Annotated in this window: 49 protein-coding genes and 1 pseudogene (1 of these 50 only partly in view); 29 read left to right on the top strand and 21 right to left on the bottom strand. The window is 64.3% G+C overall.

Features of this window, described 5'->3' with window-relative positions; genetic code table 11:
* A protein-coding gene (locus tag B4920_RS18140; RefSeq protein WP_368664729.1) for a glucoamylase family protein crosses the window boundary here: on the top strand, positions 1-3,020 show its final stretch. 5,845 nt of this gene lie to the left of the window's left edge; only the last 3,020 of its 8,865 coding nucleotides appear in the window; its start codon lies beyond the left edge, outside the window; its stop codon occupies positions 3,018-3,020.
* Positions 3,021-3,049: 29 nt separating this feature from the next.
* On the opposite strand, the gene B4920_RS18135 is transcribed toward B4920_RS18140, so the two are convergent.
* Positions 3,050-3,475, bottom strand: a complete 426-nt coding sequence (locus B4920_RS18135) for a LysR substrate-binding domain-containing protein (RefSeq protein WP_254050982.1) — start codon at positions 3,473-3,475, stop codon at positions 3,050-3,052.
* Positions 3,476-4,062: 587 nt separating this feature from the next.
* Between B4920_RS18135 and B4920_RS18125 the strand changes: the two genes are divergently transcribed.
* From B4920_RS18125 to B4920_RS18110, 4 genes are all read left to right on the top strand, one after another.
* Positions 4,063-4,716: a hypothetical protein gene (locus B4920_RS18125; protein WP_173862679.1), complete on the top strand. Its 654-nt coding sequence runs from the start codon at positions 4,063-4,065 to the stop codon at positions 4,714-4,716.
* Between the two features lie 2 nt (positions 4,717-4,718).
* Positions 4,719-5,666, top strand: coding sequence for a DnaJ C-terminal domain-containing protein (locus B4920_RS18120; protein ID WP_079436032.1), 948 nt, complete (start codon positions 4,719-4,721; stop codon positions 5,664-5,666).
* A 2-nt stretch (positions 5,667-5,668) separates the two neighbouring features.
* The gene (locus B4920_RS18115; RefSeq protein ID WP_173862678.1) at positions 5,669-5,989 is read left to right on the top strand and encodes a chaperone modulator CbpM; all 321 of its coding nucleotides are present in this window, start codon (positions 5,669-5,671) and stop codon (positions 5,987-5,989) included.
* A 179-nt stretch (positions 5,990-6,168) separates the two neighbouring features.
* Complete coding sequence (locus tag B4920_RS18110; RefSeq protein ID WP_079436031.1) at positions 6,169-6,732, top strand: YSC84-related protein; 564 nt, start codon at positions 6,169-6,171, stop codon at positions 6,730-6,732.
* Positions 6,733-6,952: 220 nt separating this feature from the next.
* Here B4920_RS18110 and B4920_RS18105 read toward each other — a convergent pair whose 3' ends face one another.
* Positions 6,953-7,105, bottom strand: a complete 153-nt coding sequence (locus B4920_RS18105) for a DUF3309 family protein (RefSeq protein ID WP_368664730.1) — start codon at positions 7,103-7,105, stop codon at positions 6,953-6,955.
* A gap of 263 nt (positions 7,106-7,368) precedes the next feature.
* On the opposite strand from B4920_RS18105, the gene B4920_RS18095 reads away from it, so the two are divergent.
* The 4 genes from B4920_RS18095 to B4920_RS18080 all read left to right on the top strand — a co-directional run bounded on the left by B4920_RS18095 (position 7,369) and on the right by B4920_RS18080 (position 12,675).
* Entirely contained in the window at positions 7,369-7,584 is a 216-nt protein-coding gene (locus B4920_RS18095) for a glycine zipper 2TM domain-containing protein (protein WP_079436027.1), read from the top strand.
* Positions 7,585-7,604: 20 nt separating this feature from the next.
* The gene (locus tag B4920_RS18090; RefSeq protein WP_079436107.1) at positions 7,605-8,336 is read left to right on the top strand and encodes a serine protease; all 732 of its coding nucleotides are present in this window, start codon (positions 7,605-7,607) and stop codon (positions 8,334-8,336) included.
* Positions 8,337-8,477: 141 nt separating this feature from the next.
* Positions 8,478-11,180, top strand: coding sequence for an aconitate hydratase AcnA (gene acnA, locus B4920_RS18085; protein ID WP_079436026.1), 2,703 nt, complete (start codon positions 8,478-8,480; stop codon positions 11,178-11,180).
* A gap of 172 nt (positions 11,181-11,352) precedes the next feature.
* A complete protein-coding gene (locus tag B4920_RS18080; protein ID WP_254050981.1) occupies positions 11,353-12,675 on the top strand; it encodes a helix-turn-helix domain-containing protein in 1,323 nt (440 codons plus the stop codon).
* 59 nt (positions 12,676-12,734) lie between these two features.
* Here B4920_RS18080 and B4920_RS18075 read toward each other — a convergent pair whose 3' ends face one another.
* Positions 12,735-15,242 carry a chemotaxis protein CheB gene (locus tag B4920_RS18075; RefSeq protein ID WP_088179504.1) on the bottom strand — a complete coding sequence of 836 codons (2,508 nt, stop codon included), beginning with the start codon at positions 15,240-15,242 and terminating at the stop codon, positions 12,735-12,737.
* Between the two features lie 332 nt (positions 15,243-15,574).
* Here B4920_RS18075 and B4920_RS18070 point away from each other — a divergent pair, with 332 nt between their 5' ends.
* Together B4920_RS18070 and B4920_RS18065 are read left to right on the top strand one after the other, a co-directional pair.
* Positions 15,575-17,047: an RNB domain-containing ribonuclease gene (locus B4920_RS18070; protein WP_079436024.1), complete on the top strand. Its 1,473-nt coding sequence runs from the start codon at positions 15,575-15,577 to the stop codon at positions 17,045-17,047.
* A gap of 80 nt (positions 17,048-17,127) precedes the next feature.
* Positions 17,128-17,484: pseudogene (locus B4920_RS18065) on the top strand (transposase); the annotation flags it as partial.
* Positions 17,485-17,510: 26 nt separating this feature from the next.
* On the opposite strand, the gene B4920_RS18060 reads toward B4920_RS18065, so the two are convergent.
* Positions 17,511-20,393, bottom strand: coding sequence for an adenosylcobalamin-dependent ribonucleoside-diphosphate reductase (locus tag B4920_RS18060; RefSeq protein ID WP_079436023.1), 2,883 nt, complete (start codon positions 20,391-20,393; stop codon positions 17,511-17,513).
* A gap of 379 nt (positions 20,394-20,772) precedes the next feature.
* Positions 20,773-22,323: an MFS transporter gene (locus B4920_RS18055; RefSeq protein WP_079436021.1), complete on the bottom strand. Its 1,551-nt coding sequence runs from the start codon at positions 22,321-22,323 to the stop codon at positions 20,773-20,775.
* 137 nt (positions 22,324-22,460) lie between these two features.
* Between B4920_RS18055 and B4920_RS18050 the strand changes: the two genes are divergently transcribed.
* Complete coding sequence (locus B4920_RS18050; RefSeq protein ID WP_079436020.1) at positions 22,461-23,384, top strand: LysR family transcriptional regulator; 924 nt, start codon at positions 22,461-22,463, stop codon at positions 23,382-23,384.
* Positions 23,385-23,497: 113 nt separating this feature from the next.
* On the opposite strand, the gene B4920_RS18045 is transcribed toward B4920_RS18050, so the two are convergent.
* From B4920_RS18045 to B4920_RS18035, 3 genes are read right to left on the bottom strand one after another with little or no spacing between them, the layout of a single operon-like run.
* Positions 23,498-24,676 carry a glycosyltransferase family 2 protein gene (locus B4920_RS18045; RefSeq protein WP_079436018.1) on the bottom strand — a complete coding sequence of 393 codons (1,179 nt, stop codon included), beginning with the start codon at positions 24,674-24,676 and terminating at the stop codon, positions 23,498-23,500.
* Positions 24,677-24,704: 28 nt separating this feature from the next.
* On the bottom strand, positions 24,705-25,427 hold the full coding sequence (locus B4920_RS18040) for a hypothetical protein (protein WP_139379549.1): 723 nt from the start codon (positions 25,425-25,427) through the stop codon (positions 24,705-24,707).
* On the bottom strand, positions 25,390-26,931 hold the full coding sequence (locus B4920_RS18035; RefSeq protein WP_161493332.1) for a TIR domain-containing protein: 1,542 nt from the start codon (positions 26,929-26,931) through the stop codon (positions 25,390-25,392). Before B4920_RS18035 ends, B4920_RS18040 begins: the two co-directional genes overlap by 38 nt.
* Positions 26,932-27,301: 370 nt before the next feature.
* On the opposite strand from B4920_RS18035, the gene B4920_RS18030 reads away from it, so the two are divergent.
* Together B4920_RS18030 and B4920_RS18025 are read left to right on the top strand one after the other, a co-directional pair.
* A complete protein-coding gene (locus B4920_RS18030) occupies positions 27,302-27,733 on the top strand; it encodes a PRC-barrel domain-containing protein (protein WP_079436014.1) in 432 nt (143 codons plus the stop codon).
* A gap of 508 nt (positions 27,734-28,241) precedes the next feature.
* Positions 28,242-28,805, top strand: coding sequence for a Dps family protein (locus B4920_RS18025; RefSeq protein WP_079436012.1), 564 nt, complete (start codon positions 28,242-28,244; stop codon positions 28,803-28,805).
* On the opposite strand, the gene B4920_RS18020 is transcribed toward B4920_RS18025, so the two are convergent.
* Both B4920_RS18020 and B4920_RS29985 read right to left on the bottom strand, forming a co-directional pair.
* Positions 28,806-29,870, bottom strand: coding sequence for an alpha/beta hydrolase (locus B4920_RS18020; protein WP_254050980.1), 1,065 nt, complete (start codon positions 29,868-29,870; stop codon positions 28,806-28,808). It lies immediately after the preceding gene.
* Positions 29,848-30,051 carry a poly-beta-hydroxybutyrate polymerase N-terminal domain-containing protein gene (locus B4920_RS29985; RefSeq protein ID WP_216819941.1) on the bottom strand — a complete coding sequence of 68 codons (204 nt, stop codon included), beginning with the start codon at positions 30,049-30,051 and terminating at the stop codon, positions 29,848-29,850. The genes B4920_RS18020 and B4920_RS29985 overlap by 23 nt, the downstream gene beginning before the upstream one ends.
* A 124-nt stretch (positions 30,052-30,175) precedes the next feature.
* Between B4920_RS29985 and B4920_RS18010 the strand changes: the two genes are divergently transcribed.
* From B4920_RS18010 to B4920_RS18000, 3 genes are all read left to right on the top strand, one after another.
* Entirely contained in the window at positions 30,176-30,820 is a 645-nt protein-coding gene (locus tag B4920_RS18010; RefSeq protein WP_079436007.1) for a hemolysin III family protein, read from the top strand.
* Between the two features lie 87 nt (positions 30,821-30,907).
* Positions 30,908-31,693 (top strand): helix-turn-helix transcriptional regulator, encoded by a 786-nt coding sequence (locus B4920_RS18005; RefSeq protein WP_079436005.1) that lies wholly within the window; start codon positions 30,908-30,910, stop codon positions 31,691-31,693.
* 92 nt (positions 31,694-31,785) lie between these two features.
* The gene (locus B4920_RS18000) at positions 31,786-32,340 is read left to right on the top strand and encodes a YbhB/YbcL family Raf kinase inhibitor-like protein (protein ID WP_254050979.1); all 555 of its coding nucleotides are present in this window, start codon (positions 31,786-31,788) and stop codon (positions 32,338-32,340) included.
* 69 nt (positions 32,341-32,409) lie between these two features.
* On the opposite strand, the gene B4920_RS17995 is transcribed toward B4920_RS18000, so the two are convergent.
* Positions 32,410-33,387 (bottom strand): LysR substrate-binding domain-containing protein, encoded by a 978-nt coding sequence (locus B4920_RS17995; protein WP_254050978.1) that lies wholly within the window; start codon positions 33,385-33,387, stop codon positions 32,410-32,412.
* Between the two features lie 85 nt (positions 33,388-33,472).
* Between B4920_RS17995 and B4920_RS17990 the strand changes: the two genes are divergently transcribed.
* Positions 33,473-34,297, top strand: coding sequence for an isocitrate lyase/phosphoenolpyruvate mutase family protein (locus B4920_RS17990; protein ID WP_079436101.1), 825 nt, complete (start codon positions 33,473-33,475; stop codon positions 34,295-34,297).
* A 15-nt stretch (positions 34,298-34,312) separates the two neighbouring features.
* The gene (locus tag B4920_RS17985) at positions 34,313-35,260 is read left to right on the top strand and encodes an alpha/beta fold hydrolase (RefSeq protein WP_079436003.1); all 948 of its coding nucleotides are present in this window, start codon (positions 34,313-34,315) and stop codon (positions 35,258-35,260) included.
* Between the two features lie 75 nt (positions 35,261-35,335).
* Here B4920_RS17985 and B4920_RS17980 read toward each other — a convergent pair whose 3' ends face one another.
* The 4 genes from B4920_RS17980 to B4920_RS17965 form a co-directional block, all read right to left on the bottom strand.
* Complete coding sequence (locus tag B4920_RS17980; RefSeq protein ID WP_161493331.1) at positions 35,336-37,543, bottom strand: TonB-dependent siderophore receptor; 2,208 nt, start codon at positions 37,541-37,543, stop codon at positions 35,336-35,338.
* Between the two features lie 238 nt (positions 37,544-37,781).
* Positions 37,782-38,984: a 3-oxoadipyl-CoA thiolase gene (locus B4920_RS17975; protein ID WP_079436001.1), complete on the bottom strand. Its 1,203-nt coding sequence runs from the start codon at positions 38,982-38,984 to the stop codon at positions 37,782-37,784.
* Positions 38,985-39,015: 31 nt separating this feature from the next.
* Positions 39,016-40,530, bottom strand: a complete 1,515-nt coding sequence (locus B4920_RS17970; protein ID WP_079436000.1) for a 3-hydroxyacyl-CoA dehydrogenase — start codon at positions 40,528-40,530, stop codon at positions 39,016-39,018.
* A gap of 4 nt (positions 40,531-40,534) precedes the next feature.
* Positions 40,535-41,305, bottom strand: a complete 771-nt coding sequence (locus B4920_RS17965; RefSeq protein ID WP_079435999.1) for an enoyl-CoA hydratase — start codon at positions 41,303-41,305, stop codon at positions 40,535-40,537.
* Between the two features lie 193 nt (positions 41,306-41,498).
* Here B4920_RS17965 and B4920_RS17960 point away from each other — a divergent pair, with 193 nt between their 5' ends.
* The 6 genes from B4920_RS17960 (at position 41,499) to maiA (ending at position 47,394) form a co-directional block, all read left to right on the top strand.
* Complete coding sequence (locus B4920_RS17960) at positions 41,499-42,299, top strand: IclR family transcriptional regulator (protein WP_079435998.1); 801 nt, start codon at positions 41,499-41,501, stop codon at positions 42,297-42,299.
* A gap of 70 nt (positions 42,300-42,369) precedes the next feature.
* Positions 42,370-43,605: an MFS transporter gene (locus B4920_RS17955; protein WP_254050977.1), complete on the top strand. Its 1,236-nt coding sequence runs from the start codon at positions 42,370-42,372 to the stop codon at positions 43,603-43,605.
* Between the two features lie 99 nt (positions 43,606-43,704).
* Entirely contained in the window at positions 43,705-44,781 is a 1,077-nt protein-coding gene (gene hppD / locus B4920_RS17950) for a 4-hydroxyphenylpyruvate dioxygenase (protein WP_079436097.1), read from the top strand.
* Positions 44,782-44,786: 5 nt separating this feature from the next.
* Positions 44,787-45,335 (top strand): VOC family protein, encoded by a 549-nt coding sequence (locus B4920_RS17945; RefSeq protein WP_079435997.1) that lies wholly within the window; start codon positions 44,787-44,789, stop codon positions 45,333-45,335.
* 90 nt (positions 45,336-45,425) lie between these two features.
* Positions 45,426-46,742, top strand: a complete 1,317-nt coding sequence (fahA, locus tag B4920_RS17940; protein ID WP_079435996.1) for a fumarylacetoacetase — start codon at positions 45,426-45,428, stop codon at positions 46,740-46,742.
* A 13-nt stretch (positions 46,743-46,755) separates the two neighbouring features.
* Positions 46,756-47,394, top strand: a complete 639-nt coding sequence (gene maiA / locus B4920_RS17935) for a maleylacetoacetate isomerase (protein ID WP_079435995.1) — start codon at positions 46,756-46,758, stop codon at positions 47,392-47,394.
* Between the two features lie 102 nt (positions 47,395-47,496).
* On the opposite strand, the gene B4920_RS17930 is transcribed toward maiA, so the two are convergent.
* From B4920_RS17930 to badH, 5 genes are all read right to left on the bottom strand, one after another.
* Positions 47,497-48,183: a nitroreductase gene (locus tag B4920_RS17930; protein WP_079435994.1), complete on the bottom strand. Its 687-nt coding sequence runs from the start codon at positions 48,181-48,183 to the stop codon at positions 47,497-47,499.
* Positions 48,184-48,278: 95 nt separating this feature from the next.
* Entirely contained in the window at positions 48,279-49,454 is a 1,176-nt protein-coding gene (locus B4920_RS17925) for an acyl-CoA dehydrogenase (protein WP_079435993.1), read from the bottom strand.
* An 89-nt stretch (positions 49,455-49,543) separates the two neighbouring features.
* The gene (locus B4920_RS17920) at positions 49,544-50,695 is read right to left on the bottom strand and encodes an acyl-CoA dehydrogenase family protein (RefSeq protein ID WP_079435992.1); all 1,152 of its coding nucleotides are present in this window, start codon (positions 50,693-50,695) and stop codon (positions 49,544-49,546) included.
* A gap of 70 nt (positions 50,696-50,765) precedes the next feature.
* Complete coding sequence (badI, locus tag B4920_RS17915; RefSeq protein WP_079435991.1) at positions 50,766-51,548, bottom strand: 2-ketocyclohexanecarboxyl-CoA hydrolase; 783 nt, start codon at positions 51,546-51,548, stop codon at positions 50,766-50,768.
* 47 nt (positions 51,549-51,595) lie between these two features.
* Positions 51,596-52,363 carry a 2-hydroxycyclohexanecarboxyl-CoA dehydrogenase gene (gene badH / locus B4920_RS17910; RefSeq protein ID WP_079435990.1) on the bottom strand — a complete coding sequence of 256 codons (768 nt, stop codon included), beginning with the start codon at positions 52,361-52,363 and terminating at the stop codon, positions 51,596-51,598.
* A 114-nt stretch (positions 52,364-52,477) separates the two neighbouring features.
* Between badH and B4920_RS17905 the strand changes: the two genes are divergently transcribed.
* A complete protein-coding gene (locus B4920_RS17905) occupies positions 52,478-52,948 on the top strand; it encodes a MarR family winged helix-turn-helix transcriptional regulator (protein ID WP_079435989.1) in 471 nt (156 codons plus the stop codon).
* A 12-nt stretch (positions 52,949-52,960) separates the two neighbouring features.
* Here B4920_RS17905 and aliB read toward each other — a convergent pair whose 3' ends face one another.
* Entirely contained in the window at positions 52,961-54,109 is a 1,149-nt protein-coding gene (gene aliB / locus B4920_RS17900) for a cyclohexanecarboxyl-CoA dehydrogenase (protein WP_079435988.1), read from the bottom strand.
* 397 nt (positions 54,110-54,506) lie between these two features.
* Here aliB and aliA point away from each other — a divergent pair, with 397 nt between their 5' ends.
* The 3 genes from aliA to B4920_RS17885 form a co-directional block, all read left to right on the top strand.
* A complete protein-coding gene (gene aliA, locus B4920_RS17895; RefSeq protein ID WP_079435987.1) occupies positions 54,507-56,123 on the top strand; it encodes a cyclohexanecarboxylate-CoA ligase in 1,617 nt (538 codons plus the stop codon).
* An 18-nt stretch (positions 56,124-56,141) separates the two neighbouring features.
* Positions 56,142-56,915 (top strand): enoyl-CoA hydratase, encoded by a 774-nt coding sequence (locus B4920_RS17890; protein ID WP_079435986.1) that lies wholly within the window; start codon positions 56,142-56,144, stop codon positions 56,913-56,915.
* An 80-nt stretch (positions 56,916-56,995) separates the two neighbouring features.
* The coding region (locus tag B4920_RS17885; protein ID WP_139379548.1) for a hypothetical protein at positions 56,996-57,267 on the top strand (272 nt) is incomplete at its 3' end.

Here is a 57,267-nt window from a genome sequence, read left to right as displayed (position 1 = left end):
CCCGCCTGGCCGGCGCGGTGCTGTACGCCAGCCCGGCGCTGCGTGCCGAAACCGCACTCCTCGTCAAGAACCGCCGCGGTCAGTCGGGCTTGTGGGGCTATACCATCTCCGGGGACCTGCCTATCGTGTTGCTGCAGATCGGTGATGCCGCCAACATCGAGCTGGTGCGCCAGCTCGTGCAGGCACACGCCTACTGGCGCCTGAAGGGCCTGGCGGTGGACCTGGTGATCTGGAACGAGGACCACGCCGGCTACCGGCAACGTCTGCAGGAGCAGATCATCGACCTCGTCGCCTCTGGCAGCGGTGGTCTGGGCGACCGGCCGGGGAACATCTTCGTCCGCCCGGTCGAGCAAATCTCCGTCGAGGACCGGCTGCTGTTCCAGGCCGTCGCCCGTGTGATCCTCTCCGATTGCCGGGGCACGCTGGCCGAGCAGCTCGATCACCGGGTGCAGGCGGTCACCAACATGCCGCCGCTGGTGCCGATCCGGCCCTACCGTCCCGAACCTCCGGGCCGGGCGCCGCTGGCGGCTCCGGCCGAGGATGAGCTGATCCTTGCCAACGGGCTTGGCGGTTTCACTCCGGATGGCTGCGAATACGTCATCACCGTGCACTCCGCCGCTCCGACGCCGGCCCCGTGGTCGAATGTACTGGCCAATCCGCACTTCGGGACGCTGATTTCGGAAAGCGGCGGCGCCTACACCTGGAGCGAGAACGCCCACGAGTTCCGCCTGACGCCGTGGCACAACGACCCCTTATGCGACCCCAGCGGCGAAGCGATCTATCTGCGCGACGAGGAAAGCGGCCGGGTGTGGTCGCCCACGCCCTTGCCGGCGCCGGCGGATGCGGCCTACACGATCCGTCACGGCTTCGGCTACAGCGTCTTTGAAACCCGCGTGGACGGGATCCACTCGGAGCTCACAGTGTTTGTGGCGGTGGACATGGCGGTCAAGTTCTCGCTGTTGAAGTTGAACAACGAGTCCGGACGACCGCGCTACCTCTCGGCCACGGGCTACGTGGAATGGGTGATGGGCGACCTGCGCGAGAAATCAGCCATGCATGTGATCACCGAGATCGCGCCGCACAGCGGTGCGCTGACGGCCCGCAACGCCTACAGCATCGACTTCCCGGGCCGCGTCGCCTTCTTCCATGCCGACGAGGCGGTCGGTCTGAGCGCCGATCGCAGCGAGTTCATCGGGCGCCACGGCTCCCTGCGCAAGCCCTCGGCCATGCAGCGCACCGGGCTGTCGGGCCGGGTCGGCGGCGGGCTGGACCCCTGCGCGGCGATCCAGTCGGGCTTCGAACTGGCCGCCGGCCAGACGCGGGAGATGGCCTTCCGCCTCGGTGTCGCTGGCGATGCGGAGGAGGCCGACCGCCTGGCCGCACGTGTCCAGGGCGTTGGCGAAGCGCACCGGGCCCTCGATGCGGTGCATGCCTATTGGCGCCGCACGCTCGGCGCAGTGCACATCGAAACGCCCGACCCCGCGGTCGATGTGTTGGTCAATGGCTGGCTGATCTACCAGACACTGGCCTGCCGCTTGTGGGCGCGCGGTGGCTATTACCAGTCGGGCGGCGCCTTCGGCTTCCGTGACCAGTTGCAGGACGTGATGGCCTTGGTCCATGCCGAACCGGCGCGAGTCCGGGCTCATCTGCTGCTCTGCGCCAGCCGCCAGTTCGTCGAGGGGGACGTCCAGCACTGGTGGCATCCGCCGATGGGGCGGGGGGTGCGCACCCATTGTTCCGACGACGCCCTTTGGCTGCCGCTGGCGGTATGCCGCTATGTCGCGGTGACCGGCGATGCGGGCGTACTCGACGAGACAGTGCCGTTTCTCGAAGGCCGCCCGGTCGATCCGGGGGAGGATTCGTATTACGACCAGCCCGCATCCTCGGTTAAGGTCGCCGGCCTGTACGAGCACTGCGCGCGGGCCATTTTGCACTCCCTGCGTTTCGGCGCCCGCGGCCTGCCCTTGATAGGGTCCGGTGATTGGAACGACGGCATGAACAGGGTTGGAATCGAAGGCCAGGGTGAGAGCGTCTGGCTGGGCTTCTTCCTGTATACCGTGCTCGGTCAGTTCGCTAAGCTTGCCGAGGCCCGTGGCGATGCGGCCTTCGCCGCGCAGTGCCGGAACGAAAACCTACGTTTGCGCGACACGCTCGAAGAGCATGGCTGGGACGGGGAGGAGGGTGAGTGGTATCGCCGTGCCTACTTTGACGATGGCACGCCGCTGGGCTCCAGCAGCAACGCTGAGTGCTGCATCGACTCGGTGTCGCAGAGCTGGGCAGTGCTGTCCGGTGCCGCGGACCCCGTGCGGGCGCGCATGGCGATGAATGCCGTCGATACTTATCTGGTGAGCCGGGAGAATGGCGTGGTCCGACTCCTTGCACCGCCCTTCGACACCTCGTCCCTGGCTCCGGGCTACATCCGCGGCTACGTGCCGGGCGTGCGTGAAAACGGTGGGCAATACACCCATGCGGCGGTCTGGACCGCGATGGCCTTTGCCGAGCTGGGTGATGCGGAGCGCGCCTGGTCGGTGCTGAGGCTGATCAATCCGGTCAACCACACCCGCTCGGCGGAAGGCGTGGCGGTTTACAAGCTGGAACCCTACGTCGTCGCAGCGGATGTTTATGCGGCAGAGCCTCACGTCGGGCGTGGCGGATGGAGTTGGCACACCGGCGCCGCCGGCTGGTTGTACCGGTTGATCCTAGAGTCGTTGCTCGGGTTGCAGCGCGAAGGCACCGTGCTGCGTCTGACCCCGCGTCTGCCTGCCGACTGGTCGGGATACACGATCCGTTACCGCTACGGGGAAACGGAGTTCCACATCAACGTCTCGCAAATTTCAGCCGTCGCGGAGCACGAAGAAACCGGCCTGTTCGTCGATGGCATTGCGCAACACGACGGCAGGGTCCAGCTGGTCGATGACGGCCGGGTGCATCGGGTCTACTTGAGGTATGGCCGGAATGACGGGAAAACATATACATCGCCTCTGCTGCTGACTAGACCGCATCAAGGGGAACCAGCGTGAGTAACGGCTTACCGTGGTTGTGGAAACCTTCATGCGTGAGTATGGACGCCAAGCCGTTCCTTCAGGAATTCAATAAACCGCTGTGTCTTGGCCGGTAACAACCGCGTCTCGGTCATTGCGTAGACGGGGGTGGGGGGGCCCTCCCAATCGGGAAGGACTCGACGCAACCGCCCCTGCGCCACATCTTCTGCCACGATTTCTGCGGGCAGGACGGCGATGCCTTGATCGAGTGCGGCCAGTCGCCGGATCAGGCCGACGCTATTGAGCTGGAAGCGGCCACCGACGGCGACCTCCAGCGATTCCTCGGTGTTGTGCAGCACCCACACATTGGATTTTGCTGCCCGAAATCCGATGCACTCGTGCTTTGCCAGATCGTAGGGGTGGGAAGGCTCGCCAAACTGTTCGATGCATGTAGGAATACGCCCAGGGGCCCTTACTGAACGAGCTGGAGACAATTCTTCCGCTTGAATTCGCTGCTCGCGTCAAGCGCTTCGGCATCGTCAATGCGACGGAGGATGAAAACTTTGCCGCAGCGGTGAAAGCGATCGGCCGCAAGAGGCTGATCATTGCAGGCGTCATCAACGATGTGTGTACCGTCTATCCGGCGCTGAGCTTGGGGGGGATGGGTTCGAGGTGTAGGTTGTCGCCGATGCGGGCGGATCCCCGACGACATCGCCTTGCGGCGGATGGAGCGTGCTGGTGTGACGCTGACCAGCACTAACCAGTTGATTGCTGAACTGGCCGGTAGTTGGGTGACGCCAGATGGCGGCGAATCGATTCAGGTGTTGATGCCGGCGCTACATGCTTAAGACAGATCGAGAGTCCCTCTGAGAAATACCGGGAGGGACTTCATGCTTGAGTCCGACGGATGAAATGGACCAGCATGCCCCGCGTTGTGTTCGCTAGCGCACGGACGGCCGGGTCGCCGCCTTGTTACGGTCGGCCCCCGGTGTTCTGCATTCTGCGAGGAGACGCTTCATGCCACCCACAAACCATTCCCATGCCAGGTCCGCCGATGAGCGGGCGGGCGGGTGAGTCCGGCATGATCCGTGTTCGCGAGGGGCAGGCTCCAGGGCGTCTGGAACGGTCGGCATTTTCGGAGCGCTTCCGGGCCTCTTTCGCCGACCGGGCCTTCAGGGAGGAGGACGAAGCCTTGGCGCGGCTGGAGGAGATCGCCTGGCGGGCTTATGTGGAGGGGCGCAAGTCACTCTTCCAGCAGATGGCCGGGCCTGATTACGCAGATCCGGCTCAGTCCCTGTCGGCGGAATGGGGGGCGGACCGGCAGCGCAGTGTGCGCCGATGCGGCAACCCGGACCCGACGACCACCTCGGGCAAGGATGCGGACAAGGCAAAGGCACTGGAGATGGCGGGTTGGGACTATCCACAGCATCTGGCGGGGCGTGTCTATGGGGTGGTGGTCCATGGGGATGTGGCGGGCATCGAGGATTCCCGCCGCGGCCTGTCGGACTGGCTCGACTGGATGGGTTTCATCGATGCTGGTCCGTTGGCACGCCTGGACCGTTTCATTGGTTATTACGCGCCCTACGCCGATAGCCACAACACCCTGGACTGGGACGAGCCCATGCAGGAGGACGTGCGCAACGTGGCACGCGCGGTGGCCAAGGCGGTCGAGGCGCTGAGGGCCGGAAGACTCCAAGCGGTGCAGCCCAGGCAGTCGCGTCCGCGCGCCAAGTGATCATGGAATTCAAGGACTACTACGCGATCATGGGGGTGGCGCGGGATGCGACCCAGGACGAGATCAAACGTGCCTATCGCCAACTGGCGCGCAAGTATCATCCCGACGTCAGCAAGGTGCCCGATGCGGAGAGCCGTTTCAAGGAGCTCGGAGAGGCCTACGCGGTGCTGAAAGACCTGGAGAAGCGGGCCGCCTACGATCAACTGGGGAGCAACTGGAAAGCCGGCCAGGACTTTCGGCCACCGCCGGGCGGAAGCGCGGGCTTCGAGTTTTCGGATGGCCCGTCCGGAGAGGCCGAAGACAGTGATTTCAGCGATTTCTTTGCGTCGCTCTACGGTCGCCGCGCCCACGGCGGGCATCGTACTGGCGGTGGTTTTCACGCCCGTGGCCAGGATCACCATGCCCGCGTTCAGATCGACCTGGAGGATGCCTATACGGGGGCTACACGCAGCCTCGTCCTGCAGATGCCCGAAGTGGACGGGCAAGGACGTGTGCATCTGCGCAAGCACACCCTCAATGTGTCGATTCCCCGTGGCATCCGCGCCGGGCAGCACATTCGCCTGGCCGGGCAGGGCATGCCCGGCGTGGGGCAAGGGCCGGCCGGGGATCTTTACCTGGAGGTGGAGTTCTCGCCGCATCCGCACTATCGCGTCGAGCAGCGGGACGTCTATTTCGATCTGCGCGTCGCGCCCTGGGAGGCGGCATTGGGGGCGCAAGTGGAAGTACCGACACCGAGCGGGGCCGTCGAGGTCAAGGTTCCGCCTAACGCGGTGGCCGGTCGCAAGCTGCGCCTGAAGGGCCGCGGTATTCCCGGCTCTACGCCAGGAGATTTCTATGCAGTGCTGCAGATTGCGCTGCCACCGGCCGACAGTGAGGCGGCCCGGGCGTTCTATACCGAAATGGCCAAGCAGTTCCAATTCTTTGACCCGCGATCTGTAGCTGGAGTCTGAAAATGGACGACGAGAAGATGCTGCCCCAAGCCAGTGTAACGATCCTCGAAGAGCAGACCGGGCTGACCTTGATCGAGCTCTGCCGTGCTTGCGCGGTACGCGCCGACAGCATCGTCGAGCTGGTGGACGAAGGGGTGCTGACTCCGCTGGGGCGAGAGCCTCATCGCTGGCGTTTTACAGGCGTGCATTTGCGCCGGGCCACGGTCGCCCTGCGGCTGCGGCGTGATCTCGGACTCAACCTGGCCGGCGCGGCGCTGGCCCTACAACTGCTGGATGAGGTGGAAGCCCTGCGGGAACGTCTGCGAGTGCTGGGTGCGCTTTGATTGACGGCAAATGACAGCCGGAATTGCTGCTCTGTTCGTTAGCGTACGGAATCCCCAGGGCGATTGGCGCAGCATGAACACTCGCCGTGTCCAGTGACTGATCCGTTGGACCAGGCGCCGCTTTCCATAAGACTTCCGGAGTCCTTTGGCGATGACGGAATAACGTGAGGGACAGGAACATGACCAATGTACGTCGTAATTTTCACAAGCTCATTCTCGTGACGGCCGCCTCGTTCGCCCTTGGGGGCTTCGGTGCTCCTGCTTTTGCCGCGACCGCAGAGGATCTGAACAAGGATGCGGCCCAGGCATTGCAGTTGCTATACAAGACGAACCCGATTGCCGAGAGCATTTCAAAGAAGGCACGGGCGATCCTGGTGTTTCCGAAGGTCATCAAGGCGGGGCTGGTGTTTGGCGGCAGCTACGGTGAAGGTGTCTTGATGAAGGGCTCCACCACCGCGGGCTACTACAACACCGTATCCGCTTCGTGGGGCTGGCAGGCGGGTGCCGAATCCTATGGTTATGTGGTCTTCCTGATGAGCGACAAGGCCGTGCACTACCTGGACAAGTCGCAAGGCTGGGAAATCGGCGTTGGTCCCAGCGTGGTGGTGGTGAATGAAGGCGCTGCCAAGAATCTGTCCACCTCGACCCTCAAGGACGACGCCTATGCGTTCATCTTCGATCAGCAGGGCCTGATGGCCAGCCTCAGCATCGAAGGCACGAAGATCTCCCGAATCAAGCGCTGATCCGGTTCAGCAAAAAGCCGATCACGGCAGCGGAGTGCCCCGTCTTTCCGGGGCGCTCCGCTGTCGTTGCAATATCCGAATGGGGAATATGGGATGAGGGCTGTCCAGCTGGATGTGGCCAACATCGGTGCGGGAACGGCCGACCTGGCTGCGTACCGTGCGGCAAAGGCTGCGTGAGTCAGCGTGCTGACCTGCGGCAACAGATGGGAGAGCAATCATCCTAGATGCGGCCCAACAGCAGCAGGATCACCAGGATCACCACCACCAGGCCAAGCCCGCCGCTGGGGTAGTAACCCCAGCTCCGGCTATGGGGCCAGCTGGGCAAGGCGCCGACCAGCAGCAGGATCAACACGATCAGCAGTACGGTTCCGATGGACATTTGATGTCTCCTTGGGCGAGTAATGAGGATCTTTCGATCCTACTCACCCGCGGAGCGCCGTCTGTACGCTATCGAACATGCCTTGAAAGCTCCCGGTTGTGTACGTCAGCAGACAGACTCCCGCTACGACGTCCCGTAGCTTGAATTTATCCGAGCCAAGGAGTCCCCTGGGTTTCCTTGCTGCGACGGAACGGTATGCCGGGCTCTCCTTGAAAGTGCGACATATCCCGCCTTGCAGGTTGTCGAGGAGTCCTATCATGAAAAGCATCCAAAAACTAACCCTTTGCGCTGTCGCTACGACACTGCTGCTGGGCCTGAGTGCCTGTTCCGGAATGTCGGCGCGGGACAAGAGCACCGCGGTGGGGGCCGGTATCGGCGCCGTCGGTGGCGCGGTGCTGACCGGTGGCAGCACGGCTGGAACGATTGGCGGCGCGGCGGTTGGTGGCGTCATCGGCCACGAGATCAAGAAATAGGGGACATGCCGGGTGCGGACATGATCGAATCCCTTCTCCTCACTGCAGCGCGAATTTCCACGTTCTCCCCGCAGCGGCGCTTGACCAGTGCCAGCGGCTTTTTCTTCGAGCGGGACGGCCAGCTGTTCCTCGTGACCAGCCGTCACGTGCTCTACGACGAGCCGACCGGTCATGCCCCGACCCGGATCGAGATCGAGCTGCACATCGACCCGGCCAACATCGCCGCGTCCACCGGGTTTTCCATTCCCCTGTACCAGGCGGGCCGTAGCGTCTGGCGGCAGGGGACGGATACGGCAGGCAAGATCGACGTGGCGGTGATCCCCATCGAACGCGGTGCGCTGCCGCCCTATACGCTTTACCGCGCCTTCACGCCGCGGCATTTGCTGGGGCAGTTCGAGCTGGTAGAGGTCGGGACGGCCTTGCTGATCCTCGGTTTTCCCCTTGGCTTCCACGACACCCTGCACCATATTCCGGTGGTCCGTCATGGGATCGTCGCCTCGTCCTTCGGCCTGCGCTTTCAGGGGCAAGGCTATTTCCTGACCGATGCCCGGACCCACCGAGGTAGCAGCGGTGCGCCGGTGGTCATGCGGATCGCCAGACCGGATACCGGACGGGAGGATCTGCCGTGGATCTTGCTGGGTGTCCATTCAGGAAGGTTCGACGTCGGCCCACGGGACTTGAAGGACGACGAAATGCTCGGCCTCAATAGCGCGTGGTACGCGGACATCCTGCTCACCTTGACGGCGACCTGACGCCGGCCCGAGCGTCTTTCGAGTGGGGGCGAACGATGCCGGGGCGAGGGAGTCCGAAAGGGGGCCGGTTCGTTTTTCCTTCGGATCTCGCGGGCGCTTTCCGCCTACGGTCCGGTCAGCGTAGCGCCACAGGAGTCCGCCATGCCCGCCCGCACTTTCGACACCCTTCGTGACTTCGAAATAGGTTCTGGCCGTAGGGGGCGCCTCCATTCGCTGCCGGCACTGGAGGCCACTGGATTTCCTCACCTGGGCCGCCTGCCGGTTTCCCTGCGCATCATGCTCGAATCCCTGCTGCGCAACCTCGATGGCAAGCGCATCACCGAAGCCCATGTGTGCCGCCTGGCCGGCTGGCAGGCCCTGGCAGAACGCAGCGACGAGATTCCCTTCGTGGTGGCCCGCATCGTGCTGCAGGACTTCACCGGCGTGCCGCTGCTGTGTGATCTGGCCGCCATGCGCGGCGTGGCGCAACGCTTCGGCAGGAATCCGGGAATCATCGAGCCGAGGGTGCCGGTGGATCTAGTGGTCGACCATTCGGTTCAGGTGGACCATTTCCGCGAAGCCGATGCCCTCGACCTCAACATGCGTCTCGAATTCCACCGCAATGCGGAGCGCTACCGTTTCATCAAATGGGGCATGCAGGCCTTTGACAGCTTCCGCGTGGTACCGCCGGGAATCGGTATCGTGCATCAGGTGAACCTGGAGTACCTGGCCCGTGGTGTGATCCGCCAGGGCGACCTGTATTACCCCGATACCCTCGTCGGCACCGATTCCCACACCACCATGATCAACGCCCTCGGCGTGGTCGGGTGGGGCGTGGGGGGCATCGAGGCGGAAGCCGGCATGCTCGGCCAGCCGGTGTACATCCTTACCCCGGACGTGGTCGGTGTGCACCTTGCCGGCCGTCTGCGGGAGGGCGTCACCGCCACCGATCTGGTGCTGGCGGTCACCGAGATGCTGCGCAAGGCTCGGGTGGTCGGCAAGTTTGTCGAGTTCTTCGGCGACGGCACGGCCTCTCTAAGCCTGCCGGACCGGGCCACCCTCGCCAACATGGCACCGGAGTACGGCGCGACGATGGGCTTCTTTCCACCTGACGAAGTCACCGCCGCCTATCTCGCCGCGACCGGGCGTAGCGACGAGGAGGTGGAGGCTTTCGTCAGCTACTACCAGGCTCAGGAGTTGTTCGGCATCCCGCGGACCGGCGAGATCGACTACAGCGCGCAACTGGAACTGGACCTCGCCACCGTGGTGCCCAGTGTGGCCGGCCCCGGGCGCCCCCAGGACCGCATTGTCCTGCCCGAGTTGAAAGCGCGTTTCGACACCCTGCTGGCCCGGCCGGCAGGCGAGGGCGGCTACGGGAAAGTGGCGGGGGAGCAAGCCGAACGTTCGCTGCTGGCCGACGGTTCCAGCCTCGGTCACGGCGATGTCTTGATCGCCGCCATCACCTCGTGCACCAATACCTCCAATCCGGGGGTGATGCTGGCCGCCGGGTTGCTGGCGCAGAAGGCCGTGACCCGTGGCCTGAAGGTCGCGTCCCATATCAAGACATCCCTTGCCCCAGGCTCACGGGTAGTGACGGATTACCTGGGCAAGGCCGGCCTGCTGGAGCCGCTGGAGGCGCTGGGCTTTCGCGTGGTGGCCTACGGCTGCACCACCTGCATCGGCAATGCCGGTCCGCTGGCGCCGGAACTGGAAGGCCTGATCGCCGGCCACGATCTGGTGTGCGCGGCGGTGCTGTCGGGCAATCGCAACTTCGAGGCCCGCATCCATCCGGCCATCAAGGCCAACTTTCTGATGAGCCCGCCGCTGGTGGTGGCCTTCGCGTTGGCCGGACGGGTCGGCATCGACATGGCGACGGAGCCGCTCGGCATTGGCAGCGACGGCACGCCGGTCTTCCTGCGCGACATCTGGCCGAGCCAGCAGGAGGTGGCCGCGGCCCTAGCCCACGCTACAGACCCGGTGATCTACCGCCGTCTCTACGCCGACTTTGCCACCGGCAACCCGTTGTGGAACCGGATCGCCACCAGCACCGGCCAGACCTACGGCTGGGACGCCTCCACCTACATCGCCGAGCCGCCGTTCTTCGCCGGCTTCGGCTTGCAGCCCGCGCCGCTGCCGGTCATTCGCAACGCCCGCGCGCTGGCGATCTTCGGCGACTCGGTGACCACCGACCATATCAGCCCGGCCGGTTCAATCAAGCCGGCCTCACCGGCCGGACTGTGGCTGCAGGCCCATGGGGTGTCGCCCGACGAATTCAACAGCTATGGCTCGCGCCGGGGGCACCATGAAGTGATGGTGCGCGGCACCTTCGCCAATGTGCGCATCCGTAACCGGATGCTGCCCGCCGACGCGACCGGCAAGCCAGTGGAGGGCGGCTTGACGCTGGTCCAGCCGGGGGGCGAGCGCAAGTCCATCTTCGACGCGGCGATGGGCTACCTGGCCGCCGGCACGCCGACGCTGATCTTTGCCGGCGAAGAATACGGAACCGGATCGAGCCGCGACTGGGCCGCCAAGGGCACCCGCCTGCTCGGCGTGAAAGCGGTGGTGGCCAAGAGCTTCGAACGCATTCACCGCTCCAACCTGGTCGGCATGGGCGTGCTGCCGCTGCAGTTCATGGATGGAAACGACGCGGCGACGCTGGCGATCCGCGGCGATGAGCTGTTCGATCTGTCGGGCCTGGAAGAGGGCATCGCACCGCGCCAGCCGGTCACGCTGACGATTCGCCGGCTGGATGGAGCCGCCCGGAGCGTCGCGCTGCTGCTGCGTATCGATACGCCGGTGGAGGTGGAGTACTACCAGCACGGGGGCATCCTTCCCTATGTATTGCGGGAGCTGCTGCACATGTGAGGTGTTTTCCCCTCCATCGAGGCCGGTCGCAGCTTGAAATCGACAAAGTCATATGTTGGCTGGCGTACGTAGTAAACGATATTTTTGATCTATGCTGCTTTAGCGAGATTGGAACTAAAAATATAAAAAACGAAAAAACTGATTTAAACAAGGGGGTGGGATGACCAATACTATGAGCGAAGGCTCTCGACAGAACAGGATTCTTGCTGCTCTTCTGCCGGACGAACGCGCCCGGCTGGAAAACGATCTCGAGTGTGTAAGCCTGCCTGCCGGACAGACGGTTTTCAGGTCAGGCGATCACTTGGGCTTCGTCTATTTCCCCACCACCTGCACCTTTTCGCGGATCGCCACCACGGAGGATGGGGCGTCGGTCGAACTGGCGATGACCGGTAACGACGGCTTCGTCGGCATTCCACTGGTATTGGGCGGTGACACCAGTCACTACAAGGTTGTTGTGCAGCGGGCGGGTGGGGCTTTCCGCCTGCGCGCCGACGTGATGTCGTGGGAGCTTGAGCAGGGCGGCAGTCTGCGCCGGATGGCGCTGTGTTACATCCAGGCGCTGATGACCGAGATGGCCCAAGGCGTGTTGTGCAACCGGCACCATTCCGTCGATCAGCAGCTCTGCCGCTGGCTGCTCCGGAGCCTCGATCAATGTTCCGGCATGGAGCTCGATGTCACGCAGGAGACGATATCCAACCTGCTGGGCGTGCGCCGCGAAGGCATCACCGAGGCGGCCGGCAAGCTCCAGGCCGCTGGGTTGATCCACTACCGCAGGGGCCACATCACGGTGCTGGATCGTGCCGGGCTGGAGGCCCGGGTCTGTGAGTGCTACCGCGTGGTGAAGCGTGAGTATGAACGGCTGTTCAGCCTGACGAACGAGAGTCTTGCCCTGCCGCGTGCCCGCCCGAACCCGACCACCCTGCGGCAGCGTGCGGAGGCGCGTCTGAAGCAGACCCAGCCCTTTGCCGATGACTCCCAGTGGGACACCACCCGTTTGCTGCACGAACTTCAGGTGCACCAGATCGAGCTGGAAATGCATAACGAGGAGCTTCAGCTGGCCTATGACGAGGCCGATGCCCTGCGCGAGAAATACGCGGATCTCTATGATTTCGCGCCGGTCGGCTATTTCACCCTCGACGCCCAGGGCGTCATTCTGCAGATCAACCTGGCGGGGGCGATTCTGCTTGGTATCAAGCGCTCGCAGATGGGACGCTTTCGCTTCGGCGCCTTTGTGAAACCGGCCTTTCTGCCCGAATTCAACAGTTTTGTGGAAGAGGTACTACGCGGCAAGACCAGGAGCAAATGCGCTATAGCCTTGGCGGCCACCGACCATCGTCCCGAGGTCCTTGTCCGGATAGAAGCGGCGTCGGACGCCGAAGGTCGGGAATGCCGCATGGTGGTGATGGAGATCAGCCAGGAAAACGGGCTGCCCTTTCACGAGGCCGTGCGGGCGCTCGTTTCGACAGGCCGGCGTGGTCTCGATGCCGTTCAGTAAGCAGTAAGCCCTAGCCTGAAAAGCCTGCTCATGTTGAGCCGACACGATGCCTGCAGTGGTCATCGCCGTGCCTTGCGTTTTCTCAGTTGGGCTTCGAGCAGCTTGATGGCGGTGATGTCGATGAAGGTGACCACTACGCCGTCAATCACGTTGTCCTGGGTACGGTAAGGCATGATGCGTACCCGATACCAGCGACTGTCCGCGGTGCTGACCTGTTTCTCGCGGAAGTTCAGGGTAGTCAGCACGGACACGGCGTCATCGTGGAGGTCGGGGTAATCCAGGTCGGTGACGATATCGGACAGCGGGCGCCCGACATCGCCTGGGATGAGCTTGAAGAGATGGGTGGCGTGGGTGGTGAAACGCCGCAGCTTCATCTCGTTGTCGAGGAAAATGGTGGCGATTTCCGTGCTGTTGAGCAGGTTCGTCATGTCGTTGCGCGCCCAGGTGAGGTCATCCACCTTGGACTGGAGTTCGGCATTGATGGTCTGCAACTCCTCGTTCATGGACTGCAACTCTTCCTTGGAGGTGGTGAGCTCCTCGTTGGTGACCTGGAGTTCCTCGTTGGCCGACCGCGCTTCCTCGAGGGATGCCTGCATCTCTTCCTGGTTGATGCGCAGCGCCTCGCGCAGCTGATTCAGTTCGAGCATCAGGGCACTCTCCCGCTCGGAAGCCAGTCGCTTGCGCGGTTGACTGCCCGATGACGATTTCACGTCGGTGAATACGACCAGCACGCGATTGCGCAGGGCATCCGGTTTCTCGATGCCCTGTACGGTGACATTGACCGTCTGCATGCGTCCGTTCACTTCCACCTGCAGCCCGTCCAGCTGAATGGGTTGCGTCTGGTGCAGGGCGTTGCGGATAACCCCGATCAGGGCGTCGCGCAGGCCATCGCGGGCCATGGCGTGGATGTTGATATTGACCTTGCCAGCGGCGGGTTCCAGGTATTTTCCGATGCGGCCGCTGATGTAGAGGATGTCGCCATCGCCATTGACCAGTACCGCCGCCGGCGAGAAGTTCTGCTGGATCAGCTGATCGGTCTGGTATTCCAGGCTGTCCCGGTAGTCGGCGCGCCCGCTGCTTTCCACAATCGGGGCGCTGGACGGGGGGCGGGTCGGGAAGTCCAGCCACGGTGAGCGTGCGCTCTGGTCGATGCGCTGGAAGACGTGCATCTTTTTGTCCAGCGGCGCAAAAAGGCTGGCGAAACCGCCAATGGTCTCGGCGCTGCCAAGGACCAGGATGCCGTCACGGTTGAGGGCGTAGTGGAAGAGGGGCAACACCTTTCTCTGCAAGGCCTGGCCGAAGTAGATCAGCAGGTTGCGGCAGGAGAGGATGTCGAGCCGTGTAAACGGTGGGTCTGAGACGACATTCTGCGGCGCGAAGATCACCATCTCGCGGATGTTCCGGTTGAGCCTGTAGCCGCCATCCTCGGCGACAAAATGGCGGGCCAGCCGTTCGGGCGACACGTCGGCCGCGATGTTGGCCGGATAGCAGGCTTTGCGCGCCTTGTCGACGGCATCCATGTCCAGATCGGTGGCGTAGATCTGCAAGGTGAAATGCCCTTGGGGCTTCACGTTTTCCAGCGCCTCCTTGAAAACGATCGCCAAGGAATAAGCTTCTTCGCCCGTCGAGCAGGCCGGCACCCACGCGCGTAGGATCTGGCCACCGGGATAGCGGTTAAATAGCGCCGGAATGGCGATGTCACGCAGGAAATCCCAGACGGGGGAATCGCGGAAGAAGTTGGTGACGCCGATCAGCATTTCTCGGAAGAGCAGGTCGAGCTCCTGGGGGTTGTCACGCAGATAACCCACATAGCTGGCAATGCCGTCGATCTGGAGCAGGGCGATGCGTCGTTCGATACGCCGGAGCAGGGTGCTGGGCTTGTACAGGGAAAGGTCGTTGCCGCTACGGTTGCGGAGCAGGACGATAATGCGTTCAAGGGCGTTCTGCTCGCGTCTTTCGGGGGGTTCATCTATCGGCGTATGGCGCACGGCATGCCGCAGATAAGCCGTAATGCGCGCGCTGAGTTGATCACAAGGCGCGACGATATCGACCATGCCCGCCTTGATGGCATTGTCGGGCATGCTGCCGGCCTTGGCCGTGGCCGGATCCTGCGCAAGCGTGAGGCCGCCTTTCTCCTTGATCGCGCCGAGCCCGAGCATGCCGTCCGATCCCATGCCGGAGAGGATCACGCCGATGGCCTTGTGCTGGCGATCCTCGGCCAGGGTGCGCAGGAAGAAATCGATGGGCAGGCGCAAGCCGCGCTTTTCGCTCGGATCGAACAGGTGCAGGGTTCCGTGCAACAGCGATAGATCCTTGTTGGGCGGAATGACGTAGACCCAGTTTGGCTTGATGGCCATGTGTTCAGCCGCTTCGACGACCGCCATGCGGGTGTTCCGCTGTAATAGTTCAGGCAGGTTGCTGTGGTGCTCCGGGTCAAGGTGTTGGACGACGATGAAGGCCATGCCAGTGTCGGCAGGTGTGTGGTTCAGCATCGCCTCAAGGGCCTCGAGGCCACCGGCGGAGCAGCCGATGCCGATCACCGGAAAGTCGGATTCAAGCCCCTCCATTCTTTGTTCGTGATGGTTTCCACCCTGAGAGGCGCCTGCCATGGCCGGTTGGTCTGGTGTGGTCATGGGTGACGGGGAAGAAGATTTTCCGTTTGTCATGTAATTTTCGGCAGGGAAGGGGGTAGTTCGGGCGCTCGCTGTAGCATTGGTTCCCGAGGCGCATATGAACCCGGAAGGGGCCGGCAGACGGACTATACTGCCTTGCAGAAAGCACGTTCACGAATATCCGCCGCTTCGACTGGAGTGGCTTGGTGCGTGGGAGTCATTCAAGCCGCCACGGCAACGAATGGTTCCGGGCGAAAATGCCGTACAGCATGCTGCGGGGAGGTTGAATGCGAAACGCATTGAGCAACCACCGGACTACCCTGACCACGATTGCAAGTCTGGCAATGTTCAGTCGTGGGCTGGAACCTGAATACGCCCGTAGCGTGCAGGATCAAGTGGCCGGGCTGAAAGGCCCGGCTCGCGAGACAGGCAAGAATATCCGCGATTTGACCGAGCTCCCGTGGTGCTCGATTGATAACGATGACTCCCGTGACCTGGATCAGCTGACGGCAATCCAGCCGCTTTCGCGAGGAGCCACAAGGGTGTTCGTGGCGGTGGCCGACGTCGATGCAATCGTCGCCAAGGGTTCGCCGGTTGACGAACATGCCCGCATCAATACGACCTCGGTTTATACCTCGGCGCGCGTGTTTCACATGCTTCCTGAGCGTCTGTGCACCGATCTGACCTCGCTCAATCCCGACGAGGATCGCTTGGCCCTGGTGACCGAGATGGAGTTTACCGACGACGGGATATTGGTCGGCTCGACGATTTACCGCGCCATGGTGCGGAACAAAGCCAAGCTGGCCTACGACGCGGTTTCCGCCTGGATCTGTGGCTCCGGCGATTTGCCAGGCGCTGCGCAAGCCGTCGTCGGCATGAACATCCAGTTGCGCATGCAGGACGAGTTGGCCCAGAAACTCAGGGTGTTGCGCCGTGCGCAGGGCTCATTGGAGTTCCAGACATTCCAGCCGCGGGCACTTTTCGAAGGTGAAAGAATCACTGCTATTCGGCAGCAAGAGCAGAATCGGGCGCGGCAGTTGATCGAGGAGTTGATGATCGCCACCAATGGCTGTACGGCGCGTTTTCTGGCCCAGCAGGGGAGCGCGTCACTGCGGCGGGTCGTGCGATCCCCTGACCGTTGGTTGAGGATCGTGGAGGTGGCCAAGACTTATGGTGTGACGCTTCCCGAGCAGCCGGATGGCAGGGCGCTTGAAGCCTTTCTCGCACAGCAGCACAAGTCCGATCCGCTGCGTTTCCCCGATCTGTCGCTAGTCATCGTGAAGTTGATGGGCTCGGGAGAATATGTGGTGGAGCGCCCGCATGGGCAGTCCATCGGCCACTTTGGTCTGGCAGTGGAGGCCTATATGCATTCCACTGCCCCAAATCGACGTTTTCCGGACTTGATCACCTTACGCCTGCTGAAAGCCGTGTTGCAGAATGCCCGTTCGCCCTATTCAAACGATGAGTTGGATGAATTGGCCTTGCATTGCACTACCCAGGAGGATGCCGCTCGGAAGGTGGAGCGCCAACTCCGTAAATCGGAAGCGGCACTGCTGCTGCATACGCGGGTTGGACAACGATTTGACGGGCTCGTTACCGGAATTGGGCCGGAGGGCACTTGGGTGCGTATTTTTGAGCCCCCGGTGGAGGGGCGCCTCAAAGGCCCGCTTCCTTTACTGAAAATCGGGCAGTTGATTCGAATTCGGCTGGTATCCACATCGATTGAGCGAGGGTTTATTGACTTCGTTCTAGAGAGTTAACAGGCTGATGCAGAACCCAGAGAACGATCCGATCACCCATCTGTCCTAGCCGTATCTCCCGAACTCCAGGCACAGCACCGATGCGCGGCGAAGTCGATCCCCAATCTTCGATGTTCCACTATTTCTCCGTCGAATCCCGGATTCCGGCCGATCATCCGCTGCGTCCGGTGAAGAAACTGGCCGACTCGGCACTGTCGGCCATTTCCGCGGAACTCGACGGGCTTTACGCCAAGGTTGGCCGACCGTCGATTCCGCCGGAGCGGTTGCTCAAGGCGCAGTTGCTGATCGCGTTTTACTCGGTGCGCTCGGATCGGCAGTTCTGTGAGCAACTCGATTACAACCTGCTGTTTAGCTGGTTCCTCGATCTGGACCTCGAATCGGGTGGGCTGGATCAATCCAATTTCAGCCGCTTGCGCGAGCGATTGGTGGAAACCGACACCGGTGTGGGCGCCATACGCCGGGTTTAGCCGCAGGTACCGACCGCGCCGCAGGCGGTGCAGAAGTCGCAGCCGTCCTTGCGGATCACCGAGTGGTTGCCGCATTCGTTGCACAGCGCGCCCTGCATCAGCTTGGGCTCGTTGTCGTCGCGCGGCGACTCGAGGATGCCCATTTCGCGGGTCGGGTAGCCGGCTTCGTCGAGCACGCCGAGCATCGCATAGCGGTGGATGATCAGCGCGGCCAGGTAGGCCACGGTGGACGGCCAGTTCTGCTGGCGACGGGTGCCGGGCACGAAGGCCATGAAGTCGCCCAGGGGTTCCGGGTAGTCGATCAGCTTGCGCAGCTTCATGCCGATCCAGGCCGGGTCCATCACGCGCATGTCGAGGGAAAGGATGCGGGACAGGCCGTCCAGGGCGCGCGGGTAGTTGCCCGACAGCCACATGGAGTAGGGGCGGGTGACGCCGTCCGGCAGGGTGATTTCCTTCAGGCCGAGCACGAAGTCTTCGCCGGTGGCCGGGTTCTGGATGTCGACGGTCCAGGACAGGGTGCCGTCGGTGCCGGTCTTGGGCTCCTGCAGGCTGAACACGCTGTCGAGCACCGGGGTCGGCAGGTCGCCGTCGAGGGCTTCCAGCCTTTCGCAGCGGTAGCGGACCACCTGGGCGAAGGCGGACACCACGCCCGGCATCAGCTTCTGTTCGCCATGCGGGGGAAAGCGCATTTCAAAGGACTTCTCGCCGACGGTCTTGGCCAGGGCTTCGAGCTTGAGCTTGAGCCAGCCGCGGTCGTTGGCGCGCATGTCCATCGACAGGGTCTTGGCAACGGCGCCCAGGCCACGGGGCTGGTCGGCACCGTTGACCCACACTTCGAACGGGAAGGCACCCTTGGACGGGCTGTCTTCGGTCGGGTCCATGTGGCCGACGAACAGCGCGAAGTTGCCTTGCGGCGTGTTGAGCATGTAGGTCCAGGCGGAGTTGCCGTCCGGCAGGTCCGGGCGGCCCGGCCAGCGCAGGGAGGACAGCACCGGTGCCGGCAGGTTCTTGATCGACAGGCGGCGGTTGGTGTCGTCGGAGATTTCCAGGTCGTGGGGTTGCTTCTGCTCGGTGCTCGGCGTCACGGACAGCACGGAACCCAGCACGCTGTTGGGCCGGTAGGTGGCCAGGCCCTTCAGGCCGGACTTCCAGGCTTCCAGGTAGAGGTTCTCGAATTCCGCGTAGGGGTAGTCCTCGGGAACGTTCACCGTCTTGGAGATGGAGGTGTCGATGTACGGGGCCACGGCCGCGACCATGTCCTTGTGAGCCTTGGCGGAGATTTCCAGCGCGGTCACGAAGTACTCGGGCAGCTTGGAGACGTCACCGCCCTGGTGCTTGTACAGGCGCCATGCGTAATCCTCGACGGCGTATTCCTTGAAGGTGCCGTCGGCCATCCGCTTCTTGCGGGTGTAGGTGTAGGAGAACGGCGGCTCGATGCCGTTGGAGGCGTTGTCGGCGAAGGCCAGGCTGATCGTGCCGGTGGGGGCGATGGACAGCAGGTGGGAGTTGCGCAGGCCGTGCTTGCGAACCTTGTCCTTCACCTCGTTGGGCAGGCGGGACGCGAAGTTGCCGCCGGACAGGTACAGGTCGGCATTGAATAGCGGGAAGGCGCCACGCTCCTTGGCCAGCTCGACGGAGGCCAGATAGGCCTGGTCGCGCATGAACTCGGAGATCTTGGTGGCCATCGAGCGGGCGGCATCGGTGTCGTAGCGCAGGCGCAGCATGGCCAGCGCGTTGCCGAGGCCGGTGAAGCCAAGGCCGACACGGCGCTTGGACTGGGCTTCGGCGTGCTGCTGCTCGAGCGGCCAGTGGGTCGCCTCGAGCACGTTGTCGAGCATGCGGATGGAGGTTTCGACGGTCTTGGCGAAGCCGGCGAAGTCGAAGCTGGCCTTGTCGCTGAAGGCGTCCTTCACGTACAGGGTCAGGTTGATCGAGCCCAGGCAGCAGCAACCGTAGGACGGCAGGGGCTGTTCGGCGCAGGGGTTGGTGGCCTCGATGGTTTCGCAGTAATAAAGGTTGTTGTCCTTGTTCATGCGATCGAGGAACAGGATGCCCGGCTCCGCGTGGTCGTAGGTGGAGCGCATGACCTGGTCCCACAGGTCGCGGGCGCGCACCTTGCGGTACACCCACAGGCCGTCGTCACGCTGGTAGCCGCCGGCTTCCTTGATGTCGTTGGACGGCTCGGCCTTGTGGGCCAGTTCCACGTCACCGTCGTTTTCCACGGCCTGCATGAACAGGTCGGTGACGGCGATGGACACGTTGAAGTTGGTCAGGTCGCCGTGGTCCTTGGCGTGGATGAATTCCTCGATGTCCGGGTGGTCGCAGCGCAGCACACCCATCTGGGCGCCGCGGCGGGAGCCGGCGGACTCGACGGTCTCGCAGGAGCGGTCGAAGACGCGCATGTAGGAGACGGGACCGGAGGCGTTGGACTGGGTGCCGCGCACCATCGCGCCCTTCGGACGGATGGAGGAGAAGTCGTAGCCGACGCCGCCACCGCGACGCATGGTCTCGGCGGACTGGGCGAGGGCGGTGTAGATGCCGCAACGGCCATCCACGGATTCGGTGATCGAGTCGCCGACCGGCTGCACGAAACAGTTGATCAGGGTGGCGGCGAGATTGGTGCCGGCGGCGGAGTTGATACGGCCGGCGGGCACGAAGCCCCGTTCCTGCGCTTCGAGGAACTTGGCTTCCCAAAAGGCGCGCTTTTCTTCGGCCTCGATGGAGGCCAGCGCACGGGCGACACGAGCGCGCACGTCGCCAACACTTTGCTCGTTACCTTTGGCGTATTTCTCGAGCAGGACTTCGCCGGAGATATCCTGCGATTCGAGGGTGGCGGCAGATGCGGGCTGGGCTTTGGCGTGTTTTGTGGTGGCGGTCATGGCTCTTGGATGGCTTATTGGTAATGATCTGAAGCGGCGCATAGCTTACTCCAAGGCGTAAAAATGGCAAAATTTTTTAGTCGTTTAAAAACAAATACTTAAAAAAATCAATAGTGCGACAAAAAGAAATTTTCTACTACATTTAGTAGTGTTTTTGTCATGGAAAATCAAGAAATTTTCCTCGCAAAGCGCCCCAGGGCCTTGATTTGGCGGAAAAAGTTTTGGGGTGGTGGGCCAATAAAAAACCAGCAGATTCCTCATGCGTTGGCAGGGGAGTGGTAATCCGCTCTCACCGATTCGATCAAGCTGAAGGCGACCTCCGCATAGGCCATATCACGGCCGCTCCTGCGGTGGCTGATTTGCTCCTGAACTTAGCGACTCAAGACTCCAAGGCTGTGCCATGCCGATCAGCTGACTGTTGTAACGTCACGATGCAGACCACGGCGGTCAGGATCGAGAGCACGGACAGCACACCAAAGATGCTCTGGAAAGCCGATGTGTACGCGCGATGAGTAAGTTCAATGATGGCCCAGTCCATCGCGCCGCCGCTGCCTACAGCACTACCGTGCCCACTGTTGGCCCCGATCTGGCTCGCAATCGCGGTAGCACCTTCTGGCAGTGATATCGAAGCTACCTCTGCCGCCGTGCGTAGATTCGCCGCCGTTAGGCCAACCAATACGGCACCGATGGCCGCAATGGCGATGGCTTCTCCCGCCACGCGCATGGTGGTGAAGATGCCGGCCGCCATCCCTGCGCGCTCCTTGGGCACCACACTGACCGACAAGGCATCCATCAAGCCCCATGGCAGGCCATTGCCGATGCCGATCAGCAGCATGGGGATTGCCATCGCCCACAAGCTCCCGTCAGGGGACAGGCGCATCAGCAGCCAGGCACCCAGCGCGGAGATGAGAAAGCCGATGCCCGACAGCAGGCCGGGCGAGACGTGCTGGGCCATTCGCCCGGCCAATAGTGGCACCACCAGCATTGGTGCGGTCAGTGGGAGGATCGCAAGGCCGGCCGTGAAGGCATCGCGCCCCTGGATGACGATGAACCAGATCGGTAGATAGACGATCAGGGCGATGAAACTGAATCCGGTTGCCACCGGCAGTAACTGCACGCCGATGAAACGCGGGTAACGGAACAGGGAGAGTTCCAGCATGGGGCGCGGACGCCGCAGTTCCACGGCGACGAAGGCGCCGAGCAGCAGAACAGTGGCGCCCAGCATCGACAGCACGCGCAGGCTCGCCCAGCCATCTTGCGGCCCGCGCACGATGCCGAATGTCAGCGATACCAGGGTGCCCGTGAACAGCACGGTGCCCGGCCAGTCGATGCCGTGAGCCTCCGGGTCACGGGACTCCCTGATTCGCTGCGTGCCCAAGAGCAGGATCAAGACCGCGATCAATGCGATGGCGAAGTAGAGCGAACGCCAGCCCAGGTGCTCGATCAGGAACCCCGAGGCCATTGGCCCGAACGCAAGACCGACACCGAACGCGGTGCCAAGGAAGCTGAAAGCCCGAGTGCGATCTACGCACTCGAACTCCTGTGCTAGCAACGAGGTGGCCGAAGTCAGCACTAGGGCGCCGCCGACGCCCTCGGCAGCGCGCAGCAGATTGAGCAGCAGCAGGTTCGGGCTCAGGCCGATCAGTAGCGATGTGGCGACGAAGATCCAGAGTCCTGCAACGAAGCATCGCTTGCGGCCGATCTGGTCGCCGATGGCACCGGCCGCCATGACGCAACCGCCGAACGCGATGGCGTAGGCGTTGACGATCCAGCTCAAGGTGGACTGGTCGCCGCCCAGATCACGCCCGATCGCCGGCGTAGAAATCGCCGGGCCAGTGAATACCAAGGGGATGATGATCGCGGAGACGCAGATCGCTGCAAGTACCTTGTATCGGTCGTCAACAGCGACCGCTGAACGTGTCTTCTCCATAACAACTCCGATGCGCCCGTCGTCCGCGCCGGATGCGCATGGAGCCGAGAGCTTGATGATTGCTCTACAGGTTAATTAATTCGTCAGAAATTTATAATATGGTTTGATTGCAAATTACTTATGTAAATAATGCAGATATGAATGGCACCGAGTTCGAGCAGATCACGGCTTTTCTGGCCGCCGTCGAGCATGGCGGATTCACCGCCGCCGGTCAGGTACTGGGGCGCGATGGCTCCATCCTTTCGCGGCGTGTCACGGCATTGGAAAAGCGCCTGGGTGTGCGCCTCATGGAGCGCACCACGCGGAGGCTGGCATTGACGGAGGCGGGGGAAGCCTTCCATCAACGCATGCGCGGCGCCTTGCGCACCTTGCAGGAGATCGAGCAGGACACCGCAGCAGCAGCGGCCAGCGTGCACGGCACGCTGCGCGTCTCATTGCCTGCAACCTTTGGCCGGATGTGGGTGGCCCCGATTCTTCCGGCGTTTCTAGCCACCTATCCCGATCTGGTCGTGGAAACAGCCTTCGAGGATCGCTATGTCGATCTGGTGGCAGAGTCTTTTGATGTGGCTGTCCGTATCGGAACATTGACCGACAGCAGGCTGGTGGCACGCAGGCTCGCGCCATCGCAGCGTATGCTTTGTGCATCTCCTGCGTATCTGCAAACGCGCGGCACGCCTTCTCGACCTGCCGATCTTGGCCGGCACGCATGCCTGGGGTTCTCCCGTCTGGCATCGCATCCTCTTTGGCATCTGCGCGATGGTGACAAGACGATGGCGATTCGGATCGCAGGGCCACTGGTTACGGACGATGCGCAAAGTCTCGTACAAGCAGCCGTTTCTGGTGCCGGTATCGCAATGGTGTCCGACTGGCTGGCTGGCCCGGAACTGTGCAGCGGCCGGCTGGTGCCGGTACTACCCGATCATCCCGTGGAAAACAATGAGACGATTTACTTGGTGCATCCATCCGCGCGATTGCTTCCTGCCAAGACGCGGGCGTTTGGCGACTGGATCGCGGCGGAGCTTGGCACAATGCCGTGGCTGCACCAAGGGTCAGCCGACTGACGGCCCTCTAGCTCGCCCAATCTCCCACGACACCGCGCTACCGCGCACCGTCGCGGCGATCTGCGGCCCCAGCCGCTGTTGAATTTCGCGCTCTCAACGTGGCCAATACCTGTTCAGTGGTCAGCGGTCCGTGCTCGTGTCTTCTCCGGTGGGCGCCGGATTCTGAGGAGTATTGAGACGAGGGCGCTGGCGAAGCACAGCGTCCCGACGGTGCTGGTCAGCGCCGGTTCCAGCAGCACCGGCCACCAAGGACTCCTGAGGTGGCCGACCATGAGGCGGGCGGCAAGGCGTAGCAGGTACACCAGGACCATCGACACTGCGGTGGCGGTGCCGAAACTGAGCCCCAACAGATCTCCCGGTCCTTCTGACCACAGCATCAGTAGCGCAGCCAAAGCAGCGGGTGGCATCCAGGTCGATAGCACGAAGTTCGGATACACCAGGCCCCGGAAACGCCAGGTACTGCCATGCAGGTTCCCGGCGTGCAGAACTGAGCATTGCAGGTGCCCCGCAATCCAGCGGGTGCGCTGGGCCAACAGCTCACTCCAGGTCACAGGAACCTGCGTCGTCGCCACCGCATCACGTGCAAGCACCAGGCGAGCGCCGCGTGACGCAAGTGTCAGTGTGAGGTCTGCATCCTCGGTGCAAGTACGCCCTGAGAACGGCTGCTTCAGCAGTGACCGTCGCCTGAACAGTGTGGCCGCCCCAGGGAGCACGGTTATGGCATCCAGCATGGCCTGTGCAGCGCGCTCGAAGTTCAGGGACAAGGTGTATTCCTGCTCTTGCAGCGTGCCCAGGAGGCGACCGTCGTGATCCGCATCCAGATAGAACGACACTGCGGTGGCACGGTGCCGCTGCATGGCCGCCAACGCGGCGGCGAGAGCGCCTGCCTTCAGCTGGGTGTCGGCATCGATCGTTGCAACGAGGGGACACCCGCAGGAGACGATGCCGGCGTTAAGGGCTGCCGCTTTGCCCGAATTCCTTGGTAGGCGGATCACTCTAGCGCCGGAGACGCCGACCAGTACACCGCGCGCCACGTCCGCCGTTCCGTCGGTTGAGCCGTCATCGACAACGATTATTTCCCGGGGCCTGGGTGCCTGGGCGAGCAACGAACGCAAGGTGCTCGCGATCACCGCGGCTTCGTTGAATGCCGGGACGATCACGGCCACCCGTGATGCCCGATTCAGTGGCGAAACGGAATCCGGCGGTCGCCGGCAGGACCAGATGCCCAGCCCAAAGACGACGACCATCCGTACCCAAAGGACGATCAGGATCGATTCGGCGGCGAGCCGCATGCCAGTGCTCAGCGGCGGACTGGGACGCTCAGCGGAAGCGCTCTGCGATCCAGCGCTCGGATGTCCACGCTGCACCGCTGGGATGCTGGAAGCGGTTGATCTCGATGCCCGGATAAGCGCCGAGCGGATTCACGCCATCGCTGCCGAGGACGTACCCATCCCGTTTGCAGCCGCTCCGCGCATACTCGTCCTTCTTTTTGCACGCGACGCGCTGCGTGACCGACCACGCCGCAAACACAAAGTGCTGGGTACCCGCGATGTCCTTTTCGGTTACGTCAAAACGCAACGTCGTCCGGCCGCCTTGCGGGGGGACGTGCACGGTCTTGGGCGTGACGTCATAGGAGCGAACGCTCTCGTCGCTCAGCACGATCCACTTCGCGGCTCCTGCCGCGCCGGTGGCCTTCGAGTGAGTGTCGCGCCCCAGCGCCGTGCGGATTTCATCCGGCGAATCGAGGGTTCGGCCCCGAAAATTGTCTGCAGAATCGAAGGGGGTGGAGGTCACGTTCGAACCTGCATACAACGTGAGTCCTATGAGCACCTGCGTATCTGCAGGGAAGGGCTTGGCCGCGTGGACTTGGGCGCCACAGTCCAGCGTGATGCCGAACTGCACGCGGCCTGCGGCCGTCTGGACTTCCGGAGCTACCAGTGCGCAGGGAGTCGTGGCTGCTGTTGCGGAGGTGGCAGCCAGCATCGCCAATTCAAGTGCGGCCAGTTCAGGAAGACGAGTGCCTGAGAATGAAAAGCGCATCATTGAGCTCCCTTCGGTTGCGTTCGCGGATCAGGGCTGCAAAATTCGGACTACGTTCCTGGATGCCTGGGAAGTACTTTTCCACCTTGTTACGGTACTCGAACAGCCGCTGGATGAGTGCTTCGTCGTCTTGTCTGGATAGATCGCCAAGCCCTGTCAATGCATCGTGTACCAGCGTCGTGCTGGGTCCGTACTGCACGGCTATGGAGAAGATGACTGCGCGCAGTGCCTGCGACCTCTGCTCCAAATGGAGTCCCAGCCGCGCCGCAAGCTGCCCGGCCAAGCGTCCAAAGCTGTTCTGCGTGACGAAATCCGTCTGTAGCTTGGCGAATCGGGCGGCACTGGCCGGATCCCGTGCCAGCGACTGCCAGGCTTTTACGAAGTCACTGCCGCGCTGTCGAGCGGCCTCCACGCCCCCAGCGGATGTGAGCCGGGAGCTGTATCCGCTCTCCCACCTGTCGAGGAAGTCCAGAAAGGCCTGCATCTGCGTACTGGCCTGGATGCGGTAGGTGCCATAGTAAATACCGCCGGCGAAGTCCGTACCGACATGGTCCGGGGTTTCGCCTTCATAGTCGCGGGCGAGCATCTCATCCGAGAAAGGTTTGGGCGGATGTTCCCGCTGGCGTGTCAGGTGAAGCAGGCGGTCCTGAAGCAAGCGCTCTTCCTCATTGCGAGACAGCTGCTGCTGGAGTTGCACACTGTTCTGATGGGCGACGAACGCAGCGCCGCCGGCCGTGAGCGCCAGGATCACGGCCGCGCCACCGCCAATCATGGTCCGGCGCGCGACCAGGCGTAGTGCCCCGGCACGCTCTTCTTGTGCTTTGGCACCCTCCTGCAGCGCCTGTTCACGTTCCTGTTGTGCGGCACTGATGCGTTCGAGTTGCTGGCGCTCTGCATCCTTCCTCTGGGCTTCGGCCAGCTCGCTGGCCTGCAGAAAGCTCCGCTGAGCGTCAGTCAGTTCGGGGGCGTTGGCGGGGCGGCGATCGCGCCAGCGCTGAAGTCCGTCCAGCTCTGCGCCGCGTGCCAGCAGGTCTGGCGCCTCGCTTATCTGCCAGCGTCTGGATATTTCAGCGACACGGGTATGCTCGCGAATCCATTCGATGTCTACGCTGAGCGCAGCATGCAGCCTGGCCAGGCCATGCCCCCAGCCCGATCCCGGCACCGATGCCTCGGGATAGCAGTGAATGTAGTTCAGGTCCCGCAGCGCCGTGTGGGGTTGCACGTCGCCCAACGGCGCAGCGAGCACGGGCAGGACGCGCTTGCGCTGCGAGAGGGCCTGCTCCAGTTCCCAGCGGCACACCTCGGACGAAGCCGACGTGGGGGTCAGCACGAACAGGATCGAGTCCGATTCACGGATCAGCTGTCCGAGCCGATCCTCCCAGCGTTCTGCGCCGTGAATGCCTTTGCGATCAATTGTGATGACATAGCCGAGTGCTTCCAGTGCTGCACACAGCTGCTCGGTAAACTCCAGATCGCGGCGGGAGTAGGAGATGAAGACTTTCAGCACGCGGGCGGGAGAGGTTTCATCCAGTTATTCCATGACGGCACGGGGGGCAACTACCGGTTTGCCTCTTGGCTTTCAGATGAAAGAAACCATGAGCTGGGTTGAAGAATAGGAAATCCAGGCTTGGATTCCAAGATCATCGTCACCCCTGGCAACCGACAAGGGGCAACGAAGTCCTGGCGGTTCGCACCCGTTGCGACGCCGATCTGGAGCGGGTCAGAACAACCCGCGAGACCTCTTGAGCCCCCCGCTTTTGGGTGTGCCCTACCCAACAGACGACGTTTGGCAGGATGCCTATCGTGGTTCTGGGAGCGCCATCGGCTTGGCATGACGTTCTGACTGTTTTCCCCAAGCGAATGATCAGGAGGCTGCTATGAACTACGAAGAGCGCGACCACTACGGCATCTACAAGGCCAATATCGGCGGTGGAATCGGCGATGACGCGGGGACGGGACCCGGGCCGGCGCTGATGGGGGCCGACACGTTGATCGGTAACGATGTGTATAGCCGCAAGGCAGAGATGCTGGGTGAAGTGAAGGAGATCATGCTGGACATACGGACGGGGCGAATTGCCTATGCGGTGCTCTCCTTCGGAGGGTTCATCGGCATTGGCGACAAGCTCTTTGCGATACCGTGGGAGGCCCTGACTCTTGACACCATGAACAAGCGTTTCGTGCTGGATGTGGAGAAAGAGCGACTTGAGCGTGCTCCGGGATTCGATAAAGACAAATGGCCGGATATGGCCAACCCGGCATGGGCCGAGGACATCCATGCCTACTATGGCAGTGCCATGTACTCCGTCTAGTACGCAAGATCCGCGCGTGCGCTTCTCCGCAGGCGAATGAGCCGCATGTTGCCTGCGGCGAGTCTTACTGCTTCGTGCGATGGCGTACCGACACGCTACACGATCACGGGCACTATTCCCTTACAGTAGCCCCGCACTCCGCAGGTCACGGAATTCAGCCAGAGGTGACTATGAGCCAACCTATTGAAAAGTGCATACCCAGCGAAATCCCGATCGGTGCCCCATCGTGCCAGGAGCCTGATCCCGTGGAGCACCGCAGGACATTCCTCCGGGCCAGGCCTGATCTCCATGTCAGGCACCCGATTGACGATGTACTGGTTCAGCCAATGCCGGAGGGGGCTGTCATGGATCCGGGCTGGCCAGCGCCGCCTTCGGATGCCGCTCATATCATCCATGCGGTGACCCGCGATGAAGTGGAGCGGCGACTCAAGGCCATCAGCCGGGACTGGAAGGGCTGAGCCGCACGCAGGTATTGCCGTTGCAGAACCGCCATTGAAAGGACGAAGGCATGAACAAGCGCGATGACATCAGGACCGAGACCCTCTTGGAAAAATCTCACGCGGTGCTCGCAACGCCCACCGACCTGAAAGCCAAGGCCGCCCGTGAAATTGCCGCGGCAATGAATGCGATCCTCGCTGACGTATTCGGCATCTACCTCAAGACCAAGAATTTTCACTGGCACATGAGCGGGCCCCACTTCCGGGACTACCACCTCTTGCTGGATGAACAGGCGGACCAGCTCTACGCGATGACCGATCCGATTGCCGAACGAATCCGCAAGCTGGGGGGAAATACGCTTCGTTCGATTGGGCACATTTCCCGCCTGCAGCGGGTTGCCGACAATGACGCCGAATATGTGGAGCCGCTCACCATGCTGGCCGAACTCTGTACGGACAATGTCATGCTCGCGGCGCATTTTCGCGAGGTTCACGATCTGTGCGCCGAGCACCGGGATATCGCCACGGCCAGCCTGATTGAAGTGTGGATCGATGAAACGGAGAGACGTACATGGTTCCTGTTCGAAGCGAGCCGCACTGACCGGTCGCGTCCGCCGCAGTGCGAGCAGCCCTGATCAAACTTGCCGCACATATGTGCCCGGTGCTGCGCATAAGGGGGACAGGCCGGCAGTAGTGTTGCCCATTGACGGCGGCGCCGTGTGCTGGCCTGAATGGGCATTGAGCCATGTGATCCATTGTAGATCGTTGTTGAGGAACAGACGTCGCAGGTACTCGGTGTGCATGCAGTAGGGCAGGCGGGTGCCGTCGGCATTCCAGGCCATGAGGTCGCTCATCGGATGACGATCGCCCATCAGGTAGTCCTTCAGCAGTCGCGACCACACGAGATCACGGGAATTGAGCAACTGGAAGGCGCTGGCCATCTGCGTGGTGTCCAGGTATCCCTGGTCCCACATGATGTCTTCCAGGAAGCTGACCTGGCTGCTGTCGATGAACAAAGCCATCTCTCCTGGCTCCGTGAAGTCGGTCTGTGCCGCCAGCATCGACACCGAGGCCAGGCGCGCGTCGCCGTCCCGCCCCATGGCCGCGGCGGCAATCGCCAGAAGGGTGCCGCCCAGGCAATAGCCCGTGGCATGGATCCCTTGCCCTGGCACCACGGCGGCGATTGCATCGAGCGCCTCCATCACCCCCAGACGCAGGTAGTCATCCATGCCCAGATCGCGACCTTCGCGGCCGGGATTGGCCCAGGAAATCGAGAACACCGTGTATCCCTGGCCCACCAGGTAGCGGATCAAGGAGTTGTCCGGCGAGAGATCGAGGATGTAGTACTTCATGATCCAGGAAGGAACGATGAGGATCGGCTCGGGTCGCACCTGTGGAACGGAGGGGGCATACTGGATGAGTTCGATCAGGCTGTTCCGGAAGATCACCTGGCCCGGCGTGACGGCTACCTCATGCCCTGCCCGGAAGGCCTGTGCCCCCGGCGGCCCGGATTTCGACTGTTGGTGCTGCACATCGGCCATCAGATTACGCAGCCCCTGGATCAGATTGGCGCCACCGGTTTGAGCGGTACGCTCCAGCACCGCCGGGTTGGTCCACAAAAAATTGGCCGGCGACATCACGTCCAGCAGCTGCCTGACAGTGAAGCTGACGACATTCTCATGGCATGAAGGCTTCGGCAAGCCCTTGGATCAGCCTGGCCTGCTCTGCCGGATTGTGCGAGAGGTGCATGAGCCAGTCTTCGAAGGCCATGACCAGCGCTGCGGGCGAGATGCCACCTGTCAGATGGGCGAGCTGGGCGTGGGCAAGGCGGTCGAGATTGCTGCAAGGCAAGGGAATCTCGATGGTGGGAACATGTTTCATCGGGAATTCGTCTTCCTGGAGCGATCGACAGCCATCATCGCCACCCAAGGTTCCCGTGTCTGTATGGCAGCGCACGGAGGGTGACGGACACCCGCCGCATACTGATCGAGAAGGGAGAGACAAAATGCGTGATCGCCCCCAGTCGGCCGCCGAGGAAGCCGCCAACAGCATCAGCCACGGGCTGGGCTTCATCCTGGCCCTGACTGCGGCGCCGGATCTGATTGCCGCCAGCGCCCAGCAGGGAAGGGCGGCGAACATCTTTGGGGCCTGCGTTTTTGCGGTCACCATGGTGATGCTCTACTTCAGTTCGATGCTCTACCACGCAATCCCGGAGCATCACGACAGGATGAAGCGCCGTCTGGCCAAGCTGGACCATGGTGCGATCTACCTGTTCATTGCCGGCAGCTACACGCCCTTCGCGTTGGGCGTTCTCGACGGAGTCTGGGGGTGGACCCTGCTTGGTCTGGTGTGGGGACTGGCAGCCGTCGGTCTGGTCCTGAAGGCCTTCGATCGCTTGTCGAACCCTTACCTGTCCACCGGGCTCTATCTGGTGATGGGGTGGCTGGTGGTGATAGCCGCAGTGCCGCTGATCGAGCGCGTCTCCCAGACCGGGCTGGCGTGGCTGGTCGCCGGGGGGCTGGCGTATACGGGCGGTGTGGCTTTCTATCTGACCGACGCTCGCCTGCGCTTCGGCCACTTCATCTGGCATCTGTTCGTGATGGCCGGCACAACCTGCCATTTCTTTGCGGTGCTCTGGTATGCCGGCTGATCTTGCGGGTTTCTATTGCGTGGGCTTCCATTGATGTGCAGCATCGGCTGACACAACCGAGCTGCATCGTCTGCATTCGACTGATCCATGGAAGATCGCGCCTTTCCCGCTACCTGTTTCATTTCCAGCCGCGTCCGGCATCGTGTTGCCACGCTCTCGATCCGTGAGGATGTGCTCATCTTTGTGCGGCGCGGTGTCAAGACGCTGCAGGGCGGAGGAATACCGGTCGCCCTCAAGGCGGGGACGTCTGTGGTTCTTGCCCGTGGCTCCCAGTGGGACGTCGTGAACGATCCCGCGCCGGATGGTCGCTATGAGGCCCTGGTGCTGCAGTTCGGCGATTCGGCGATCGAGGGTTTCCAGCGTACCCACGGGAGTGGGTTCGAGGCGCGGCGAACCGACGGCTGTTTTGTGACGTCACCCGACGAAGGATTCGTGGACCTCATCCTCCGGGCCGCCCATTCCATCGAAGCGCCGGGTGTCTCGGATCGATTGCGGCAGCACCGGGTCATGGAGCTGCTGCTGGTGCTCGCCGAGCAAGGGTGTGTCCTGTCGCCCCGTGAGGCCTTGAGCTGGCCCGATCGGGTGAGACGCCTCATCGCCAGTCGACCGCATGCGGCGTGGACGGCCGAGACGATGGCGCGGGCCTGTCACACCAGCGCGAGCACGCTGCATCGGCGTCTGGCCGAGCACGATCTGACGGTCGGCGCCTTGATCCGCGAGATCCGCCTGGAGATGGCGATGCTCCTGCTGCAGACCACGCAGCTCCCGGTCGGCGAGGTGGCCCAGCGCTGTGGTTACGACTCGCACAGCCGTTTCTCGGCAGTCTTCAAATCCCGCTACGGCTTCCTGCCTTCCTATCTTCGATCGGCATGACGGGGAACGCATAATTCATGGCAGGATAGGGCTAACAGCGCGGACTGGCAGGCATGGAGAATCCCCTTGTCGATCAAGTGAGGAGTCACGAAATGTCCATGAAACACGTTATTGGATCCGCGATGTTCATGCTGTTGCCGGCGTTGGCGAGCGCCGATGAATTCCGGCTTACAAGCCCGACGCTCGAGGCCGACGGCTGGTTGCCTGCCGAGCAGACCTTCAATGGCTTCGGTTGCGCCGGTCGGAATGTATCGCCGGCCCTTGCCTGGGAGGGCGTGCCGCCAGGAACGAAGAGCATCGCCGTGACGCTTTACGATCCCGACGCCCCGACGGGCTCCGGCTGGTGGCACTGGCTTGTCATCAACATCCCGACCGATGCCAAAGGCCTGCCCAGGGGGGCGGGGAGCCCGACCGCCCGGCTGCTTCCCGCCCAGGCTGTCGAGGTTCGAACCGATTTTGGCGTTCCGGGATATGGCGGCGCGTGTCCTCCGCCCGGCGACAAGCCGCACCGGTACGTGTTCACCGCCCATGCGCTGAAGATCCCGCATATCGATCTGCCGGAGAACGCAACATCAGCCCTGGCCGGCTTCATGATCCACGCCAATACGATCGGGACGGCGACGCTGACGGTCCGCTACGGGCGCTGAGCCTGCGTCGGCTGGCACGTGCGGGGCGTCATGGCGTTCATCCCATGGTCGAACGAGTGGCTGCCGCCGTTACCGCGGGCCTGCACCCGATTCGGCCGCAGATGCTGACAGGTCGGCTTTACAAGCCGACTCGCTGCGAATCCAGTCCGCCACCGTAACGACAGCGGAGCGTGGACGGGCGTCGCCGTGCATCAACCAATACGCGTAGTCGGTGGTGATCGTTCCTGCACCTGCAGGAACGACGAGCAGCAGGCCTTCTCTCACCTGTTGCTCGAGCAAGGGCAGGCGCCCCAAGGCGATGCCCTGTCCGCCGAGCGCTGCCAGAATGGCCTGGTCGTATTGGTTGAAGCGCAGGATTCCCCGTGGCCGGAGATTCTGCCAGCCGTGCCGCTCGAGCCAGGGGCCCCACTGCAGCCACGGGCGCAGCGGATCATCGTATTCCAGCAGGATCCGGTCCTCGAGGTCGTTTGGGGTGCTGATGCGGGACAGGCCGAGCGAAGGATGGGCAACGACGGCGATGTGTTCGCCGAACAGGCGGAGGGCTCCTGCCGGTGCGTGCTCGGCCCGACAGTAACGGATGCCTAGATCGACTGTTTCCCGGTCGAGATCCACGATCCGGTTCATGGCAGTAACACGCACCTCGATGTCCGGATGTGCCTGCTGGAGGCGTGCGAGGCGCGGCAATAACCACAGGGCGGTGACGCCTATGCTCGCATTCACGGTGACCGGACGGTTGATCGGGCGCAAGCTGGCCACGGCATCCTGAAGCCGCTCAAGAGCGCGCTCTGCCTCGCGGAACAGCGTTTCGCCTTCCACCGTAAAACGGAGCGCACGATGGCCGCGTACCAGCAGCTTGCAGCCGACCGCATCTTCCAGTGCCTGGATCTGACGGCTGACCGCAGACTGGGTGAGATACAAGTCTTCGGCAGCCAGGGTGATGCTCAACCGTCGCCCGACTGCGACGAAGCTCTTCAGCAAATCCAGCGATGGCAGGCACAGCCGCTCCGAACGGCCTTCGGTCGTATTCGCTGCATGCATGCGAGTCATTCGAAATCACCGTTTGAGTGCGACACGTGCGCGCAGTGTAATGCGTTCACTGCATTCCTTCGATGCTTTCAAGACGAGAATCGCCATGACGACCCAGCAGGACAAGGCTGCCGCTTTCGAGGCCCTCCACCGAGGGCCATGTTTCATCATGCCCAATCCGTGGGATGCAGGTTCCGCGCGACTACTCGCCGGCCTCGGCTTTCCCGCGCTGGCCAGCTCCGGAGCCGGATTTGCGTTCCGTCACGGACGACCGGACCGGTCATTGGAGTTCACAACCATGATGTCCGAACTGCGTTCCCTGGTCGACGCCATCGATCTGCCCGTGTCGGCCGATCTCGAGAACGGCTTTGGCGATACGCCGGATGCGGTTGCCGAAGCCATCCGTGCTGCCGTTGCATGTGGTGTCGTGGGCGGTTCCATCGAGGACGCGACCGGGCGCCATGACTCCCCGTTGTATCCGGTCGCCGAGGCAGCAGAGCGTATCCGGGCCGCTGCCGAAGCGGCACGGGATCTGCCCTTCAAGTTCGTCTTGACGGCGCGTGCCGAGACTTACATGCATGGCCGGCACGATCTCGCGGAAACGATAGTCCGCTTGCAGGCCTATCAGGAGGCTGGGGCCGATGTGCTCTTTGCGCCAGGGCTGATGCGGGTGGAGGACATCGCGACGTTGGTGCGCGAAGTCGATCGTCCGGTGAATGTGATCATGGGCTTCCAGGGCGTGCAGCTGGATCTTCAGTCCCTCGCTGCGCTTGGGGTGAGGCGCATCAGCGTCGGAGGATCCCTCGCCCGGGCCGCCTATGGTGCGCTGCTGCGCGCGGGTTGGGAGTTACGGGATGCGGGGACTTTTGGCTACGCCGCGGAGGCCATCAGCGGTCGCGACATGAATGCCCTCATGGCACCGCGTACTTGAACTGGAGCGTACAGGATGGATGCTCATCTTTCTCCCGCGGCAGGAATTCCGACGACGCTCGTTGCGGTGGACGGCCGGGAGCTCTCAGCCCATCACTGGCCGGCCCGCGACGGGCGTCCGGAGGCCGTGGTGGTCGTTAATCCGGCGACTGCGGTGAAGGCGGACTACTACCACCGCTTTGCCCGTTACCTTGCGGAGCAGGGTATGGCAGTCCTTACTTACGACTACCGGGGTATCGGCGCGTCCCGCCAGGGTAGCCTGCGCAGCCAGCGGCACATTGCCAAGCTCGACTGGGGGCGCTACGACTGCGATGCGGCGCTGTGCTGGGCGAAGAACACGTATGGGGATATTCCCACACATGTTGTTGCACACAGCATCGGAGGGTTGATGGTCGGGCTGGCCCCGCACGGCCGTCACGTGGTCCGAACGTTGAGCGTCGGCTCCCAGTATGCCTACTGGCCCGACTATGCGGCGACAGGCCGCCTGAAGATGTGGCTGCGCTGGCACCTCCTGATGCCGCTGCTGACCGCCATATTCGGCTACTTTCCGGCCAAACGGCTGGGTTGGCATGAAGACCTGCCTGCGGCTGCGGCCTACGAGTGGGCTTTCCGCCCGGCGACCCTGGCACGAGCGTATCGACGCCACGGCCGACACGGTGTGGATCCCCTTGCGCATTTCAGGTTCGTACAGGGCGAGATGCTCGCCATCGGCCTGAGCGACGACCCATTTGGAACGCCTGCCGCCCTGGAAAGACTTCTTCAGTATTACCGCTGTGCCCGTCGGATCCGTATAGAGCTGACTCCGGCATCAGTGGGGGCGGACGCAATCGGGCATTTCGCCTTCTTTCATGAGCGCTTCCGCAATACCTTGTGGCAAATCGCGGTCGATTGGCTCAGGCATGGCCGTGTGCCAGTGGGGGCGTTCCGTCTCCTTGAACCCGAGCACAATCCCTCTGTGCGTTGATGCAGCAGACCGTCAGGGGCATGCACGGCAAGGTGGAAAAATGAAGAGCCATCGCAGTGGACCTGCGCCAGCCGTCTACAGCTTCAGTTCCAGGGAGAGCCGATAGATCGGGAAATTACGGACCGTCGTGTACTGTTCCAGGCCGCCGTCGGCATCCTGATAGCTCCGGTAGGCGAGCTGATCCTGGTGCAGCAGGTTGGCCGCCGACAGGCGGAGCTGGGTCTTGGCGTCCACTTTCCACAGGACGTAGGCATCCAGGTTGCGCTTGACCGAAGTGTGGACGCGCTCGGTTTCGGACAGGCGTGCCCAGCCGCCGCGGACGAGGCTCAGGTTGGCGCCCAGCGTGAAGGGGCGGCCCGCCGGCCGCCAGTCGGCACCGAGATTGGCGCTGAGCGGCGTCTGCTGGGCCAGGCGGTTGTGGGGGCCGGGCACCGTATCCACCTCCGACCAGTTGCGGACCAGGTTGGCCCGGACCTCTACAGGCGGGCCCTTGTCCAGCAAGCTGGCCAGGCTGCCCTTGGCTTCCAGCTCGATGCCCCGTACGCGGGCGTTGCCGTTGTTGAAGGGGCGGGCCGTCCAACGGCCGGTATCGGTGGCGTGGAACAGCTCCTGCTGGATCACGTCCTCGACGTGCCGGGCGAACAGGTTGGCGCTGAGGAGGCCGCCGCCTGCCAGGTGGCGTTCGAAGGCCAGGTCCACACCCCACGCGCGTTCGGGGCGCAGATCCGGGTTGCCCTGGGTGTCCGGCGAGGTGGGGCTGTTGTCGTACTGGCGCACGGGACGGGCCAGGAGCTCCCGGGTGGTGGGCGCCCGGTAGGTACGCGACACGCCGAGGCGGATCTGATCGCCCTTGGTGTCCGGCAGCTTCCAGACCGTCTGCAGGATCGGGCTGAGGATGCTGGACGTGTTATGCACCGGGTCGAAGGTGTTGCCCCGGCTGCGGGTGTCCAGCGTCTCCCGGCGCAGGCCGGTATAAACCGACCAGCGGGGTGTCACGTCCCATTCGTCCTGGATGAACAGGGCCAGCCGGCGCACGGTGGCGGAGTAGGCCTGGTCCAGGTCCTCCGGAGGTTCGACGGAATAGATCACGTCGCGCTGGATGCGGTCTTCGCTGCGCCGGGACTGTTCGCCGTCCACCCCGACGGCGAGGTTGTGGCCCTCCCGGTACGGGACCCGCAGCTTGCCGAACAGCGTGGCTCCGGTGTCCGACGCGGCCGAGCTGACCAGGCGCTCCAGGGCCAGCTCGTCGAGGCCGAAGCTGTCGCCCGGCAGCAGCGATATGCGCCGGTTGTTCAGTTGGCGGTGGGCCCGGTTGAGTCCCAGCTTCAGCTCGAAGCTGCCTGCGGTCTCGAAGCTGTGATTCCAGCTCAACCGGCCGCGCAGGGTTTCACCTTCGATGGACTGGCTGAAGTCGTTGTTGCCGTACAAGGGCGGCGTGCCGAACAGCACCGTGCGTTCGTCGTACAGTGCGGCGCGGCCGCGCTGGTAGGACAGCAGGCCGTCGGCGACGAGGGCGTCCCGGTCGCTCAGGTTCCAGCTCACGCGGGGGGTGAGGCTGGCGGTGTACTGTTCGAATTGGTCCTCGCGGTGGGTGAGCAGGCCGGATGAGGCCTGTCCCTGCGCGTTGTGGCCCTGCAGCAGGATGGAGGAGGGCACGGCCGACTTCTGGCTGCGCAGGCTGCCAGCCAGGCTGTAGCTCAGGGTGCCGTCGCGATCGGAGAGCTGCACATCGAGGTTGGTGGAGGGCTGCCCCCGTTCGCTGGCCACGGCGGCTTTCAGGTCGCGCTGTCCAGTGCGCGCCACCTGTTTGAGGACGATGTTGATCGTGCCCGCCACGGCCTGGTTGCTGCGATCGGCGGTGGCCGTGCGGGAGATCTCGACGCGCTCGATGAGACTGGGCGCCAGGCCATCGAGGGAAAAGCCCTGGGCCGTGGGTTCGCCGTTGAGGAGGATCTGCGTGTAGCCGTTGCCCAGCCCGCGCATGCGGATCTCACCGCCGCGCCCTGGCACCCCTTCCACGGTGACACCCGGCACGCGCTTGAGTACGTCGGCGACGCTGGCGTCCCCGTAGCGGACCAGCTCGTCCTGCCCGACGACGATCTTCGATGCGGTCGACGTGCGTCGTTCGTTCTGCCCGTCGGTGGGCGAGACCACTACGGCTTCCAGCTCCGTCGTCGGTTTGCCCTTCTTCGCGACTTGGGCGCGTACCGGGGCAGGGTCCAGGGTGCCGAGCGCGGCGAGTATGGATAGCGCCAGGGGGCGACATCGAAAGGGAAGGCGCATGATTCGAAGGGACCATCGTCGGCCCGCATGGAATTGAACTGAATAGCTTATCAAGCAATTTAAATGCCTTTTGAATGGAAGCCGGCCAGGCCGGCTGTGGTTTGGGCCCGGCGGACTTTCACGTGCCGGTTGGCGAGGCAAAGGCGTGCTGGTTCTGCTGCGTGATGAACAGCCTGTTCCGTGACTGCTGGAAAACGAGCATCGGGAGCGTCGGCCCGATCGGCGCCAAGGGGCTGCCTCAAACCCGTTCCAGCACCACCGCGATGCCTTGCCCGACGCCGATGCACAGGCTGACCACCGCATAGCGCCCGCCGCGCCGGTGCAGTTCCCGCGCGGCGCTGTAGGCGAGGCGCGCACCGGAGGCGCCGAGGGGATGTCCGATGGCGATGGCGCCGCCGTTGGGATTGACCCGTGGATCAATGGCGGATAGACCGAGCAGCTTGAGGCAAGCCAGCACCTGGGTGGCGAAGGCCTCGTTGATCTCGATGAGATCCACGTCGGCAAGGCGCAGGCCGGCGCGCTCCAGCGCCTTCGGGATCGCCTGGGCCGGGCCGATGCCCATGATGCGCGGCTCGACGCCGCTGACCGCGCCGGCCAGGATGCGCGCCAGCGGGCGGGTGCCGGCCTTGTCGCCGATGGCCGCGTTGCCGATCAGCAGCGCCGCGGCGCCATCGTTGATGCCGGAGGCGTTGCCGGCCGTCACCACGCCACCGGCGAACAGGGGGTTGAGGCCGGACAGGCTGTCGTAGGTGCTCTCGGGACGCGGATGCTCGTCCTCGAAGACCATCGCCGGTGGCAACTTGCGGCCGGTCGGCACCGCGATCGGCAGGATCTCACCTTCGTAGAAGCCGTCCGCCTTGGCGGCGGCGTAGCGGGCCTGGGAGGCGGCGGCGAAGCGGTCGGAGTCCTCGCGGCCGATGCCGAACTCCGCGGCCAGGTTGTCCGCCGTTTCCGGCATGGAGTCGTTGCCGTAGGCTTCGATCAGTTTCGGGTTGGGGAAGCGGGCGCCGATGGTGGTGTCGAAGACCTTGAAGTCGCGGCCGAAGGCGGACTCCGACTTGGCGACGACGAAAGGCGCGCGGGTCATGCTCTCCACGCCGCCGGCCACGTAGAGCTGGCCCTCGCCGCAGGTGATGGCGCGGGCGGTATCGAGCACCGCGGCGAGGCCGCTGCCGCACAGGCGGTTGACCGCCTGGCCGGGCACGCTGGCGGGTAGGCCGGCGAGCAGGGCGGTGTGGCGCCCCACGTTGCGGCTGTCTTCGCCGGACTGGCAGGTGCAGCCGAGGACCACGTCCTCGATGTCTTCCGGCTTGAAGCTGCTGCGGGCCAGCAGTTCGCGGATCACCACGGCGGCGAGGTCGTCGGGGCGCACGGTAGCGAGCTTGCCGGCGTGGCGGGTGATCGGGGAGCGCAGGCCGGCGTAGATATAGGCGTCGAGCATGGGTGTCGTCCTCAATAGGGAATTGGCGGTTTCAGGCTTCGGGCGTCAGCAGGGACACGCCGAGGCGGGCGCGGCGGAGCAGCCACGGGCTGGGGCGATAGCGGGGGTCCTGGTAGAAGTCGTGCAGGCCGTTGAGGATGCGCAGTACGGTGCCGGCGCCGAGGCTGTCGCCGAGGGCCAGCGGGCCTTTGGGGTAGCCGAGGCCGAGGGTCACCGCGTCGTCGATGTCGGCCGGTGCGGCGATGCGCTGCTGGGCGATGTCGCAGCCGATGTTGACGATCATCGCCAGCACCCGCTGGGCGACGAAGCCGGCGCTGTCGTGGATCACCGTCAGCGGCAGGCCGGCGCCGCCGAGGGCGCCCCACACCGCGTCGCGGCTGGCCCGTTCCGTGACTGGCGTGGTCATCAGTGTGAGCTGGCGGTCGATCAGGATCGGATCGAGGGCGACGCTGCGGCGGGGATCGAGCTGCTCGTCGAGCACTGCTGTCGTCGCATCGCCGCCCACCGGCAGCACGATGCACGCCGAACCAGCGGAGGGCCGCTCGCCCGCATCGATGACGCCGCCGCCCGCGCGCAGCAGCGCCACGACCTGTTCGCGCAGCAGCGGGTTGCGGGCGCTGACCCAGATCGGCGTGGCGCCGGCAGTCGGTGCGGCGGGGAGGGGCGGGACGACGGCCTTGCCGTCCTCGTAGACGTAAAAGCCGCGACCGCTCTTGCGCCCGAGCAGGCCGGCGGCGAGGCGCTGGCGGGTGATTGGCGACGGGCGGTAGCGCGGCTCCTGGAAATACTGGTCGTAGATCGATTCCATTACCGGCTGGGAGACGTCCAGCCCGATCATGTCGAACAGCTCGAAAGGTCCCATGCGGAAGCCGGCGGCGCGCAGGATGCGGTCGATGGCGGCCGGTTCGGCGATGCCTTCACCGAGGATGCGCAAGGCCTCGGTGCCGTAGGCGCGGCCGGCGTGGTTGACGACGAAGCCCGGCGTGTCGCGGGTGCGGATCGGGCGGTGGCCGACGCGCTGGGCGAGGGCTGTGAGCGTGTCGCCGACCCAGGTCTCGCCGAGTTCCGAATCGATCACCTCGACGACTTTCATAAGTGGCACGGGGCTGAAGAAATGGAAGCCGCCGACCCGGCCGGGCAGCCGGCAGGCGCTGGCGATGGCCGTTACCGACAGGGACGAGGTGTTGGTGGCGAGCAGGCAGTCGTCGCCGACGACGTCTTCGAGCTCGCGAAACAGCGCGCGCTTGGCGTCGAGGTTCTCGACGATGGCTTCGACGACGACCCGGCAGTCGGCCAGCCCGTTAAGGGCGTCGGCCACGTGCAGGCGACCGAGGGCGGCATCCAGCGCAGCGGCGTCGAGCTTGCCCTTGTCGGCCAGCTTGCCGAGGGTCGCGGCGATGGCCTCGCGGGCTTCAAGGGCAGCGCCGGCGCGGTTGTCGAAGAGGCGCACGACGATGCCGGCCTGGGCGGCGATCTGCGCGATGCCGCGGCCCATCAGGCCGGTGCCGACGATGCCCATCACGAGGGTTTCGGTGGTGGTGTTCATGCGTTCATTCCCCCGTGAATTCCGGTTCGCGCTTGTCGAGGAAGGCGTGCATGCCTTCCTTCTGGTCGCGGCTGGCGAAGAGCAGCTGGAAGGCCTTGCGTTCGAGCATCAGGCCGGTGTCGAGGGCGGCGTCGGCGCCGGCCAGCAGCACTTCCTTGATTTGCGTGACGGCCAGCGGCGGGCGGCGGGCGATCAGTACGGCCAGTTCCAGCGCACGGGTCTGAACGTCGGCATCCGCAACCACCTCGCTGACCAGGCCCATCGCGTCGGCCTCGCGGGCGGACACCGGCAGGCCGGTGAGCACCATCTTCATGGCCTTGAACTTGCCCACCGCGCGGGTCAGGCGCTGGGTGCCGCCAGCGCCGGGCATCACGCCGACCTTCACTTCTGGCTGGCAGAAGGACGCGCTTTCGCCGGCAACGATCAGGTCGGCGTGCATGGCCAGCTCGCAGCCGCCACCCCAGGCCAGGCCATTGACCGCGGCGATCACCGGCTTCGGACAGTCGGCAATCGCCTGCCACAGCAGGTGGTTGTTGCGCAGCAGGATCTCGATGGCGCCCCGGTCGGCCAGGTCGCGCAGGTCGGCGCCGGCAGCAAAGACCGTGTCGCCGCCGGTGAGGACGATGGCGCGGATGTCCGGATCGGCGCCGAGGGCGGTGAAGTGTTCGGCCAGGCCGCTGCGCACGGCCTGGTTGAGGGCGTTGCGGGCTTCCGGGCGGTTCATGCGGATCACGGCCACATGGGGCGCCGGGCGTTCGACGACAACTTCGTTCATGCCTATCCCCGATTTTGTTTGTTCCGCTGTGCGGAACTGTGTATTTAAAAATGGAACACGAGCAAACCTTAGCGAGTTTCTGGGGGGCTGTAAACGGGATTTGTTCTGCTGTGCGGATCCGCGTTCCGAAAAATTGACGGGATTGTTCCGCTGTGCGAACCTCGGCTTCATTCTTGTAAGCCGGCAAAAGGCGATGGACGACACCCAGAAGTTCGACGATGACGAAGAGAGTAAGGACCGCCAGTTCGTCAATGCGCTGGCGCGGGGGCTGGAGTTGCTGCGTTGCTTCCGGCCCGGCGAGCCCTACCTGACCAACGCGGAACTGGCCCGGCGGGCGGGGATTCCGAAGGCCACCGTGTCGCGCCTGACCCACACGCTGACCAAGCTCGGCTACCTGGCCTATTCCGAGCGGCGCGGCACCTACCAGCTGGCCTCCGGTGTGCTGGCTCTGGGCTATGCGCTGCTGTCCAACATGGATGTGCGCCAGATCGCCCGGCCGGCAATGGAGGAACTGGCCGAGTATTCCCAGGCCTCGGTATCCATCGGCGCGCGGGACCGCCTCAACATGGTGTACATCGAGACCTGCCGCAGCACTGCCAATGTCACGCTGCGCCTCGACGTGGGCTCGCGCATCCCGCTGGCGACCACCGCGATGGGGCGCGCGCTGCTGTGTGGCCTGCCCCAGTCCGAGCGGGATTACCTGATGGACCACATCCGTCAGAAGGACGAGGAGAACTGGCCGCGCATCAAGGCCGGCATCGAGGAGGCCTTCCGCTCGTACGAGGAGCGGGGTTTCTGCGTGTCGGCCGGCGAATGGCAGAAGGACGTGCACGCGGTGGGCGTGCCGCTGCTTGGCGTGGAAGGGGAGCGGGCGATGGCCTTCAACTGCGGTGGCCCGGCTTTCCTGCTGCCGCGAGAGCGGCTGGAGGCGGACATCGGCCCGCGCCTGGTGGCGCTGGCGAACAAGGTGAAGACTGACCTCGGGCGGGCCTGAGCATGGACGTGTGGAATGCACAACGGTGGCGCGGTGCCGGCCCGCGTGTCGCCTGGACCGGAGCGGGACCATGACGGCCGAAGCCGCGTGCGCCATGCCGGCGCCGTCGCGGGCCTTCCTCGTCGGACGGGTTTTCCTGCCCTTCGCGCTGGGCTACTTCCTGTCGTACATGATGCGCACTGTCAACGCGGTGATCTCGCCGGACCTGACGCGGGAGCTGGGCCTCAGCGCGGCGCACCTGGGCCTGCTGACCAGCACCTACTTCCTGGCCTTCGGGCTTGCCCAGATTCCGGTCGGCATCGCCCTCGACCGCTACGGTCCGCGCCGCGTCGAGGCGGGCCTGCTGCTGCTCACTGCGCTGGGGGCGGCGGTGTTCGCCACGGGGCAGGATCTCCCGACGCTGGCCAGCGGGCGCGGCTTGATCGGCCTCGGCGTGTCGGCCTGCCTGATGGGCGGGCTGAAAGCCTTCACGCAGTGGTTTCCACGGGAGCGGCTGGCCTCGATGACAGGCTTCATCATGTCGAGCGGGGCCCTCGGCGCGGTGACGGTGTCGGTGCCGCTGCATGCGGTGTTGCCCTACATCGGCTGGCGTGGCGCCTTCTGGGCGGTGGCAGTGCTGGCTGCCGTGGGGGCGACGGTGATCTTCTTCCGCGTGCCGGAACAGCCGTCCCATGCGAGCGGTGGCCTGCAGCTGGCCCTGAAAGGGGTGATCCGCGTGCTGAAGACGCCGGCCTTCTGGCGCTACGCCGGGCAGTCGGCCTTCTTCACCGGCGGCTTCATGGCGCTGCAGGGCCTGTGGGCGGTGCCCTACCTGATGCACGCCAACGGCTACACGCGCGCCTACGCGGCGGACCACCTGTTCTGGCTCAACATCGGCATGCTGGTCGGGCAGCTCTCCATCGGCGCGTTGATGGCCTGGCTGGCACGCCGGGGTGTGACGCCGCTGCGCTTGATGCAGGTCGGGCTGTTCCTGACCATGGTGGTGGAAGCGCTGATCATCGTGCGCATCGGGCCGACGCTGGTCCTGTGGGCAACGCTTGGCGTCGTGGCGGCGACCAGCGCGCAGATGTACGGCGTGGTGGCAGGCCTGTTCCCGCTGCAACTGTCCGGTCGGGCGACGGCGAGCATCAACCTGCTGGCCTTCGCCGGCGCCTTCGCGGTGCAATGGGGGCTGGGCGGCCTGTTCGACAGTCTGCGTGCCGGTGGCTTCGAGGCGGCGCTGGCGATGCAGCTCGCCTTCGGGCTGCTGCTCGTCGCCCAGGTGCTGAGCTTCATTCCCTTGTTGGGTGCCCGCCAGGGGCATTGAGAAAATCGGGGAGCTTCTGCCGAGGGCTGCTGTCTAGAGCCTGAAGGGCAGGCCAGCGTGATCATGTTCCGCTTGCCCAAAACCGGGGAGGAGGCGCTCATGCCGGATCTGTTCGACAACCCGATGGGCCTGATGGGCTTCGAGTTCGTGGAGTTCGCCTCGCCCACGCCCCAGGTGCTGGAGCCCCTGTTCGAAAAGATGGGCTTCACCCTCGTCGCGCAGCATCGCTCCAAGGACGTGGTGCTGTATCGCCAGGGCGACATCAATTTCGTCGTCAATCGCGAGCCCGGCAGCATCGCCAGCTACTTCGCCGCCGAGCATGGACCGTCGGCCTGCGGGCTGGCTTTCCGCGTGCGGGATTCCCACCGGGCCTACCGGCGGGCGCTGGAGCTCGGTGCCCAGCCGATCGATATTCCCACCGGGCCGATGGAGCTGCGCCTGCCGGCCATCAAGGGCATCGGCGGCGCACCGCTCTACCTGATCGACCGCTTCGATGACGGCAAGTCCATTTACGACATCGATTTCGAGTTCCTCCCCGGCGTCGAGCGCCATCCGGAGGGTCACGGCTTCACGCACATCGATCACCTGACCCATAACGTCTATCGGGGCCGCATGACGTTCTGGGCCGCGTTCTACGAAAGGATCTTCAACTTCCGCGAGATCCGCTACTTCGACATCAAGGGGGAATATACCGGCCTCACGTCCCGCGCCATGACGGCGCCGGATGGCCTGATCCGCATTCCCCTCAACGAGGAAGCGGGCAAGGGCGCCGGGCAGATCGAGGAGTTCCTGATGAAGTTCAACGGCGAGGGCATCCAGCACGTGGCACTCCTCACCGATGATCTCATCGCCAGCGTCGATGCGCTGCAGCTGGCCGGCATTCCGCTGATGAGCGCACCCAACGACATCTATTACGCGATGCTGGAGGAGCGGCTTCCCGGCCACGGCGAGCCCGTGCCGGAACTCCAGGCGCGCGGCATCCTGCTCGATGGCTCCACCGCCGGCGGTGAGCGGCGCCTGCTGCTGCAGATCTTTTCCGAGACCCTGCTGGGGCCGGTGTTCTTCGAGTTCATCCAGCGCAAGCACGACGAAGGTTTCGGCGAGGGCAACTTCAAGGCCTTGTTCGAATCCCTGGAGCGCGACCAGCTTCGGCGTGGCGCACTGACTGCGGAGTAGATGAAATGCTGATCAAGCGGATTCACCATGCGGCTTACCGCTGCATCGACGCCAAGCAGACGGTGGAGTGGTACGGAAAGCACCTGGGCATGAAGTTCGTGCTGGCCATCGCCGAGAACGAAGTGCCGTCCACCAAGCAGCCCGATCCCTACATGCACGTCTTCCTGGACGCGGGGCAGGGCAACGTCCTGGCCTTTTTTGAACTGCCGACACAGCCGCCGATGGGGCGCGACCCCAACACCCCGGCCTGGGTCCAGCATCTGGCCCTGGAGGTGGATTCGGTGGCCACTCTGCTGGCCGCCAAGGCCAGACTGGAGTCCGAGGGGATCGATGTGCTGGGCCCCATCGACCACACCCTTTTCAAGTCGATCTACTTCTTCGACCCCAACGGCCATCGCCTGGAGCTGGCAGCCAATACCGCGACGCCCGAGATGCTCCAGAAGCTGGACGATGTGAAGCAAGCCATGCTGGACGAGTGGGCAGTCACGAAGCGGGCGCCCCGTCATGCGGCGTGGCTGCACGCCGGCAGCGGGGCCAGCGCGACCGAGCCCTGAATTCGGCGCATCCTGCCATGTGTCACGGGCATGCAGTCGCGTCGCTCGTGACGCGGAATCCGTTGTTGATCGCCACCGGGAATCCAGACGATGAGCCTGCTGAACGAAACCCATGACCCGGCGCTGCAGAGCTGGGTGACGTCGGCCAATGCTGCCGGTGGCAACTTCCCCATCCAGAACCTGCCTTTTGCGATGTATCGGCGGGCCGGGTCGGCCGAGGCATGGCGCATTGGCGTTGCCATCGGCGACGGCATTCTCGATCTGGCCGCGACTGAAGCCCGCGGTGTCTTCGCCGGTGAGGCGGCGGACGTGGCCAAGGCCTGTACCGGTGCCAGCCTCAACCCCTTGATGGCCCTGGATGCGGCCAAGTGGTCCGCGCTGCGCCTGGCGCTGTCCCGCCTTCTACGCGCCGGCTCGGAGGCTGAACCGGCGCTCCGTGACTGCCTGATGGCGCAGTCCGAGGCCGAATACGACCTACCGGCGAGCATCGGCGACTACACCGATTTCTACACGTCGATCCACCACGCGACCCGCGTCGGCCGGCTGTTCCGCCCCGACAACCCGCTCTTGCCCAATTACAAGTGGGTGCCTATCGGCTACCACGGACGCAGCTCGTCCATCGGCGTGTCCGGGCAGGCTTTTGCCCGCCCTCGTGGCCAGACGCTGCCGGCAGGGGCGACCAGCCCGATCTTCGGGCCGAGCCAACGTCTGGACTACGAGCTGGAGCTGGGGGTCTTCGTCGGCTGCGGCAACGAGATCGGGAAGCCCATCCCCATCGACGAGGCCGACGGGCACGTATTCGGCCTGTGCTTGCTCAACGACTGGTCGGCGCGCGACCTGCAGGCTTGGGAATACCAGCCGCTGGGCCCGTTTCTGTCGAAGAGTTTCGCGACGACGATCTCGCCGTGGATCGTCACCCTTGAAGCGCTGGCGCCGTACCGCGTGCCTTGGCAACGGCCGGACGACGATCCTCAGCCGTTGCCCTACCTGGCGTCGCCGACTAACCGCGCGAGCGGGGCCTTCGACATCCAGCTCCAGGTGCTGATCGAGACAGCCCGTATGCGCGAGGTGGGCGAGCCGCCCGCAGCCTTGTCGCGAACCAGCTTCAGGCATGCCTACTGGACGATTGCACAGATGGTTGCCCACCACACGGTCAATGGCTGCAACCTGCGGCCAGGCGACCTGCTGGGCAGCGGAACCCAGTCCGGGCCGGCTCCCGAGGAGGCGGGCTCGCTGCTTGAGCTGACCGTCGGCGGCCAGCAGGCGCTCGTGCTGCCCAATGGCGAAGCGCGGACCTTCCTCGAAGACGGCGACGCGGTGTTGATGCGCGCCTGGTGCGATAAGTCGGGCGCTGCGCGGATCGGCTTTGGAGAGGTCATGGGGCGGGTGCTGCCGGCCGCGGCCTGAGGAGGAGGGGGGCATGCGACAGCTCTACAGCTATTTCCGTAGCTCCGCGTCCTACCGGGTGCGGATCGCCCTCAATCTCAAAAGGCTGGATTACGACATGGTGCCGGTGCATCTGGCCAAGGGCGCGCAGCGCAGTGAGGGCTACCTGGCGGTGAATCCGGCGGGGCTGGTGCCCGCGCTGGTCGAGGACAGCCATGTGCTGACGCAATCCCTGGCGATCATCGAGTATCTGGATGAGCTTCATCCGGAACCGCCGTTGTTGCCGGGCAGCGCGGCCGACCGCGCGCGCATCCGCGCCATCGCGCAGACCATCGCCTGCGAGATCCACCCGCTCAACAATCTTCGTGTGCTCGGCTATCTCCGGGATGCCCTCGATGTGGATGAGACGGCCCGGAACGCCTGGTACCGCCACTGGGTAGAGAAGGGGCTGGCCACGGTGGAAAGCCTGCTGGCCGATCCGCGGACCGGTGCTTTCTGCCACGGCGATGCGCCGACCATGGCCGACTGCTGCCTGGTGCCCCAGGTCTTCAATGCGCAGCGCTTCGCGTGCCAGCTGGACCACGTGCCGACGGTGATGGGCATTTTCAACCAGTGCATGGCGCTGGAGGCCTTCCGGCGCGGCGCGCCGGCGGCCCAGCCGGATGCGGAGTGAAAAAAAGGCCGGTGAGCTGTCGAGGGCTCACCGGCCGAGGTTCCGTCGACCTTCAACGACGACGGGGGAGGGAGAGATTCTGCCGGGGTCGGCTACGCGGTATCAGCTGTGGAAGCGCACGAACTCCTCCAGCGGCGCCCGTTCGCTTTCCAGCCCGTTCTCCGGCGCGTCGGGATCGGCGTAGCCCAGCGCGATGCCGCAGACGAGCTGCTCGTTGTCATCGAACTCGAGCAGGCGGGCGATGATGCGGTGGTAGTCGATCCACGCCGCCTGGGCGCAGGTGGCCAGCCCGCGGGCGGTGGCGGCGAGCAGGATGTTCTGCAGCAGCATGCCGCAGTCGATCCAGCTGCCCTGGGCGAGGCGGCGGTCGATGGTCAGGATCAGTCCGACCGGCGCGTCGAAGAACGTGAAGTTGCGGCGCGTCTGGGCGTGCATGCGGGCCTTGTCTCCGCGGGGAATGTCCAGCAGGCGGTACAGGTCGCCGCCGAGCTTGCGGCGGCGGCTCTGGTGGGGCTCGGAGAACTGGGTCGGGTAGTAGTGGTACTCGGCCTGGTGGCTGGGGTCGGCGGCGTCGAAGGCGGCACACACTTCATCCACCAGCTGCTGGCGCAGGCCGCCGGTGACGACGTGGAGGCGCCACGGCTGGATGTTGTTGCCGGATGGCGCGCGGGCCGCGACCTTGAGGATGGCCTCGATGGTCTCCCGCTCCACTGGCGTGGGCAGGAAGGCGCGGACGGATTTGCGGGCCGTGGCGATCTGGTCGAAGCAGCTTGCGGTGTCGATGGACATGACAACTCCAAAAAGGAGGCAGGGTGCGGGGCTGGCACCCTGCCATCAGCCGACGCGGGCCAAGTGGAGACGGGGGTGAAAGGGCGCCGCGTCGCTCAGTTGGCGAAGGCGGCGATGCCAGTGATGGCGCGGCCGAGGATCAGCGCGTGGATGTCGTGCGTGCCCTCGTAGGTATTTACCACTTCCAGGTTCACCAGGTGGCGGGCCACGCCGAACTCGTCGGAGATGCCGTTGCCGCCCATCATGTCGCGGGCCAGGCGGGCGATGTCGAGTGCCTTGCCGCAGGAATTGCGCTTCATGATGGAAGTGATCTCCACCGCGTCGATGTGCTCGTCCTTCATGCGGCCCAGGCGCAGGCAGCCCTGCAGGCCGAGGGTGATCTCGGTCTGCATGTCGGCCAGCTTCTTCTGGATCAGCTGGTTGGCGGCCAGCGGGCGGCCGAACTGCTGGCGGTCCAGCGTGTATTGGCGGGCGCGGTGCCAGCAGTCTTCCGCCGCGCCGAGGGCACCCCAGGCGATGCCGTAGCGGGCGGAGTTGAGGCAGGTGAAGGGGCCCTTGAGGCCGCGCACCTCGGGGAAGGCGTTCTCTTCGGGGCAGAACACCTCGTCCATGACGATCTCGCCGGTGATCGACGCGCGCAGGCCGACCTTGCCGTGGATGGCCGGGGCGGACAGGCCCTTCCAGCCCTTTTCGAGCACGAAGCCGCGGATCTTGCCGGCGTCGTCCTTGGCCCACACCACGAACACGTCGGCCACCGGGCTGTTGGTGATCCACATCTTGCTGCCGGTGAGGCTGTAGCCGCCGTCCACCTTGCGGGCACGGGTGATCATCGAGCCGGGGTCGGAGCCGTGGTTCGGCTCGGTGAGGCCGAAGCAGCCGATCCATTCGCCGGTGGCGAGCTTGGGCAGGTACTTGCGCTTGGTGGCTTCGTTGCCGAATTCGTTGATCGGCACCATCACCAGCGACGACTGCACGCTCATCATCGAGCGGTAGCCGGAGTCCACCCGTTCCACCTCGCGGGCGATCAGGCCGTAGCTCACGTAGTTGAGGCCGGCGCCGCCGTATTCCTCGGGGATCGTCGGGCCGAGCAGGCCCAGTTCGCCCATCTCACGGAAGATCGCCAGGTCGGTGTGCTCGTTGCGGAAGGCCTCGAGGACGCGCGGGGCCAGCTTCTCCTGGGAGTAGGCGTAGGCGGTTTCGCGGATCAGGCGCTCCTCGTCGCTGAGCTGCTGATCGAGGAGAAGGGGGTCGTCCCATTTGAAGTTCGTCATCGTCTCTTCCTTGTGTGCGGCGTTTCGAGTTTGTTTATTTAGCGAATTATTCGTGAAGGATAAAGGGGCAGGGCGCCGCCGGCACGTTCTCAGGTGTGTTCGCGGATCATGTTGCGGGCGATCACCAGCTGCTGGATCTGCGTCGTGCCTTCGAAGATGCGGAACAGGCGCACGTCCCGGTAGAAGCGCTCGATGCCGTATTCGGCCAGGTAGCCGGCGCCGCCGAAGACCTGCACCGCCCGGTCGGCGACACGGCCGCACATCTCGGAGGCGAACATCTTGGCGCAGGCGGCTTCGGTGCCCACGTCCAGGCCCTGGTCGCGGCGGCGGGCGGCGTCCACCACCATGCACTGGGCCGCATACAGCTCGGCCTTGCTGTCGGCCAGCATGGCCTGGACCAGCTGGAATTCGGCGATCGGCTTGCCGAACTGCTTGCGCTCGCAGGCGTAGCGCAGCGCGTCGTCGAGCATGCGGCGGGCCACGCCGACAGACACCGCGGCGATGTTGATGCGGCCCTTGTCGAGCACCTTCATGGCGGTCTTGAAGCCGACGCCTTCCTTGCCGCCGATCAGGTTGGCGGCGGGGATGCGGCAGTCCTCGAAGATCACGTCGCAGATGTGGGCGCCTTTCTGACCCATTTTTTTGTCGATGGGACCGAGGGACAGGCCCGGCGTGCCCGCCTCGACGATGAAGGCGGAGATGCCGTCGGCGCTTTTCTTGGTCGGATCGGTGCGCGCCATCACCGTGAAGATGCCGGCTTCGGGGGCGTTGGTGATGTAGCGCTTGGTGCCGTTGAGCACGTAAAAGTCGCCGTCACGGACGGCGGTGGTGCGCAGGCTGGCCGCGTCGGAGCCGCTGTCGGGCTCGGTCAGTGCGAAGGAGCCGATGATCTCGCCGGTGGCCAGCTTGGGCAGGTAGTGGGCCTTCTGGGCGTCGCTGCCGTCGATGATGATGCCCTGGCCGCCGATGCCGTTGTTGGTGGCGAACAGTGAGCGGAAGCACGGCGAGGTGTAGCCGATCTCGAAGGTGGCCAGCACTTCTTCTTCCATCGTCAGGCCCATGCCGCCGTGTTCCTCGGGGATGGACAGGCCGAACAGACCCAGTTCGCGCATCTCCTGGATCAGTTCATCGGGAATCCGGTCGGCGTCGGCGACGATGGCCTCGTGGGGGATCAACCGTTCCCGCACGAAGCGGGAAATGGTGTCGAGCAGCAGATTGAGGGTTTCCTGGTCTCTGATCATGATGCGTGTCCGGTTGGGAGCTGGGAAGCGCGCTCGCGGCGGGGGCGAAGGACGCCCCCGCGCACGAAGCTCAGCGCACGTACTTGCGGAACTCGGGCTTGCGCTTCTCGCGGAAGGCGTTGCCGCCCTCGGCGGATTCCGGGGTCTCGTAGTACAGCTTGAGGGCGTGCATGGCCAGGCCGCCCATGCCGCGGATCATCTCGGTGTCCACGTTGAAGGACTTCTTGGCCAGCGCGATGGCGGTCGGGCTCTTCTCGACGATCTCATCGCACCATTTCTTCACTTCGGCGTCCAGCTGGTCCTGGGGCACCACGGCGTTGACCAGGCCCATCTGCAGGGCTTCCTGGGCGGTGTAGCGGCGGCACAGGTACCAGATTTCGCGGGCCTTCTTCTCGCCGACCACGCGGGCGAGCAGCGCGGTGCCGAAGCCGGGATCGACAGAACCGACGCGCGGGCCGGCCTGGCCGAGCTGGGCGTTGTCGGAAGCGATGGCCAGGTCGCAGATGGTGACCAGCACGTTGCCGCCACCGATGGCGTAGCCATTGACGCGGGCGATGACCGGCTTGTTGCAGTCGCGGATGGCGCTCTGGACTTCCTCGATGGGCAGGCCAATGGTGCCACGGCCGCCGTAGCCGCCATCCTGGGTGCCCTGGTCGCCACCCGTGCAGAAGGCCTTCTCGCCGGCGCCGGTGAGGACCACCACGCCGATGCTGCGGTCGTAGTCGGCGTCCTTGAAGGCGTGGATCATCTCCTCGCAGGTGTTGGCGGTGAAGGCGTTGAACTGCTTCGGGCGGTTGATGGTGATGGTCGCGATGCCGTCAGCCTTGGTGTAGAGGATGTCGCGGTATTCCATGTTGTGTCTCCTTGATCCTTGGGTGTTCGTGTGGGGTTTTGGGGCGCTCAGCCGGCCATCGTGAGGCCGCCGGACACGCTGATGACTTGGCCGGTGATGAAGGACGCGTCGTCGCTGGCGAGGAACAGCACCGCGCCGGGCAAGTCTTCCGGCTGGCCGAGGCGGCCGAAGGGGATCGCCTTGGCCAGCGCGCCCTTGAGCTTCTCCCCCTGCTCGCCTTCGCCGGCGAAGTCGCGGAACAGCGCGGTGTCGGTGGGGCCGGGGCACACCACGTTGACGTTGATCTGCTTGCGGGCCAGCTCGCGGGCCATGGTCTTGGAGTAGGACAGCAGGCCGCCCTTGCAGTAGGCGTACACCGCTTCGCCGGAGGAGCCGACGCGGGCGGCGTCGGATGCCACGTTCACCACCTTGCCGGCACCGCGCTCGTACATCCCGGGCAGCACCGCGTGGTGCATGTAGAGCGGGCCATACAGATTGACGGCGACGATCTTGTCCCACAGGGCCTTGTCGGTCTTCAGGAAGGGCGCGGCGTGGTCCCAGCCGGCGTTGTTCACCAGGATGTGGGTCGGGCCGAGCTGCTGTTCCGCGGCCTTGACGGCGGCGACCACCGACTCCTGGCTGGTCAGGTCCACCCCGAAGGCCGCTGCGCTGCCGCCCTTGGCGCGGATGTCGGCAACCACTGTCTCGGCGGCGTCCTTGTTGATGTCGAACACGGCTACCAGCGCGCCTTCTTCCGCGAAGCGCCGGCAGATGGCGGCGCCGATGCCGCCTGCGCCGCCGGTGACGATGGTGACTTTCCCTTTGATGCCTCGCATGCTGTTCTCCTTTGTTGAATGTGTGTCCTGGGTTTCAGGTTTCGGGGCTGTCCCCGTTGCGTTTGCGTGCTGCTTTGCGCTTCAATGCGGCATCCACCGCACCGTCTTGCATCGATGACCGACCTCACCACCGAAAAGAGCCTTGCCGGCATTGAGATCAACAACCGTTTGTTTTTCCGGCTTTTTCAGGCTGCCAACACACTGCATACGAAGGGCACGCAAGCCCTCGAGGACTTCGGCGTGACGACGCAGCAGTGGTCGGTGCTGGGCGCGCTGTCGCGTCCGCAGGCGGCAGAGGGGATGAGCGTCAATGAGTTGTCCCGTTATCTGCTGGTGAGCCGCCAGAACCTCACCGGCCTGCTCAACCGGCTCGAGCGCGACGGCCTCATCGAGCGCATCACCGGTGCCGAAGACCGGCGCGAGCGCAAGGTGCGCCTGAGCGCCAAGGGCATCGAGCTGTGGAAGTCCCTCGCGGATCCGATCCACACCTTCTACGACGAAGCCCTGAAGGGTTTTTCCTTCGATGACCGGCTGGCGTTCATCCATTACATCAACCTCCTGCAGCGCAACATGTCGCAGCTCTAAGGCCGGTGCCGCTCAGACGGCGTACTGCGCCGTCTTCTGGCGGGCGATGATCATCTTCATGATGTTCGCGGTGCCATCGCCGATCTGCAGGCCGAGCACGTCCCGATAGCGCTGGCCGAAGTGGTAGTCGGCGCCGTAGCCGCCGTGACCGTGGGTGAGCAGGCACTGGTGGATGATTTCGCAGGCCAGCTTCGGTGCCCACCACTTGCACATGGCCGCTTCGGCGGTGTGGGGCAAGTGCTGGTCCTTCAGCCACAGGGTGCGCAGGCACAGGTTGCGGCAGGCTTCGTAGTAGGTTTCCGCCTCGGCCAGCGGGAAGCTGACGCCCTGGAATTCGCCGATCGGTTTGCCGAAGGCCTCCCGTTCCTGGCTGTAGCGCCAAGCCTCGTCCAGCGAGGCACGGGCCACGCCCATGCATTGCAGGCCGATTAGCGCGCGGCTGTAGTCGAAGCCCTGCATCACCTGGATGAAGCCCTGGCCTTCGTCGCCGAGCATCATGTCCTCCGATACGCGCACGCCGTCGAAGAAGATCGAGCCGCGCCCGACCGGGCGGGTGCCGATGTCGTCGAAGGTGGTGCGGGACACGCCGGGCAGGTCCATCGGCACCAGGAAGGCGCTGATCCCGCGCGCCTTGTCGGCCTCGCTGCCGGTGCGGGCGAAGACCACCGCCACGTCGGCCTGAGTGGCCATCGAAATCGAAGTCTTCTCGCCGCTGAGGATGAAGTCCTTGCCGTCGCGCACCGCTTTCAGCTTGAGGCGGGCCGCGTCGGAGCCGGCGCTGGGCTCGGTGAGCGCGATGGCGATCAGTTTCTTGCCGGTGACGACCAGGTCCATCCATTCCTTCGCTACTGCCGGCCTGGCGTGGGAAGACACGATCTGCCCGCACAGGGACGTGAGCAGATTGACGTAGGACACGTTGAAATCCCCGTAGGCGATCTGCTCCAGCAGCAGGCCGCTGGTTACGCAATCCACGCCGAGCCCACCGAACTGTTCGGGTAGCTCGGGGCCGAGGAAGCCCAGTTCTCCCATCTCCACGACGAGCTCCCGCTCGACACATTCGGCTTTTTCCCGCGCCCGGTAATCCGGCGCCAGGCGATTGCGGGCGAACCGGCTGGCCGATTCGACCAGCGCCTTCTGTTCTTCGCTGAGGCTGAAGTCCATCTTCTCCGTCCTTTGTTGTGGGTCTGGACGGATTCTAAAAATCTGCCGTTCAATCTGTCAATATATTTACACAAATGGCCGATTGAATTTTTGGATTGAATTTCGATGTGCAATAGCAAAAAATGTAAAACCCTTAATAAAGGCCATTAAATGGGCTTCTTTTTGTGCAATGCATGAAATTCGGGTTAGATCATCCACTTGTAAAGAGTAAATATGTTGACTTAAATTTGCCGTATCGATACGTTGCACGCCATCGCGCAGCACGCAGTTCCGCAAAAGATCACAACAGCGACACACCACTCAAGGAGCGAGACATGCAGGAGAGGATCAAGGGCGCACCAAGCGCCGTCGGCCTGGTGCAGCAAGGAAAGCCGCAGGCGATCCGGGGAGGACGCCAATGAAGTTCGACCCGGTACTGCTGGCTCCCAGGATGGAGCCGATGAAAGCCGCCGGGTTGTGGCGGGACGAGACCGTGGATGTGTACCTGCAGCGCGCGCTGCGGGACTGCCCGGACAAGGCTGCGGTGGTGGCCTACGCGGCGGAGCGGGGCGCGCCGCAGCGGCTCAGCTACCGGGAGCTCGACGCGCGCGTCGACCGCATTGCCCGCGGGCTGGTCCGGCTGGGCGTCGGACGGCAGGACGTGGTGAGTTTCCAGCTACCCAACTGCTGGGAGTTCATCGCGCTGTCCCTGGCCTGCGTGCGTATCGGCGCAGTGGCCAACCCGCTGATGCCGATCTTCCGCCAGCACGAGCTCAACTTCATGCTCGGCTTTGGCGAGTCCAAGGTCTTCGTCGTGCCCAAGCTGTTCCGCGGCTTCGACTATGAGGCGATGGCCCGCGGCCTGACCGGCAGCCGGCAGCTCGTGGTGATTAGTGGCGACGGGCCTGACAGCTTCGACGCGCTGCTGCTGCGCGACGACACGCCGCCATTGCAGGGCTCCGGTCTCGAACCGGACGACGTGCTGCTGTTGATGTACACCTCCGGCACCACCGGCGAGCCGAAGGGGGTGATGCACACCTCCAACACCCTGTTCTCCAACCTGCATGCCTACATCGAGCGCATGGAGCTGGGGCCGGACGACATCGTGCTGGGCGCCTCGCCGATGGCCCACCTGACCGGCTACGGCTACCTGGCGATGCTGCCGATCATCCTCAATTCGACGACCGTACTCCAGGACATCTGGGATGCCCGGCGGGCGCTGCAGATCGTCCGCGACGAGGGTGTCACCTTCAGCATGGCGTCCACGCCCTTCGTCGCCGACCTGTGCAACGCGGTGGACGCGGGCGATTCCACGACGCAGGCCTTCAACAAGTTCTGCTGCGCCGGCGCGCCGATTCCGCCGGTGCTGATCGAGCGTGCCCAGGCGTTGCTTGGCATGCGCCTGTGCTCCGCGTGGGGCATGACCGAGAACGGCGCAGTGACCGTCACCGAGCCAGCGCGGGCGCTGGAGATGTCCGGCATCTCCGACGGCCGGCCGCTGCCGGGCATGGAGCTCAAGGTGGTGGACGCCAACGGGCACACGCTGCCGGCCGGCGAGTGCGGCTCGCTGCTGGTACGCGGCGCGTCCCTGTTCGGCGGCTACCTGAAGCGACCGCAGCTCAACAGCGTGTCGGCCGACGGCTGGTTCGACACCGGCGATGTGGCGACCATCGACACGGACGGCTACATCCGCATCACCGGGCGCACCAAGGACGTGGTGATCCGCGGCGGAGAGAACATCCCCGTCGTGGAGATCGAGAACCTGCTCTATAAGCACCCGGCAATCTCTGCGGTGGCCATCGTCGGCTATCCGGACAAGCGCCTCGGCGAGCGGGTGTGCGCCTTCGTGTCGGTGAAGCCCGGTGCGCATTTCGATTTCGCCGAGATGACGGCCTATCTCGAGCGCCAGCAAATGGCCAAGCAATACTTCCCCGAGCGTCTCGAGATCGTCGAGGACCTGCCGCGCACGCCCAGTGGCAAGCTGCAGAAGTTCAAGCTGCGCACCGTCGCCAAGGCCTTTGGCGACGCCGACTGACCCGGAGCGGAGAACCTCATGAGTGACGTCATTCTGGCCGAGGTGCTCGGCAACGTCGGCCTGATCCGTCTGTGCCGGCCGCAGGTTTACAACGCCCTCAACGATGAGGTCATGGACGCCCTCGGCGCCGCGCTGGACCTCTTCGAGGCCAACGAGGACATCCGCTGTGTCGTGCTGACCGGCTCCGAAAAGGCCTTTGCGGCCGGGGCCGACATCACGGCGATCCGCGCCATGGATTACATGGACGCCTACAAGGGCAACTTCATCACCCGCAACTGGGAGCGCCTGAAGACTTTCCGCAAGCCCGTCATCGCCGCCGTGTCGGGGCTGGCCTTGGGCGGTGGCTGCGAGCTGGCGATGATGTGCGACATCGTGCTGGCCGCGGAAACCGCGCGCTTCGCGCTGCCCGAAATCAAGATCGGCACCATCCCGGGTGCCGGCGGCACCCAGCGCCTGCCGCGGGCGGTGGGCAAGGCCAAGGCGATGGACCTGTGCCTGAGCGGACGCATGATGGACGCCCAGGAGGCCGAGCGCTGCGGCCTGGTGTCCCGCGTGATTCCCGCCGAGCGCCTGCTCGACGAGGCGCTGGAGACTGCCCGCGTGATCGCCGGTTATTCCCTACCGGTGCTGATGATGATGAAGGAGGCGGTCAGCCGCGCCTTCGAAAGCCCGCTCAACGAAGGCCTGCTCTTCGAGCGCCGGACCCTGCACGCCACCTTCGCGCTGGCCGACCAGAAGGAGGGTATGGCGGCCTTCGCCGAGAAGCGCAAGCCGGTCTTCCGGGACTGCTGAGCGCCGCCCGGCCTTTCGTGCCGGGCGTTCCTTTTTCCTGCAACACCCATAACAAACATCCACACGATGGAGGAGCACCCATGACCACGACTTCCACGAACTTGCGGCGCAGCAGCCTGGCCTGCCTGATCGCCAGCCTCTTCGTTGCCGCGCCGGCCTTCGCCGAGAGCGAGATCGAAGCGCTCAAGCGCGAGCTGGCCGAACAGCGTCAGCTGATCCAGCAACTGCTGAAGAACCAGGAAGAGCAGAAAAAGACCGAGATCCAGACTGGTGGCCCGGCCCGTGGCGCCGGCCTGCAGATGGGCGTGCCGACCGGCCCGTCCGGCACGCTGACGATCTACGGCGTCGCTGA

It is taken from the genome of Zoogloea sp. LCSB751 (assembly GCF_002028455.1).
Lineage (GTDB): Bacteria > Pseudomonadota > Gammaproteobacteria > Burkholderiales > Rhodocyclaceae > Zoogloea.
The sequence above is the reverse complement of the archived record's forward strand: the minus strand, read 5'-3'. Positions and strand labels throughout refer to the sequence as shown.

Excerpts from the sequence above, each read along its gene's own strand:
- B4920_RS18125 (WP_173862679.1), top strand. The coding sequence starts at position 4,063 with ATGATCCGTGTTCGCGAGGGGCAGGCTCCAGGGCGTCTGGAACGGTCG.
- B4920_RS18120 (WP_079436032.1), top strand. The coding sequence starts at position 4,719 with ATGGAATTCAAGGACTACTACGCGATCATGGGGGTGGCGCGGGATGCG.
- B4920_RS18115 (WP_173862678.1), top strand. The coding sequence starts at position 5,669 with ATGGACGACGAGAAGATGCTGCCCCAAGCCAGTGTAACGATCCTCGAA.
- B4920_RS18110 (WP_079436031.1), top strand. The coding sequence starts at position 6,169 with ATGACCAATGTACGTCGTAATTTTCACAAGCTCATTCTCGTGACGGCC.
- B4920_RS18095 (WP_079436027.1), top strand. The coding sequence starts at position 7,369 with ATGAAAAGCATCCAAAAACTAACCCTTTGCGCTGTCGCTACGACACTG.
- B4920_RS18090 (WP_079436107.1), top strand. The coding sequence starts at position 7,605 with ATGATCGAATCCCTTCTCCTCACTGCAGCGCGAATTTCCACGTTCTCC.
- acnA (WP_079436026.1), top strand. The coding sequence starts at position 8,478 with ATGCCCGCCCGCACTTTCGACACCCTTCGTGACTTCGAAATAGGTTCT.
- B4920_RS18080 (WP_254050981.1), top strand. The coding sequence starts at position 11,353 with ATGAGCGAAGGCTCTCGACAGAACAGGATTCTTGCTGCTCTTCTGCCG.
- B4920_RS18075 (WP_088179504.1), bottom strand. The coding sequence starts at position 15,242 with ATGGAGGGGCTTGAATCCGACTTTCCGGTGATCGGCATCGGCTGCTCC.
- B4920_RS18070 (WP_079436024.1), top strand. The coding sequence starts at position 15,575 with ATGCGAAACGCATTGAGCAACCACCGGACTACCCTGACCACGATTGCA.
- B4920_RS18060 (WP_079436023.1), bottom strand. The coding sequence starts at position 20,393 with ATGACCGCCACCACAAAACACGCCAAAGCCCAGCCCGCATCTGCCGCC.
- B4920_RS18055 (WP_079436021.1), bottom strand. The coding sequence starts at position 22,323 with ATGGAGAAGACACGTTCAGCGGTCGCTGTTGACGACCGATACAAGGTA.
- B4920_RS18050 (WP_079436020.1), top strand. The coding sequence starts at position 22,461 with ATGAATGGCACCGAGTTCGAGCAGATCACGGCTTTTCTGGCCGCCGTC.
- B4920_RS18045 (WP_079436018.1), bottom strand. The coding sequence starts at position 24,676 with ATGCGGCTCGCCGCCGAATCGATCCTGATCGTCCTTTGGGTACGGATG.
- B4920_RS18040 (WP_139379549.1), bottom strand. The coding sequence starts at position 25,427 with ATGATGCGCTTTTCATTCTCAGGCACTCGTCTTCCTGAACTGGCCGCA.
- B4920_RS18030 (WP_079436014.1), top strand. The coding sequence starts at position 27,302 with ATGAACTACGAAGAGCGCGACCACTACGGCATCTACAAGGCCAATATC.
- B4920_RS18025 (WP_079436012.1), top strand. The coding sequence starts at position 28,242 with ATGAACAAGCGCGATGACATCAGGACCGAGACCCTCTTGGAAAAATCT.
- B4920_RS29985 (WP_216819941.1), bottom strand. The coding sequence starts at position 30,051 with ATGAAACATGTTCCCACCATCGAGATTCCCTTGCCTTGCAGCAATCTC.
- B4920_RS18010 (WP_079436007.1), top strand. The coding sequence starts at position 30,176 with ATGCGTGATCGCCCCCAGTCGGCCGCCGAGGAAGCCGCCAACAGCATC.
- B4920_RS18005 (WP_079436005.1), top strand. The coding sequence starts at position 30,908 with ATGGAAGATCGCGCCTTTCCCGCTACCTGTTTCATTTCCAGCCGCGTC.
- B4920_RS18000 (WP_254050979.1), top strand. The coding sequence starts at position 31,786 with ATGTCCATGAAACACGTTATTGGATCCGCGATGTTCATGCTGTTGCCG.
- B4920_RS17995 (WP_254050978.1), bottom strand. The coding sequence starts at position 33,387 with ATGACTCGCATGCATGCAGCGAATACGACCGAAGGCCGTTCGGAGCGG.
- B4920_RS17990 (WP_079436101.1), top strand. The coding sequence starts at position 33,473 with ATGACGACCCAGCAGGACAAGGCTGCCGCTTTCGAGGCCCTCCACCGA.
- B4920_RS17985 (WP_079436003.1), top strand. The coding sequence starts at position 34,313 with ATGGATGCTCATCTTTCTCCCGCGGCAGGAATTCCGACGACGCTCGTT.
- B4920_RS17980 (WP_161493331.1), bottom strand. The coding sequence starts at position 37,543 with ATGCGCCTTCCCTTTCGATGTCGCCCCCTGGCGCTATCCATACTCGCC.
- B4920_RS17975 (WP_079436001.1), bottom strand. The coding sequence starts at position 38,984 with ATGCTCGACGCCTATATCTACGCCGGCCTGCGCTCCCCGATCACCCGC.
- B4920_RS17970 (WP_079436000.1), bottom strand. The coding sequence starts at position 40,530 with ATGAACACCACCACCGAAACCCTCGTGATGGGCATCGTCGGCACCGGC.
- B4920_RS17965 (WP_079435999.1), bottom strand. The coding sequence starts at position 41,305 with ATGAACGAAGTTGTCGTCGAACGCCCGGCGCCCCATGTGGCCGTGATC.
- B4920_RS17960 (WP_079435998.1), top strand. The coding sequence starts at position 41,499 with ATGGACGACACCCAGAAGTTCGACGATGACGAAGAGAGTAAGGACCGC.
- B4920_RS17955 (WP_254050977.1), top strand. The coding sequence starts at position 42,370 with ATGACGGCCGAAGCCGCGTGCGCCATGCCGGCGCCGTCGCGGGCCTTC.
- hppD (WP_079436097.1), top strand. The coding sequence starts at position 43,705 with ATGCCGGATCTGTTCGACAACCCGATGGGCCTGATGGGCTTCGAGTTC.
- B4920_RS17945 (WP_079435997.1), top strand. The coding sequence starts at position 44,787 with ATGCTGATCAAGCGGATTCACCATGCGGCTTACCGCTGCATCGACGCC.
- fahA (WP_079435996.1), top strand. The coding sequence starts at position 45,426 with ATGAGCCTGCTGAACGAAACCCATGACCCGGCGCTGCAGAGCTGGGTG.
- maiA (WP_079435995.1), top strand. The coding sequence starts at position 46,756 with ATGCGACAGCTCTACAGCTATTTCCGTAGCTCCGCGTCCTACCGGGTG.
- B4920_RS17930 (WP_079435994.1), bottom strand. The coding sequence starts at position 48,183 with ATGTCCATCGACACCGCAAGCTGCTTCGACCAGATCGCCACGGCCCGC.
- B4920_RS17925 (WP_079435993.1), bottom strand. The coding sequence starts at position 49,454 with ATGACGAACTTCAAATGGGACGACCCCCTTCTCCTCGATCAGCAGCTC.
- B4920_RS17920 (WP_079435992.1), bottom strand. The coding sequence starts at position 50,695 with ATGATCAGAGACCAGGAAACCCTCAATCTGCTGCTCGACACCATTTCC.
- badI (WP_079435991.1), bottom strand. The coding sequence starts at position 51,548 with ATGGAATACCGCGACATCCTCTACACCAAGGCTGACGGCATCGCGACC.
- badH (WP_079435990.1), bottom strand. The coding sequence starts at position 52,363 with ATGCGAGGCATCAAAGGGAAAGTCACCATCGTCACCGGCGGCGCAGGC.
- B4920_RS17905 (WP_079435989.1), top strand. The coding sequence starts at position 52,478 with ATGACCGACCTCACCACCGAAAAGAGCCTTGCCGGCATTGAGATCAAC.
- aliB (WP_079435988.1), bottom strand. The coding sequence starts at position 54,109 with ATGGACTTCAGCCTCAGCGAAGAACAGAAGGCGCTGGTCGAATCGGCC.
- aliA (WP_079435987.1), top strand. The coding sequence starts at position 54,507 with ATGAAGTTCGACCCGGTACTGCTGGCTCCCAGGATGGAGCCGATGAAA.
- B4920_RS17890 (WP_079435986.1), top strand. The coding sequence starts at position 56,142 with ATGAGTGACGTCATTCTGGCCGAGGTGCTCGGCAACGTCGGCCTGATC.